The sequence below is a fragment of the Streptomyces sp. NPDC002853 genome (assembly GCF_053591915.1).
In genome coordinates, this window is sequence record NZ_JBSFUS010000009.1 from 402005 (window position 1) to 455269 (window position 53265).

General features: G+C 70.6%; 60 protein-coding genes (1 of these 60 running past the window's edge). 26 read left to right on the forward strand and 34 right to left on the reverse strand.

Annotated elements, in window-relative coordinates; genetic code table 11:
- Positions 1 to 137 precede the first annotated feature (137 nt).
- Positions 138 to 296 (reverse strand): hypothetical protein, encoded by a 159-nt coding sequence (locus tag ACWD02_RS26415; protein WP_451214902.1) that lies wholly within the window; start codon positions 294 to 296, stop codon positions 138 to 140.
- A 119-nt stretch (positions 297 to 415) separates the two neighbouring features.
- Entirely contained in the window at positions 416 to 1696 is a 1281-nt protein-coding gene (locus tag ACWD02_RS26420) for an MDR family MFS transporter (RefSeq protein WP_451214903.1), read from the reverse strand.
- Between the two features lie 187 nt (positions 1697 to 1883).
- Between ACWD02_RS26420 and ACWD02_RS26425 the strand changes: the two genes are divergently transcribed.
- Positions 1884 to 2645 (forward strand): phosphoglyceromutase, encoded by a 762-nt coding sequence (locus ACWD02_RS26425; protein WP_451214904.1) that lies wholly within the window; start codon positions 1884 to 1886, stop codon positions 2643 to 2645.
- Positions 2646 to 2774: 129 nt separating this feature from the next.
- On the opposite strand, the gene ACWD02_RS26430 is transcribed toward ACWD02_RS26425, so the two are convergent.
- Together ACWD02_RS26430 and ACWD02_RS26435 are read right to left on the reverse strand one after the other, a co-directional pair.
- Positions 2775 to 3482, reverse strand: a complete 708-nt coding sequence (locus ACWD02_RS26430; protein ID WP_451214905.1) for a GOLPH3/VPS74 family protein — start codon at positions 3480 to 3482, stop codon at positions 2775 to 2777.
- A gap of 29 nt (positions 3483 to 3511) precedes the next feature.
- Entirely contained in the window at positions 3512 to 5437 is a 1926-nt protein-coding gene (locus ACWD02_RS26435; RefSeq protein WP_451214906.1) for a S9 family peptidase, read from the reverse strand.
- Between the two features lie 316 nt (positions 5438 to 5753).
- Here ACWD02_RS26435 and ACWD02_RS26440 point away from each other — a divergent pair, with 316 nt between their 5' ends.
- The 4 genes from ACWD02_RS26440 to ACWD02_RS26455 all read left to right on the forward strand — a co-directional run bounded on the left by ACWD02_RS26440 (position 5754) and on the right by ACWD02_RS26455 (position 9574).
- On the forward strand, positions 5754 to 6497 hold the full coding sequence (locus tag ACWD02_RS26440; RefSeq protein WP_451214907.1) for a DUF3159 domain-containing protein: 744 nt from the start codon (positions 5754 to 5756) through the stop codon (positions 6495 to 6497).
- A 103-nt stretch (positions 6498 to 6600) separates the two neighbouring features.
- Positions 6601 to 7869, forward strand: a complete 1269-nt coding sequence (locus ACWD02_RS26445; protein ID WP_451214908.1) for a phthiocerol/phthiodiolone dimycocerosyl transferase family protein — start codon at positions 6601 to 6603, stop codon at positions 7867 to 7869.
- A gap of 198 nt (positions 7870 to 8067) precedes the next feature.
- Positions 8068 to 8730: a TetR/AcrR family transcriptional regulator gene (locus ACWD02_RS26450; protein ID WP_451214909.1), complete on the forward strand. Its 663-nt coding sequence runs from the start codon at positions 8068 to 8070 to the stop codon at positions 8728 to 8730.
- Positions 8731 to 8872: 142 nt separating this feature from the next.
- Positions 8873 to 9574 carry a TetR/AcrR family transcriptional regulator gene (locus tag ACWD02_RS26455; RefSeq protein ID WP_451214910.1) on the forward strand — a complete coding sequence of 234 codons (702 nt, stop codon included), beginning with the start codon at positions 8873 to 8875 and terminating at the stop codon, positions 9572 to 9574.
- A gap of 7 nt (positions 9575 to 9581) precedes the next feature.
- Here the strand turns inward: ACWD02_RS26455 and ACWD02_RS26460 are convergent, their stop codons facing one another.
- From ACWD02_RS26460 to mshA, 4 genes are all read right to left on the reverse strand, one after another.
- Positions 9582 to 9809: a hypothetical protein gene (locus ACWD02_RS26460; protein ID WP_451214911.1), complete on the reverse strand. Its 228-nt coding sequence runs from the start codon at positions 9807 to 9809 to the stop codon at positions 9582 to 9584.
- Positions 9810 to 9968: 159 nt separating this feature from the next.
- Positions 9969 to 11738: a glycosyl hydrolase family 28-related protein gene (locus ACWD02_RS26465; protein ID WP_451214912.1), complete on the reverse strand. Its 1770-nt coding sequence runs from the start codon at positions 11736 to 11738 to the stop codon at positions 9969 to 9971.
- Between the two features lie 124 nt (positions 11739 to 11862).
- Positions 11863 to 12366 (reverse strand): YbjN domain-containing protein, encoded by a 504-nt coding sequence (locus ACWD02_RS26470; protein ID WP_451214913.1) that lies wholly within the window; start codon positions 12364 to 12366, stop codon positions 11863 to 11865.
- Positions 12359 to 13705 carry a D-inositol-3-phosphate glycosyltransferase gene (gene mshA / locus ACWD02_RS26475; RefSeq protein WP_451214914.1) on the reverse strand — a complete coding sequence of 449 codons (1347 nt, stop codon included), beginning with the start codon at positions 13703 to 13705 and terminating at the stop codon, positions 12359 to 12361. Before mshA ends, ACWD02_RS26470 begins: the two co-directional genes overlap by 8 nt.
- A gap of 230 nt (positions 13706 to 13935) precedes the next feature.
- On the opposite strand from mshA, the gene ACWD02_RS26480 reads away from it, so the two are divergent.
- From ACWD02_RS26480 to ACWD02_RS26490, 3 genes are all read left to right on the forward strand, one after another.
- Complete coding sequence (locus ACWD02_RS26480) at positions 13936 to 14733, forward strand: class I SAM-dependent methyltransferase (protein WP_451214915.1); 798 nt, start codon at positions 13936 to 13938, stop codon at positions 14731 to 14733.
- A 258-nt stretch (positions 14734 to 14991) separates the two neighbouring features.
- On the forward strand, positions 14992 to 15999 hold the full coding sequence (locus tag ACWD02_RS26485; protein ID WP_451215003.1) for an NlpC/P60 family protein: 1008 nt from the start codon (positions 14992 to 14994) through the stop codon (positions 15997 to 15999).
- Positions 16000 to 16432: 433 nt separating this feature from the next.
- On the forward strand, positions 16433 to 17629 hold the full coding sequence (locus ACWD02_RS26490) for a PP2C family protein-serine/threonine phosphatase (protein ID WP_451214916.1): 1197 nt from the start codon (positions 16433 to 16435) through the stop codon (positions 17627 to 17629).
- A 21-nt stretch (positions 17630 to 17650) separates the two neighbouring features.
- Here the strand turns inward: ACWD02_RS26490 and ACWD02_RS26495 are convergent, their stop codons facing one another.
- The 3 genes from ACWD02_RS26495 to ACWD02_RS26505 form a co-directional block, all read right to left on the reverse strand.
- Positions 17651 to 18004: a DUF2516 family protein gene (locus tag ACWD02_RS26495; protein ID WP_451214917.1), complete on the reverse strand. Its 354-nt coding sequence runs from the start codon at positions 18002 to 18004 to the stop codon at positions 17651 to 17653.
- Positions 18005 to 18111: 107 nt separating this feature from the next.
- Complete coding sequence (locus ACWD02_RS26500) at positions 18112 to 18720, reverse strand: hypothetical protein (RefSeq protein ID WP_451214918.1); 609 nt, start codon at positions 18718 to 18720, stop codon at positions 18112 to 18114.
- 42 nt (positions 18721 to 18762) lie between these two features.
- Complete coding sequence (locus ACWD02_RS26505; protein WP_451214919.1) at positions 18763 to 19221, reverse strand: helix-turn-helix domain-containing protein; 459 nt, start codon at positions 19219 to 19221, stop codon at positions 18763 to 18765.
- A gap of 383 nt (positions 19222 to 19604) precedes the next feature.
- Between ACWD02_RS26505 and ACWD02_RS26510 the strand changes: the two genes are divergently transcribed.
- The 3 genes from ACWD02_RS26510 (at position 19605) to ACWD02_RS26520 (ending at position 21126) form a co-directional block, all read left to right on the forward strand.
- Entirely contained in the window at positions 19605 to 20165 is a 561-nt protein-coding gene (locus tag ACWD02_RS26510) for a hypothetical protein (protein WP_451214920.1), read from the forward strand.
- A gap of 69 nt (positions 20166 to 20234) precedes the next feature.
- Entirely contained in the window at positions 20235 to 20699 is a 465-nt protein-coding gene (locus ACWD02_RS26515) for a helix-turn-helix transcriptional regulator (RefSeq protein WP_451215004.1), read from the forward strand.
- A 10-nt stretch (positions 20700 to 20709) separates the two neighbouring features.
- A complete protein-coding gene (locus ACWD02_RS26520; RefSeq protein ID WP_451214921.1) occupies positions 20710 to 21126 on the forward strand; it encodes a VOC family protein in 417 nt (138 codons plus the stop codon).
- Between the two features lie 20 nt (positions 21127 to 21146).
- On the opposite strand, the gene ACWD02_RS26525 is transcribed toward ACWD02_RS26520, so the two are convergent.
- Both ACWD02_RS26525 and ACWD02_RS26530 read right to left on the reverse strand, forming a co-directional pair.
- Positions 21147 to 21608, reverse strand: coding sequence for a pyridoxamine 5'-phosphate oxidase family protein (locus tag ACWD02_RS26525; protein WP_451214922.1), 462 nt, complete (start codon positions 21606 to 21608; stop codon positions 21147 to 21149).
- Positions 21609 to 21619: 11 nt separating this feature from the next.
- The gene (locus ACWD02_RS26530; protein ID WP_451215005.1) at positions 21620 to 22633 is read right to left on the reverse strand and encodes a helix-turn-helix domain-containing protein; all 1014 of its coding nucleotides are present in this window, start codon (positions 22631 to 22633) and stop codon (positions 21620 to 21622) included.
- A gap of 153 nt (positions 22634 to 22786) precedes the next feature.
- Here ACWD02_RS26530 and ACWD02_RS26535 point away from each other — a divergent pair, with 153 nt between their 5' ends.
- Positions 22787 to 23716: an NAD(P)-dependent oxidoreductase gene (locus ACWD02_RS26535; RefSeq protein WP_451215006.1), complete on the forward strand. Its 930-nt coding sequence runs from the start codon at positions 22787 to 22789 to the stop codon at positions 23714 to 23716.
- A gap of 91 nt (positions 23717 to 23807) precedes the next feature.
- Positions 23808 to 25283 (forward strand): peptidoglycan D,D-transpeptidase FtsI family protein, encoded by a 1476-nt coding sequence (locus ACWD02_RS26540; protein ID WP_451214923.1) that lies wholly within the window; start codon positions 23808 to 23810, stop codon positions 25281 to 25283.
- 12 nt (positions 25284 to 25295) lie between these two features.
- On the opposite strand, the gene ACWD02_RS26545 is transcribed toward ACWD02_RS26540, so the two are convergent.
- From ACWD02_RS26545 to ACWD02_RS26555, 3 genes are read right to left on the reverse strand one after another with little or no spacing between them, the layout of a single operon-like run.
- Positions 25296 to 26153, reverse strand: coding sequence for an SRPBCC family protein (locus ACWD02_RS26545; protein ID WP_451214924.1), 858 nt, complete (start codon positions 26151 to 26153; stop codon positions 25296 to 25298).
- The gene (locus tag ACWD02_RS26550; RefSeq protein WP_451214925.1) at positions 26150 to 26467 is read right to left on the reverse strand and encodes an ArsR/SmtB family transcription factor; all 318 of its coding nucleotides are present in this window, start codon (positions 26465 to 26467) and stop codon (positions 26150 to 26152) included. Before ACWD02_RS26550 ends, ACWD02_RS26545 begins: the two co-directional genes overlap by 4 nt.
- 57 nt (positions 26468 to 26524) lie before the next feature.
- Positions 26525 to 28606, reverse strand: a complete 2082-nt coding sequence (locus ACWD02_RS26555; RefSeq protein ID WP_451214926.1) for a HelD family protein — start codon at positions 28604 to 28606, stop codon at positions 26525 to 26527.
- 101 nt (positions 28607 to 28707) lie between these two features.
- On the opposite strand from ACWD02_RS26555, the gene ACWD02_RS26560 reads away from it, so the two are divergent.
- Positions 28708 to 29391, forward strand: a complete 684-nt coding sequence (locus ACWD02_RS26560; protein ID WP_451214927.1) for a TetR/AcrR family transcriptional regulator — start codon at positions 28708 to 28710, stop codon at positions 29389 to 29391.
- Between the two features lie 99 nt (positions 29392 to 29490).
- Here the strand turns inward: ACWD02_RS26560 and ACWD02_RS26565 are convergent, their stop codons facing one another.
- On the reverse strand, positions 29491 to 30270 hold the full coding sequence (locus ACWD02_RS26565) for a TetR/AcrR family transcriptional regulator (RefSeq protein ID WP_451214928.1): 780 nt from the start codon (positions 30268 to 30270) through the stop codon (positions 29491 to 29493).
- A 165-nt stretch (positions 30271 to 30435) separates the two neighbouring features.
- On the opposite strand from ACWD02_RS26565, the gene ACWD02_RS26570 reads away from it, so the two are divergent.
- Both ACWD02_RS26570 and ACWD02_RS26575 read left to right on the forward strand, forming a co-directional pair.
- Positions 30436 to 31503 carry an ABC transporter ATP-binding protein gene (locus ACWD02_RS26570; protein ID WP_451214929.1) on the forward strand — a complete coding sequence of 356 codons (1068 nt, stop codon included), beginning with the start codon at positions 30436 to 30438 and terminating at the stop codon, positions 31501 to 31503.
- On the forward strand, positions 31496 to 32242 hold the full coding sequence (locus ACWD02_RS26575) for an ABC transporter permease (protein WP_451214930.1): 747 nt from the start codon (positions 31496 to 31498) through the stop codon (positions 32240 to 32242). Before ACWD02_RS26570 ends, ACWD02_RS26575 begins: the two co-directional genes overlap by 8 nt.
- Here ACWD02_RS26575 and ACWD02_RS26580 read toward each other — a convergent pair.
- From ACWD02_RS26580 to ACWD02_RS26595, 4 genes are all read right to left on the reverse strand, one after another.
- Complete coding sequence (locus ACWD02_RS26580; RefSeq protein ID WP_451215007.1) at positions 32223 to 34361, reverse strand: aminoglycoside phosphotransferase family protein; 2139 nt, start codon at positions 34359 to 34361, stop codon at positions 32223 to 32225. The genes ACWD02_RS26575 and ACWD02_RS26580 overlap by 20 nt on opposite strands.
- Before the next feature lie 289 nt (positions 34362 to 34650).
- Positions 34651 to 35529 (reverse strand): winged helix-turn-helix domain-containing protein, encoded by an 879-nt coding sequence (locus ACWD02_RS26585; protein ID WP_451214931.1) that lies wholly within the window; start codon positions 35527 to 35529, stop codon positions 34651 to 34653.
- Between the two features lie 140 nt (positions 35530 to 35669).
- Entirely contained in the window at positions 35670 to 36458 is a 789-nt protein-coding gene (locus ACWD02_RS26590; RefSeq protein ID WP_451214932.1) for an HAD family hydrolase, read from the reverse strand.
- The gene (locus tag ACWD02_RS26595) at positions 36407 to 37300 is read right to left on the reverse strand and encodes a GntR family transcriptional regulator (RefSeq protein WP_451215008.1); all 894 of its coding nucleotides are present in this window, start codon (positions 37298 to 37300) and stop codon (positions 36407 to 36409) included. Before ACWD02_RS26595 ends, ACWD02_RS26590 begins: the two co-directional genes overlap by 52 nt.
- A gap of 125 nt (positions 37301 to 37425) precedes the next feature.
- Between ACWD02_RS26595 and ACWD02_RS26600 the strand changes: the two genes are divergently transcribed.
- Complete coding sequence (locus ACWD02_RS26600; RefSeq protein WP_451214933.1) at positions 37426 to 37614, forward strand: hypothetical protein; 189 nt, start codon at positions 37426 to 37428, stop codon at positions 37612 to 37614.
- 39 nt (positions 37615 to 37653) lie between these two features.
- On the opposite strand, the gene ACWD02_RS26605 is transcribed toward ACWD02_RS26600, so the two are convergent.
- A complete protein-coding gene (locus ACWD02_RS26605; RefSeq protein ID WP_451214934.1) occupies positions 37654 to 38565 on the reverse strand; it encodes a FadR/GntR family transcriptional regulator in 912 nt (303 codons plus the stop codon).
- A 207-nt stretch (positions 38566 to 38772) separates the two neighbouring features.
- Between ACWD02_RS26605 and ACWD02_RS26610 the strand changes: the two genes are divergently transcribed.
- Complete coding sequence (locus ACWD02_RS26610; RefSeq protein WP_363213156.1) at positions 38773 to 38958, forward strand: hypothetical protein; 186 nt, start codon at positions 38773 to 38775, stop codon at positions 38956 to 38958.
- A gap of 80 nt (positions 38959 to 39038) precedes the next feature.
- Here ACWD02_RS26610 and ACWD02_RS26615 read toward each other — a convergent pair whose 3' ends face one another.
- Positions 39039 to 40016 (reverse strand): asparaginase, encoded by a 978-nt coding sequence (locus tag ACWD02_RS26615; RefSeq protein ID WP_451214935.1) that lies wholly within the window; start codon positions 40014 to 40016, stop codon positions 39039 to 39041.
- A 61-nt stretch (positions 40017 to 40077) separates the two neighbouring features.
- Positions 40078 to 40713: an RsiG family protein gene (locus tag ACWD02_RS26620; protein WP_451214936.1), complete on the reverse strand. Its 636-nt coding sequence runs from the start codon at positions 40711 to 40713 to the stop codon at positions 40078 to 40080.
- Positions 40714 to 40914: 201 nt separating this feature from the next.
- Here ACWD02_RS26620 and dtd point away from each other — a divergent pair, with 201 nt between their 5' ends.
- Positions 40915 to 41352, forward strand: coding sequence for a D-aminoacyl-tRNA deacylase (dtd, locus tag ACWD02_RS26625; RefSeq protein WP_451214937.1), 438 nt, complete (start codon positions 40915 to 40917; stop codon positions 41350 to 41352).
- 15 nt (positions 41353 to 41367) lie between these two features.
- Here the strand turns inward: dtd and ygfZ are convergent, their stop codons facing one another.
- Genes ygfZ through ACWD02_RS26640 form a run of 3 tightly spaced genes read right to left on the reverse strand, consistent with a single transcriptional unit; the run spans position 41368 to position 43421 of the window.
- Positions 41368 to 42333 (reverse strand): CAF17-like 4Fe-4S cluster assembly/insertion protein YgfZ, encoded by a 966-nt coding sequence (gene ygfZ, locus ACWD02_RS26630; RefSeq protein WP_451214938.1) that lies wholly within the window; start codon positions 42331 to 42333, stop codon positions 41368 to 41370.
- A gap of 34 nt (positions 42334 to 42367) precedes the next feature.
- The gene (locus ACWD02_RS26635) at positions 42368 to 42817 is read right to left on the reverse strand and encodes a Fur family transcriptional regulator (RefSeq protein ID WP_451214939.1); all 450 of its coding nucleotides are present in this window, start codon (positions 42815 to 42817) and stop codon (positions 42368 to 42370) included.
- Positions 42818 to 42848: 31 nt separating this feature from the next.
- Positions 42849 to 43421: an FABP family protein gene (locus ACWD02_RS26640; protein ID WP_249589121.1), complete on the reverse strand. Its 573-nt coding sequence runs from the start codon at positions 43419 to 43421 to the stop codon at positions 42849 to 42851.
- A 288-nt stretch (positions 43422 to 43709) separates the two neighbouring features.
- Here ACWD02_RS26640 and ACWD02_RS26645 point away from each other — a divergent pair, with 288 nt between their 5' ends.
- Both ACWD02_RS26645 and ACWD02_RS26650 read left to right on the forward strand, forming a co-directional pair.
- On the forward strand, positions 43710 to 44072 hold the full coding sequence (locus ACWD02_RS26645; RefSeq protein ID WP_451214940.1) for a DsrE family protein: 363 nt from the start codon (positions 43710 to 43712) through the stop codon (positions 44070 to 44072).
- A gap of 24 nt (positions 44073 to 44096) precedes the next feature.
- A complete protein-coding gene (locus ACWD02_RS26650) occupies positions 44097 to 44354 on the forward strand; it encodes a DUF3099 domain-containing protein (RefSeq protein WP_451214941.1) in 258 nt (85 codons plus the stop codon).
- A gap of 144 nt (positions 44355 to 44498) precedes the next feature.
- Here ACWD02_RS26650 and ACWD02_RS26655 read toward each other — a convergent pair whose 3' ends face one another.
- The 7 genes from ACWD02_RS26655 to ACWD02_RS26685 form a co-directional block, all read right to left on the reverse strand.
- Entirely contained in the window at positions 44499 to 44786 is a 288-nt protein-coding gene (locus ACWD02_RS26655; protein ID WP_160505842.1) for a DUF1416 domain-containing protein, read from the reverse strand.
- Positions 44787 to 44834: 48 nt separating this feature from the next.
- On the reverse strand, positions 44835 to 45680 hold the full coding sequence (locus tag ACWD02_RS26660) for a sulfurtransferase (protein ID WP_451214942.1): 846 nt from the start codon (positions 45678 to 45680) through the stop codon (positions 44835 to 44837).
- A gap of 159 nt (positions 45681 to 45839) precedes the next feature.
- The gene (locus tag ACWD02_RS26665; RefSeq protein ID WP_351007875.1) at positions 45840 to 45920 is read right to left on the reverse strand and encodes a putative leader peptide; all 81 of its coding nucleotides are present in this window, start codon (positions 45918 to 45920) and stop codon (positions 45840 to 45842) included.
- 229 nt (positions 45921 to 46149) lie between these two features.
- Entirely contained in the window at positions 46150 to 46899 is a 750-nt protein-coding gene (locus ACWD02_RS26670) for an LmeA family phospholipid-binding protein (protein ID WP_451214943.1), read from the reverse strand.
- A 111-nt stretch (positions 46900 to 47010) separates the two neighbouring features.
- Positions 47011 to 48186 carry a hypothetical protein gene (locus ACWD02_RS26675; protein WP_451214944.1) on the reverse strand — a complete coding sequence of 392 codons (1176 nt, stop codon included), beginning with the start codon at positions 48184 to 48186 and terminating at the stop codon, positions 47011 to 47013.
- Positions 48187 to 48194: 8 nt separating this feature from the next.
- A complete protein-coding gene (locus ACWD02_RS26680) occupies positions 48195 to 48449 on the reverse strand; it encodes a MoaD/ThiS family protein (RefSeq protein WP_160505846.1) in 255 nt (84 codons plus the stop codon).
- Positions 48449 to 49315 (reverse strand): alpha/beta hydrolase, encoded by an 867-nt coding sequence (locus ACWD02_RS26685; RefSeq protein ID WP_451214945.1) that lies wholly within the window; start codon positions 49313 to 49315, stop codon positions 48449 to 48451. The genes ACWD02_RS26680 and ACWD02_RS26685 overlap by 1 nt, the downstream gene beginning before the upstream one ends.
- A gap of 232 nt (positions 49316 to 49547) precedes the next feature.
- On the opposite strand from ACWD02_RS26685, the gene ACWD02_RS26690 reads away from it, so the two are divergent.
- The 5 genes from ACWD02_RS26690 to ACWD02_RS26710 form a co-directional block, all read left to right on the forward strand.
- Positions 49548 to 50372: a winged helix-turn-helix transcriptional regulator gene (locus ACWD02_RS26690; RefSeq protein WP_451214946.1), complete on the forward strand. Its 825-nt coding sequence runs from the start codon at positions 49548 to 49550 to the stop codon at positions 50370 to 50372.
- A 23-nt stretch (positions 50373 to 50395) separates the two neighbouring features.
- Positions 50396 to 51418: a LacI family DNA-binding transcriptional regulator gene (locus ACWD02_RS26695; protein ID WP_451214947.1), complete on the forward strand. Its 1023-nt coding sequence runs from the start codon at positions 50396 to 50398 to the stop codon at positions 51416 to 51418.
- 159 nt (positions 51419 to 51577) lie between these two features.
- Positions 51578 to 52624 carry a S1C family serine protease gene (locus tag ACWD02_RS26700; protein ID WP_451214948.1) on the forward strand — a complete coding sequence of 349 codons (1047 nt, stop codon included), beginning with the start codon at positions 51578 to 51580 and terminating at the stop codon, positions 52622 to 52624.
- 36 nt (positions 52625 to 52660) lie between these two features.
- Positions 52661 to 52888 (forward strand): hypothetical protein, encoded by a 228-nt coding sequence (locus ACWD02_RS26705; protein WP_451214949.1) that lies wholly within the window; start codon positions 52661 to 52663, stop codon positions 52886 to 52888.
- Positions 52889 to 52933: 45 nt separating this feature from the next.
- Positions 52934 to 53265: the beginning of a response regulator transcription factor gene (locus tag ACWD02_RS26710; protein WP_451214950.1), read on the forward strand. Its footprint extends 412 nt past the window's final position; only the first 332 of its 744 coding nucleotides appear in the window; the start codon lies at positions 52934 to 52936; the stop codon falls past the right edge of the window.

The following is a 53265-nucleotide window of genomic DNA, read 5'->3' on the forward strand; positions in this document are numbered from 1 at the left end:
GCGCCGAGCGCCGCGAGGGGTGCACGAAGAAGGTCCTGCCGCCGGTGGAGGGCGCCTGAGCCCTTCCGGCCCCGCGGTGGGCGCGAAGGGGTGGGCCCGCACTGTTGGTGCGGGCCCACCCCTTCGCGCTCACTGGTTCAGCCGCAGCCTCCGCCGCACTGGCACGTTCCGCCCGACTGGCAGCCGCAGCTGCAGCCCGAGCCGCAGCCGCAGGCGCCGAGGAGCACGAGCGTGGGCAGGCCCGGCGTATCGGTCGGCTGCTCGGGGACGGTTTCGGTGATGCGGGACTCGGCCATGGGTCTCCTCCTCGGTGGCGTACTGCCTGATGCCCGTTCCATGCCCACTGGGGAGGGGCGCACCAACAGCGCACACGCGCGCGGGTGTTGCGGGGCGGGGCGGGGAGCGGGGCCCTGCGCTACCCCCTGGCGGGGACCTCGGCGGGTTCGCCGGGGGCGGGAGCGACCGGCGTGGTTGCCGTGCCCGCCGTCGCCCCCTCCGCGGGCAGCCCGCGCATCAGCGACCAGTAGCCGAGCGCGGCGACGGTGCCGATGACCGCGCAGATGCCCCAGAGCCACTCGGCGCCGAAGCGGTCGATGACGAAGCCGGACATCAGCGGGGCGACGAGCGAGGCCACGGCCCACGACAGGACGTACATGCCCTGGTAGCGGCCCCTGCCATGGGTCGGCGAGAGGCGTACGACCAGGCCGGTCTGCGTGGGCGCGTTGACGATCTCGGCCACCGTCCAGACGCACACGGTCAGGGCGAAGACGCCGATGGAACCGGCGAAGGCGGTGAGCCCGAAGCCGTAGCCGGCGAGCAGCGCGGAGACGATCAACAGCCGCTGCGGGTCGCGGTGTTCGATGAACCGGGTGACGGGGATCTGGAGCGCGACGATCAGGACGCCGTTGACGGCGATGGCGAGACCGTAGTCGGCGGGCGTGAACCCGGCCTCGCCCATGGCGACGGGCAGCCCCACGGAGCCCTGCTGGAAGATCAGGGCGACGAGGAAGGAGAGCCCCACGACGCCCATGAAGCGCCCGTCGCGCAGGACGGCCCCGAGGCCGACGTCCGGGTCCGACTCCTTCTCCGAGGCGGTCCGCACGGGCCGCGACTCCGGGAGCTTCGCGAAGACGACGACCGCGCAGACCATGGTCATCACGGCTTCGATGAGGAACCCGGCGAGGTAGCTGAACTCGGCGATGAAGCCGGCGCCCATGGAGGAGATCGCGAACCCGAGGTTGATGGCCCAGTAGTTGAGCGAGAAGGCCCGCACCCGGTCCTCGGGGCGGACGATGTCGGCCATCATCGCCTGGACGGCGGGGCGGGACGCGTTGCTCGCCATGCCCACGAGGAAGGCGACGGCCGCGATGGCCAGGGGGTCCTTCATGAAGCCGAGGAGCGCCACGGACAGGGCGGTGGAGGCCTGGGCGATGAGGAGGGTGGGCCGCCGCCCGAGCCGGTCGGTCATCACGCCCGCGCCGAGCGAGGAGACGACGCCGCCGAGTCCGTGCAGGGCGGCGACGAGACCGGCGTACGTGGCGGAGTAACCGCGGTCGAGGGTCAGGTAAAGCGCCATGAAGGTGGCGACGAAGGCGCCGAGGCGGTTGACCAGGGTGCTGGTCCACAGCCACCAGAACTCGCGGGGAAGACCGGAGACGGACTCCTTGGCGGCGCGTCTCAGGGCGGCGAGCGGCATCGGTTTCCCCCCACGGGATCAGGCAGCCATGTAAGTGGCACTAGCAACAAGCGCACATTACGACTCCAGGCACCCGAAGAGCCAGTGGATTAGCAGAACCCGTCAACTGACGCCGCTCCCGTGGCCGCGCTGTCCGGGGTCCGGGCGGACGCGCGGGGCACCCGGCGGTTCGATTACGCTCAGGGGCATGGCCGACGCACCGTACAAGCTGATCCTCCTCCGCCACGGCGAGAGCGAGTGGAACGCGAAGAACCTGTTCACCGGCTGGGTGGACGTCAACCTCAACGAGAAGGGCGAGAAGGAGGCGGTCCGCGGCGGTGAGCTGCTCAAGGACGCCGGCCTGCTCCCCGACGTGGTCCACACGTCGCTCCAGAAGCGCGCGATCCGCACGGCCCAGCTGGCGCTGGAGTCCGCGGACCGCCACTGGATCCCCGTGCACCGCTCGTGGCGCCTGAACGAGCGTCACTACGGCGCCCTCCAGGGCAAGGACAAGGCGCAGACGCTCGCCGAGTTCGGCGAGGAGCAGTTCATGCTCTGGCGCCGCTCGTACGACACCCCGCCGCCGCCGCTGGACCGTGACGCCGAGTACTCGCAGTTCGAGGACCCCCGCTACGCGACGCTCCCGCCCGAGCTGCGCCCGCAGACGGAGTGCCTCAAGGACGTCGTCGTCCGCATGCTCCCGTACTGGTTCGACGGCATCGTCCCCGACCTCCTGACCGGCAGGACGGTCCTGGTCGCGGCCCACGGCAACTCGCTGCGCGCCCTGGTCAAGCACCTGGACGGCATCTCGGACGAGGACATCGCGGGCCTGAACATCCCGACGGGCATCCCGCTGTCGTACGAACTGGACGCGGAGTTCAAGCCGCTGAAGGCCGGCGGCACGTACCTCGACCCCGACGCGGCGAAGGCGGCCATCGAGGCGGTCAAGAATCAGGGCAAGAAGAAGTAGGCGCGACGCCAGGAGTACGACGCCAGGTAGCAGGCGCGACGCCTTGAGCCCCCTGCCCGCGGTTTTGCCGCCGGGCAGGGGGCTTTTGTCGTTCGGTGGCGGGCGGCGGGTGAGAGCGGATGTGCGGGCTCAGGCGCTCCAGCCGCCGCCGACTGCTCGGCTCGCCAGGTAGGAGTCGCGTAGCGCCTTGCGCAGGCCCGGGACCAATTCGTCGTAGCGGGTGGCGAGGGTCTTGAGGGGTTGTTTGTGGGTGCGGAGGTCCGCGCGGGTCCACACGCAGGTCAGTTCCAGTTCGACCGCGAACACGGCCATGGTCAGCTCGTCCAGGGGGATCGTCGCCGGGTCGGCTCCGCTGAGGACGGTGTCACGTACCCGCTTCTGGAGGGTCCGCACCGCCTCCGGGTCGGTGACGGTGACGCGGTCGGCCGGGATGAGTCCCATCAGCTTGCCGCGGGCGACGGACACGGCTCCCGCCTCGGCCAGCTGGTCGCGGACCGGGGTCTCCGCCGTGTGGGCCTTGTTGTGCACGTAGTTGAGCCAGCCCTTGGGCTTGTTGTCGGGCAGGTCGTTCCACACCGAGGCGGCGAAGGAGTCCGCCGGCGCCTTTCCGGGCCTGCGGATCACCTTCCGTCCCTCGGTGGCGAGCAGGCCGTCCCGGGCCAGCTCGGTGAAGGCGCCGGCTCGCAGCAGCTGGCCACGGCCCTGGATGTTGTCGACCTGGAACTTGCCCTTGTCCACGCTGTAGCAGAGGAGGTAGAGCTGCTGCGGCAGTGTCTGGGGATGGTTCCCGGGCTGGTTTCCGGGCTGGTCCTCGGGACGGCTTTCGGGGTGGGTCATGTCGTCGTCTCCCGTGCGGGTGGGTGTACTCATGCCCCGTGGGGCTCGAAGCCCAGGTGTTCGGCCAGGAAGCGTTCCGCCGCGGTGTAGAGCGCGATCACGTTCTCCGGGTTCTCGATGGCGTGGCCCTCGTCCTCCATGACCGTGTACTCGACCGGCACGCCCCGTGCGCGGAGCGCTTCGACGAGCTGGTCGGACTCGGCAAGGACCACGCGGGCGTCGTTTGCGCCGTGCACCACCATCAAGGGCGAGCGGATCTGGTCGACGCGGCTGATCGGGGAGCGGGCCAGCATGTCGGCCTCCTGCTCCGGATCGGCCGGGTCGCCGACGTACGTGAACCAGTTGTGGGCGAGCATCGGCTTGACGAAGTCGGGCTGGCTGCGCATGAAGTTGGCCAGGTCCGAGATGCCGACGACATCCACGGCGGCGGCGAAGACGTCCGGCGTGAAGGTGACACCGACCAGGGACGCGTAGCCGCCGTACGAGCCGCCCATGATCGCCACGCGGTCCGGGTCCGCGTACCCCTGGTCGACCGCCCACCGCACGCCGTCGATGAGGTCGTCGTGCATCTTGCCGGCGAACTCCCCGATGCCGGCCCTGGTGAAGGCCTTGCCGTACCCGGTGGAACCCCGGAAGTTGACCTGCAGCACGGCGCAGCCGCGGTTGGCGAAGAGCTGCGCGGCGGGGTTGTACCCCCAGCTGTCCCGGGTCCAGGGGCCGCCGTGGACGAAGAGGACCAGCGGCAGCCGGGACGGCTCGACGCCGACCGGCAGCGTCAGGTGCGAGGGCAGCGTCAGACCGTCGCGGGAGGTGATCGGCACCGGTCGCATCGGAGCGAGCGACTCGGGGTCCAGGTCCGGCTTCGCCCGGTGGAGGAGGCGGCTCTCGCCGGTGGTGTGGTCGTAGAAGTAGGTGACGCCGGGGTCGCGGTCGTGGGTGAAGCTCACCACCCACCGCCGGCCGCTCTCGTCGGAGGACACCCCGGCGAGATCGCCGTCGGACAGCTTCTCCAGGTTCTCCAGTACGTCGGCGAAGTGCGGGTCGAGGGCATGGATCACCTGCCGCTCGCCGAGATAGCGGACCCCGAGCAGCTCACCCGTGCGCCGGCTGCGGATGAGAGGGGAGGGCAGAGCGGGGAAGACCCGGGCACGGGTGTCCAGGTCGTACCGCGGGTGGGAGTCGACCTCTTCCTCCTCGCCGGTGGCCAGGTCGAGCCGGGCCAGGTGCAGGCGGTCGCTCCCACGGTGCGAGCCCAGCCACACGCCGGTGCCGTCCGGCGTGACCTCCATGGGGTAGATCCCCAGCGGCGCGTCACTGCCGTCGAACTCCGCCAGGGGGTGCAGCGCGCCCGTCGCCCCGTCCCACCGGGACAGTTCGAGGTTTCCTTCGGCCGTCGTCGACACCGCGAACAGGTCGCGCTCGCCGTAGAGCCAGCCCCCGACCTTGCCACCGGGGTTCTGGGCGAGGGTCACGAGGTCGCCGGTGGCCATGTCCAGCTCGACCAGGTCGAACTGGGCCCGGTCGCGGAGGTTCAGCTGGGTGATCACCTTGCCGGGCCGTCCCGCGGGCAGGTCCACGCCCATGGTCCGTACGCCGGGGAAGGGCGTGAGGTTCACCGCGGGGGCGTCCGGGTTCTCCAGGTCGACGCGGTAGAGGTGCAGGTTCTCGTCGCCGCCCTGGTCCCGGCAGTAGAGCAGCCACCGTGCGTCACGCGTCCAGTGGTAGCTCACCACCCCGCGGTCCTCGGTCGACACGCAGCGCGCGTCGCTCGGCGCGTCGCCCGGCGCGTCGATGCTCCCGTCGGCGTTCTGATCGACGCTCTCGATCCAGACGTTCATGCGGTTCTTCCACGGCGCGAGGTACGCCATCTTCTTGCCGTCCGGCGAGAGCGTGGCCTTCGCGCGAGCCGGCGATCCGAAGAACTCCTCGACGGAGATGGTCTCCCGCAGTCCCATGTCGGTCCTTCCTGTCGGCGCTTGACGCCAGCGCTTGATGTCAGCGCTTGGCGTCAGCGCTTGGGTCAGCGCTTCGTGTCACTTAATGACAGTGTCACTAAATGACATCCACCGCAAGCAGGGGCCCTGAACTGGCGAAACAGAGGGGGCGTGAGCGCGACCCGCGGGGGCAGACGGAGAAGCACGGTTCAGCCGTGTGGCCCACGTCACACCGAGCAGGGGTAGCCGTCGAGTGTCACTAAGTGTCAATCTAGCGTTAAGTGACGCAACGAAATTGCACTTTGCCCCCCAGACGAACTCGGGAGAACTGACCACCATGAAGACCAAAAGCTTCCTGGCGACAGGGACCGACCACACGCAGGCGGAGCAGACGAGTCAGACGAGTCAGACGACGGCCCAGCAGCGGCCTTCGGTCCTCGACCAGGCGGGCGGCACCAAGGGAATCGTCTACTCGGCCCTGCCCGTACTGGCATTCGTCGTCGCCCACAACTTCCGCGGACTCAAGGCGTCGATCATCGCCGCCGTCGCGGTCGCGGTCGCGATCGGCGTGGAACGTCTGGTCCGCAAGGAGTCCGTGCAGCCCGCGATCGGCGGCGTGTTCGGCGTCGCGATCGCCGCGGGCGTCGTCTGGTTCACCGGCTCCGCCAAGGACTACTTCCTCATCGGCATCTGGGCGAGCCTGGCCGGCGCCGTCCTCTTCCTCCTCTCCGTCCTGGTGCGGTGGCCGCTGGCCGGCGTCATCTGGAACGCGGCGACCGGCAAGGGCAGCATCTGGCGCGCGGACAAGCGCTCGCGGCTCTACTACGACGTGGCCACCCTGGTGCTCACCGCCGTCTTCGGCGCCCGGTTCGCCGTCCAGCAGTACTTCTACGCGACCGACCAGGTCGGGTCGCTGGGCGCCGCCAAGATCGCCATGGGCTTCCCGCTGCTCGCCCTGGCCCTCCTGGTGGTCGCCTGGGCCGCCCGACGCTCGAACAAGCGGCTGGCGGAGATCGGCCTGCTGCCCGCCAAGCACGCCTCGCCCGCTTCGCCCTCCTCCCCATCCTCCCCCACCCGGTGACGGTGACGGTGCCGGTGACAGAGATGGCTACGGCGACGGCTACGGCGACGGCGACGGCGACGGCGACGGCAGCAGAGACAGTGACACCGGGAAGGGACCCGCAGTGACCACGAGCCGAGGCGACATCGTCCGACCACTGGGCGCGTTCGAGCGGACCATCGACTTCTACATGCGCCGCAACCCGCTCCAGTTCTCCCTGGTCGCAGAGATCGACCGGCCCGTATCGGAGGCCCAGCTGGCAACCGCGCTGGCAGAGCTCCGCCGTCGGCACCCGCTGCTCACGGTGACGGTGGACCGCACCGCCTCCGAAGCCGTGTACCGGCGGACCGACCGCGCGATCCCGGTGACGACGCTGCCCGATGGCACGCCCTGGCAGGCCGTGGCGGCCGCCGAACAGACCCGCCCGATTCCTCAGGCCCCGGGCCCGCTGGTGCGCGCCGCCCTGCTGCCGCGGGGTCCGCGGTGCGACATCGTGCTCACCTTCGCCCACCAGATCGCCGACGGGGTGGGCGGGTTGCGGGCGTTGCTCGACCTGGTGGCGGCTCTGGACGGCGAGGAGCGTCCGCCCGGCGGTGTCCCGGAGGCGCAGGAAGACCTGCTCGCCCGGATGGTCACACCGCCGGACACCATGACCGATGGACCGGCACCGGATGACCCGCGCATGCATGCCACCGGCGGGCTCGCCCCCTTCTCCGGACACGCTCCGCACCTGCAGGCCCTGGCCCTCGACCGCGAGTTGACCGGCCGACTCGTCCAGCGCTGCCGACTGGAGAGCACATCGGTGCATGCCGCGCTCTGCGCCGCCGCCGCGGTGGTGTTCCACCGGCGAGGGCGTGAGTTCGTACGGGTGCTGACTCCGGTGGATCTGCGTCGTGCCGGCGGCCTGCCCGACGAGGTGGTGAACCGCTTCGTCGGCGCCAAGACATCGAGTGAGGCGCACGAGGCCGACGACTTCTGGAAGCTGGCGCGGAACGTTCGCGGGACCCTCGCGCGCCTGCGCGCACCGCACGCCATCAAGGGCGCCGCTGCGCAGCTCGCGGAGCACGCCCCGACGAGCGGGGAGGAGGCAGAGGCGATGATGGCCGCCGCCACCGCGGCCGACATCCAGATCACCAACCTCGGCGTGGCGGAGCCGCCGCCGCGGAGCGCGGGCACGCTCACCGCCCTGTGGGGCCCGGCGCAGATCACGCAGTTGCGCGGGGAGCACGTGCTCGGTGTGGTCACCGTGGGCGGGCGGCTCCGGATGACTGAGCTCACCCACGACCCCGTGGCCGGTCTCGTCGGGGACATCGCCGCCGTACTGGCCGAGGCCTGTGCCTCCGGACCGGAACACAACGCGGGCCGCGGGCCGCATCTGACCGAACGGGGCTGACTCGCGGACCACACCCACCTACGGCCGCCCGGCCCACGCACCACGGCTACCGCTCAGCCCACGCACCAAGTGCCGAGGCCCGCCCCAGCCGCTCGCACCGATCGCGCCGCGGCGCTCGCTCCAAGCTGGCACCGGAGCGTCACTTACTGTCATTATGACACTGACGCACCAGCAAGAACACGAGCGGAAGTGACCGGGATGGCGACGGCCAAGCGTGGCAAGAGCGGGATGAGCGACCAGCGGCGCCACCGGCTGCGCCTGGAGATCTCCCGGGAGGCGTCCCGCCTCTTCTGGGAGCAAGGCGTGGACGCCACGAGCGGCGACCAGATCGCCGCGGCGGTGGGCCTGTCGACCCGTACCATCTGGCGCCATTTCCGCAGCAAGGAGAGCTGCGCCGAACCCATCGTGACGCAAGGCGTCGAATGGGAGATGAGCACGCTGCGCGGCTGGCCCGCGGAGGTCTCGCTCGAAGAGCGCTTCCGTACGGAGGCGAGCCGGTTCCGCCGCGAGGCCGACGCCGTCGAACTGGCCGACACCGGGCTCGCGATGCGCATGATCCGGCTCGCCGACACGGAACCGGCCCTGCGTACCGCCTGGCTGATGGCCTGTGACCAGGTGGAGCGCGAGATGGCGGAGATCATCGCGAAGCGTCTCGGGCGCCCGGCCGCCGACCTTGACGTGCGCCTGCACGCCGCAGCGGCCTCCGCCGCCATCCGGGTCCTCAACGAGGACATCGGCGCGGCCCTCCTCGACGGCGCCGACCCCGCACAGTTCGCCGACGCCTCGGAGCGCATCGCAGCCGCCGTGCGCCGGGCCACGGGAGGAGCCGTGGGGGACCCGGTCCCGGCCACCACCGCCTGACCCGCCCGCCGGTTCACCCTCCCCCGGCCCGCCTCGTCCCGGTCACCTCGACGCACACCACCACCCGCCACTAAATGCCATCGTGACACTTGATGACATAGACTGGTGGCGTACGTACCTGTGCCGCGATGAGGTGATCCCGATGGAAACGCCCACCAGCTCCGGCGCCAGGGGAATGAGCGAGCGGCGGCGCCACCGGCTGCGCCTGGAGATCTCCCGGGAGGCGTCCCGCCTCTTCTGGGAGCACGGCGTCGCCAAGACCAGCGGCGACCGGATCGCTGCCGCGGTGGGCCTGTCCACCCGCACCATCTGGCGCCACTTCCGCAGCAAGGAGAGCTGCGCCGAACCCATCGTGACACAAGGCGTCGAATGGGAGATGAGCGCCTTGCGGAGCTGGCCGCGCCACCTCTCCCTCGAGGAGCATCTCGCCGCGGAGATCATCAGGCACGAGAAAACCGCCGGCGCCGTGGAGCGTTCCGACACCTTGCTCGCGATCAAGATGATCCGGCTCGCGGACCACGAACCGCCGATCCGGACGGCCTGGCTCATGGCCTGTGACCAGGTGGAGCGCGAGATGACGGCGATCATCGCGAAGCGTCTCGCGCGCCCGCCCGGCGACCTCGCGGCGCGCCTGCACGGAGCGGCCGCCTCCGCCGCCTTCCGGGTCGTCAACGAGGAACTCGGCGCCGCCTCGCTGCGCGGCGCCATCCCCGTGGACTTCGAGGGCGACCTGATCGGACGCATCGCGCGGGCCGTGCGCGAGGCCACCGGCGGGGCGATCGGTGACGCGATCGCCCCCGCCCCCCGGACCTCACCCCCGACCCCGCAGGCTCCCGCCCCCTAGGCGCGGATCATGGACCGCTGCCACCGCCGCCCGCGTCCGAGATGCCCTGCGCGACCTCGCCGACGGCGTCCAGGATTTCGTGCCCGAAGGCCGTCGGGGCGATCAGTACGCCGAAGACCAGCACGACGGCCATGGTCATTCCCGTGTCGAGCCGGGTTCGCGGCTTCACGCGTCTGCGCCACAGCAGAAAGATGACGACAGCCAGCAGGACCGCGAGATCGATCGTCAGGACCACTTGGCCGGCCCTCCCCATCAGGCAAGAACGTCCCGGCCATCTTGTGTAGCCGGAACCGCGTGATGGGGGCACTCAGTTGGGCGGGGTTGGCGACAAAGCACCCGTGGAGGGCCGAATCGGCGGACTTGTCAGGGGTGCGGGCGCCGCTCCCGTCGTGCCTCAGACAGGTCCCCGTAGGCCCCTCTGCGCCTCGTGCAGATTCCTCGGGCGTACCGCATCCGTCGTCCCGTAGAGCTCCAGCCGCGCGTGCAGGTCTCCGGTGAAGTCCGGTACGTCGATCTGGTCGAACTCGCGGACCTCGTTGATGCCGACCGTGGCGCTGTACGGCGCGAGGCCGTCGATCCTCATCAGGCCCGCGCGGCCGTTGGTCACGCGGATGTTCCAGTGAGTGAAGCGCGCCCCGAAGAGGGGGCCCGCGCTCGCGTCCCCGCCGTGGCGGCCGTTGTTGTCGACCGTGATGTCCGTGCGGACGTTCGCGAAGGGCATGCCCCGGTGGCTGTCGAACGTGCCCATCTCCATCTCGCCCCGGGACCAGACGTTGTAGGAGGACAGGCCCTCCACGTTGATGCCGTGGAGTTGGGTGCCCGCCGGGGCCGGGGCCGTGCGCCGGGCGATGCGGAAGTCCTCGGTCAGGTTGTCGTGCGAGCCCTCGCGGCAGAAGTACGGGTGGTGCGCCCCTCTGCCCTCCACCCGCGTTCGGCGCAGCGTGCACGCCGACGCGCTCACCAGGCCGAAGCCGTTGTCCACGTGGCGGACCACGATGTCGTCCGCCCAGCAGTCGTACGCGCACTGGAACGTCACCCCGTTGAATCCCTTGTCCAGGAGGTGGGGCGATTGCGGGGTCTCCACGGCTTCGAGCGTCAGGCCCTCGACCCCCGCGCCCGTCAGCGCCTTGACGTGCGTCGTCAGGCGTGGGTCCCACTCCTCGCGTACGTCCAGGGGAAGCGGGCGTTCCAGGGTGACGGTGCTCTTCTTTACTGAAGTGATGCGGACCGGCCACTCGTAGGGGACGTACGACGTCAGTTTCGTCTTGTCGTCCCAGGTGTAGGACTCGGCGCCGGGGCCGCCGCCCGCCATGTGCTCCAGGAGCGTGTGACCGGAGTCGTCCGCCAGGCGCAGCAGCACCAGGTCGCCCTTGTGGAGGCGGGAGGTGTCCTGGACCCGCAGGGTGCGGTCGCCTCGGCGCGCGGGAGCGACCGCCGTAAGGGTCTGCCACTCGTCCCGCTTGTTGCCCGTCCAGCCCTCGAAAGGCCATGCCTTCGCCCTGATGGCGGACGCCAGCGAATCCCAACGGGCCTGCGCGCAGAGCCAGATGAGCCCGCCGGCCCAGGACCAGCTCGACTTGTCGCCGCCGTAGCGGGAGCCGTACGGGCCGATCAGTTCCGTGAGGCTCTTGGTCGCGTGGAGGGTGGTGCGGTCGCTGCCCGCGCCACGCAGGACCACGTTGTCGTGGGCGATGCGGATGATGCCGTCGACGCGGTACCTGCCGGGCGGGAGCAACACCGTGCCGCCGCCCCGCTCCCCCGCTGCGGCCAGGGCGCGGTTGATCGCCGGGGCCGCGTCCCGCGAGCCGTCCGGCCTCGCCCCGTAGTCGCGTGCGTTCGCGACCACCCCGGGGCGGGGGAGGCGGCGGGCGCCGGAGCGGGCGCCCGCCCGGGCTATGTAGGGGATCTGGGGGTGCGTGTACGGGGTTTCCCTGAACTCCCGCCACAGGGCGGGGGTTTCGCCGGGCTTCGCCCACGCCGTCCCGCCGGACGCGGCGACGGCCGCCACCGCGATCGCACCGCCGAGTACGCCACGTCTGCCGGGGTGCGCAACCTTGCCGGTCTCCGCGCCCTCGCCCCTACCCGCACCCACACCCACACCCGCACCCGCACCCGCACCCACACCCCGGGCCGTACCCGTACCTATACCCGTATCCATGCCCATACCCGCCGCCACCTTCCATGGATGTGAACGACATTCATGTCTGCGATGCGCGCGAGCATGCCACTGGCGCCCCGCGCGGGGAAGACGTCCGGCGGGGGCGGATTTACGTGGGCGGAGCCAGCCGCTAGCTCTGCGGCCGGGTCAGGTGAGTGAACGCGTCCAGGTTGCGCGTGGACTCGCCCCGCGACACCCGCCACGCGTACTCCTTGCGGATCGCCGAGGCGAAGCCCAGCTCGAGGAGGGTGTTGAAGGAGCCGTCCGCGTTTTCGAGGACCGAGCCGAGCAGGCGGTCCAGTTCGTCGGGGGTGACCGCCGCGAGGGGGAGCTTGCCGGTGAGGTAGATGTCGCCGAGGGAGTCGATCGCGTAACTCACGCCGTACAGGCGCAGGTTCCGCTCCAGGAGCCAGCGGTGCACCGCGTCGTGGTTCTCGTCGGGGTGCCGGATCACGAACGCCGTCAGCGACAGCGCGTGCTTGCCGACCCGCAGCGAGAGCGTCGTCGACAGCTTGCGGGTGCCCGGGAGCGTCACGACGAAGGAGCCGCTCTGCGGGCTCTCCCACTCCAGTTCCGCTTCGTCCAGCGTCTGTTCGATGATCCCGATCGCCGCTGCGTCCGCCTGATCAGCCATGATGCGAGCGTACGCGACGCCTGTGTTCGTGCACTGCCGCCGTGTAGACGTCCGCCGTGGCGGACGCGGCCGTGTCCCAGCCGAAGGATTGCGCGTGCCGTGCGGCCGCGTCGCCCATGCGGTCCACGAGGTGCGGGGTCTCGGCGAAATCGCGGAGCACGCGCGCGTAGTGGGCCGGTTCGTGGCCGTCGACCAGGAAGCCCGTCACCCCGTCGCGTACGGCGACCGGCAGACCGCCCACCGACGCGGCGAGGACCGGGGTGCCCGCCGCCTGGGCCTCTATGGCCACCAGGCCGAACGACTCGCTGTACGAGGGCATCACCAGGACCGAGGCCGCCCTGAACCAGTCCGCGAGCTGCTCCTGGCCCACCGGCGGCTGGAAGCGGACCACGTCCGCGATGCCCAGCCTGGCGGCCAGCTTCTGCAGGCCCTCCGGCTTCGCGAGTCCGCTGCCGCTCGGGCCGCCCACCACGGGGACGACGATGTGCCTGCGCAGGTCGGGGCGCTGGTCAAGGAGTACGGCGACCGCGCGGAGCAGGACGTCAGGCGCCTTGAGGGGCTGGATGCGGCCCGCGAAGAGCGGGACGAGGGCGTCCTGCGGGAGGCCGAGACGGTGCCGGGCCGCCGCACGGCCGTCGGCGGGGCGGAAGCGGTCGAGGTTCACGCCGGGGTGCACGACGGCGACCTTGCCCACCTCGGCCTCGTAGTGGCGTACGAGCTCGTCGGCCTCTTCGGAGGTGTTGGCGATCAGCCGGTCGGCGGCGCGCACGATCTGCGTCTCGCCGATCACGCGTGCCGCGGGCTCCGGGGTGTCGCCCTCCGCGAGCGCCGCGTTCTTGACCTTGGCCATGGTGTGCATGGCGTGTACCAGCGGCACGCCCCAGCGCTCGGCGGCGAGCCAGCCGACGTGCCCGCTGAGCCAGTAGTGGGAGTGCACCAGGTCGTAGTAGCCGGGGCGGTGACCCGCCCACGCCTGCATCACGCCGTGCGTGAAGGCGCAGAGCTGGGCGGGCAGCTCTTCCTTGGCCAGACCTTCGTAAGGCCCCGCGTCGACGTGGCGCACGAGGACGCCCGGAGCGAGTTCCACGGCGGGCGGCAGTGCGCCCGTCGTCGAGCGCGTGAAGATCTCCACCTCGATGTTGATGGCCGCGAGACGCTTGGCCAGCTCCACGATGTAGACGTTCATGCCGCCCGCGTCGCCCGTGCCCGGCTGGTGCAGCGGGGACGTGTGCACGCTGAGCATGGCCACCCGGCGGGGGCGCCGGTTGCCGACCGGGAGCCGGAGTCTGCTGGGCGCTGCCGGCGAGCGACGGCCGAGCCTGGTCACGTACTGGCTCACGTGGCGGTCCTCCTTGTGCGCGCGCGGGCATGTCTCAGGGGAGGGCGTGCACGGTCCTCCGGAGGGAGAACATCGGAAGGGGCGACTCCATTTCCTCTTTGCCAAATCATTACCGGAGAAGGCTCAACCCATTGCCGGCCCGACCTCGGCCCACGCCCGCATTGCCTCGGCCCATTCCCGCACGGCACTCGCCGCGTACCCCCGGCAGCAGGGCGCATACCCTTTCCTTTATGGCCCCCCGCACCCCTTCCCGACCCGTGGGAACGGCGACGCGCGGGACCACCAACCCCAACCGTCTGCGCCGCATGGACCGCTGGATCGCCGCCACGCACGGCGCCGCGCTGCGGCGCTCCACCGACCCCGTGGCGGTCGACCTCGGCTACGGGGCCGCCCCCTGGACAGCCGTGGAGCTGCTCGTCCGGCTCAGGACCGCCGCCCCGCACGCGCGCGTGGTCGGCGTCGAGATCGATCCGGCGCGGGTCGCGGCCGCGAAGCCGTACGAGAGGGAAGGGCTCTCCTTCCGGCACGGCGGCTTCGAGGTCCCGCTGCCCGGCAGGCCCGCGCTGATCCGGGCGGCGAACGTGCTCCGGCAGTACGACGAGGGGCAGGTCGCCGCCGTGTGGGAACGCCTGTGCGGGCGGCTCGCACCCGGCGGGCTGCTGGTGGAGGGGACCTGCGACGAGATCGGGCGGCGGCACGTCTGGGTCGCGCTCGGGCCCGAGGGACCGCGCACGGTCACCTTCGCGACGCGCCTCGGATCGCTCGACCGGCCATCCGACCTCGCCGAGCGCCTGCCCAAGGCGCTGATCCACCGGAACGTGCCGGGCGAGCCGGTGCACGCGTTCCTGCGCGACCTCGACCGGGCCTGGGCCGCCGCCGCGCCCTACGCCTCGTACGGCGCCCGGCAGCGCTGGATCAGGACGGTGCGGGACCTGGCCGCGGACTGGCCGGTGGCGGACCGCCCCGCACGGTGGCGGCAGGGCGAAGTGACGGTGCGGTGGGAAGCGTTGACCCCGCGCCAGGGGTGAACGCGCGGGGTGCCTCCGGGTGAATTCGGGGGCCGGCGGCGGGTGAACTCCGCGTGCGGCGCGCCGCGGAGGGAACGATCTACGAGTGCCGTTCGTCACATGGGGCGGTGGGGGTCGGAGTTGCCGCCGCGCTCTGTCGCATTGCGCGCCGGCATGGCACCATCCCCGGTGCACTCGTAAGTTACTGACGGTAAATCAGTTCTGGGGGAGGCGGACGTGACCGGCAAGCGGAGTTCGACTGTGGCTGGCCTGGCGCTGATGTGCGCGGCAGTGGTGCTGAGCGCACCGGGCACGGCCCACGCGAGTCCGGCGAAGCCAACGCCCGGCAGCACCACTTCCCTTGAGGAGCTGCGCAAGGAGCTCGAGAAGCTCTACCACGACGCGGGCGTCGCCACGGACGCGTACAACGCGGCGGAGGAGAAGAGCGAGAAGCAGTCGAAGCAGATCGTGAAGCTCGCCCGCTCGATCACCAAGGGCCAGCAGAAGCTGGACAAGCTCAAGTCCCGCGCGGGCGCCGCCGCCCGCGCCCAGTACCGCAGCGGCGGGGTCTCCTCCGAGGCCCGGCTGATGCTGAGCGAGGACCCCCAGGAGTTCCTGGACGGCGCCGGGCGGATGCGGCAGGGCCACAAGGCCACCAAGGGCATGCTGACGGAGATGGAGCGGACGCAGGAAGACCTGCGGATCTACTCCAAGGACGCCACCGCCCAGTGGAAGAAGCTGGAGTCCAACCGCAAGGCGAAGGCCGCGTCGAAGAAGAAGATCAAGAAGAAGATCGCGGCCGCCGAGGAGATGGAGTCCAAGCTCGAGAAGAAGGAGCTCGAGCGGCTCCGGAAGCTCGAGGAGGAGGCCCAGCTCAAGAAGCAGTCGGCCTGGGTGAGTTCGGGCGTCATGAAGGACATCAAGGGCAAGGCGACCGGCCCGGGCAAGAAGGCCGTCGAGTTCGCCACCGAGCAGATCGGCAAGCCGTACGTCTGGGGAGCCGAGGGCCCCTCGTCGTACGACTGCTCCGGCCTCACGTCCAAGGCCTGGGCCGCCGCCGGCAAGGGAATTCCGCGTACGTCACAGGAGCAGTGGAAGCAGCTCCCGCACATCGACATCAAGAACATGCGCCCCGGCGACCTGATCATTTATCACGCGGACGCCAGCCACGTCGGGATGTACGTGGGTGACGGCGCGATCGTGCACGCGCCGCGGCCCGGCCGCGATGTCACCGTCGCGGGCGCGGGCTCGATGAAGATCCTCGGGGTCGTGCGGCCCGACAAGTAGGCGTCCGGACACCATCCACCCCACCCGGCGGACCGGCCCGGCGGCCCCTGTGGGCCACGTCATGTGACCCACCGCACCTCGGGCGCGCCTCTCAACCCTCCGGGCGTGATGTTCGTCATCCCTGTCGGAGGCTGTCGTGCCCAATTGCGGTCCTTGATGCGGCATATGACGCTGGCTGTTTGCCGCGCGCCATTCCAATCGGGGCTCGCCTACCGCTATGGTCCCCGTCGGTGGAGCGTTCGACCGTCGATCCACCATGCCCTCGGGGGGAGGGAAGGAAACCGAAGCCATGCCCGCACCCATACCGCGGCAGAGAGCGATCCCGGCCGCGGAAGGCGGTCAGGCTCACGCTCTGCCGACACCGAAGCCCGCACCCGTGCAGGCGCCCGAACCCGTACCCGCCCCCGTGGGGCGCTTGTCCACGTCCAGGGACATGGATCAGCAGGCGAGCGGCCCCGGCCTCAGCCTCCTGGTCATCGAGGACGACCCGGTGGGCTCCCTGAGCGTCCCGCAGATGCTCGACTCCGCGGGCAAGCCCATCAGGGTCCGCACCGCCCGCAACCTCACCGAGGCCGAGCGGCTGCTCACCGACGACGTGCACTGCATCCTGCTCGACCTGGCCCTCGCGGGCCCCGCGAGCACCCCGGAGGAGGAAGCGGACGAGCTCGCCACGCTCAAGCACGTCCTGCGCCTCGCGCCCCGGCACGCCGTGCTCGCGCTCACCGCGAGCGGTGACACCGAGGGCGGCGCGGAGGCCGTGCGGGTCGGCGCCCAGGACTATCTCTTCCGTGACGAGCTGGACGGGCGGCTCCTGAGCCGCGCCATCCGGTACGCCGTGGAGCGCAAACGCGCGGACGCCGCCCAGCGCCAGCTGACGGAGTCGCGCCTGCGGGCCCAGGAGAACGCCCGGCTGGAGCGCGGCCTGCTGCCGACGCCGCTCCTGGACGGCTCACCGCTGCGGTTCGCCGCGCGCTACCGTCCGGGGCGTTCGCGTGCGCTCCTGGGCGGCGACTTCTACGACACGGTGCGCACCCCTGACGGCTCCGTGCACGTCATGATCGGCGACGTCTGCGGCCACGGCCCGGACGAGGCGGCGCTCGGTGTCGAGCTGCGCATCGCCTGGCGGACGCTGACCTTCGCGGGTCTGTGCGGCGACGAGTTGCTCGGCACGCTGCAGAAGGTCCTCGAGCACGAACGCGCCGACGACGAGATCTTCGCGACGCTCTGCACGGTCGACATCGCCCCGGACGGCCGCCGGGCCGGGCTCTGCCTGGCGGGCCACCCGTCACCGCTGATCGCGCGCGACGGCCACCTCGCCGAGCTGCTGCCGTACGACACCAATGGCCCGGCGCTCGGGCTCCTGCCGAACGCCCGCTGGCCGCGCCGCCAGGTGGAGCTCGGCGGCAAGTGGAGCCTGATGCTCTACACGGACGGGCTGATAGAGGGGCGCATCGGCGAGGGCAACCAGCGCCTCGGCCAGGACGGCATGGTGGAGATGCTCCGCCGCCAGATCGCGGCGGGCCTGCGGGGCGACGAGCTCCTGGAGGCCGCGGTGAACGAGGTGCGTGAGCTCAACGGCGGGGATCTGACCGACGACGTGGCCGTACTGCTGCTCGACCGGGACCGCTGACGGGCCCGGCCCCGCGGCCGGCTACCGGCCGCCGTTGTACGGCCCGTACGGACCGTCGCTGCTGGAGCCGCCGCGGCGTCCGCCGCCCCCGCCGGTGATCTGCCGCAGCGCGGGGCGCACGTCGACCATGTAGACGATGGTCGCGATGAGCCCGATGATCGGCAGGAACGACAGGATGTTGAAGATCAGGTTCACGATGAAGGCGAGCCCGAGGATGATCAGCCAGAACGGCTTGGTCTTCTTGTCCGCCGCGCGATAGGCGTCCTCACGCCGGACGGCCGCGTCCACGAGCGCGAAGCCGCTGAAGACGATCAGCGCCAACGACAGCAGCCACATGAAGTTCGCGAACCCCTGCATCAGCACAACGTCCACCACCAGTCTCGGCTCTTGAGTACGCGGACACCGTACCCGCTACCCGGAGAACGGGCCGGGCACTTCGAGAGTGCCCGGCCCCTTCACACGACAACCTCCGTACCGCGCGCCTACTTGGCGGGCGGCGTGGTCTTCTTCGCCGCGGGCTTGCGGGCGGCCGGGGCCTTCTTGGCGACCGGCTTCTTCGCCGGGGCGGCGGCGGCCTGCGGCTCGGTGGAGTCCGACGTCACCGAGGTGCCGGAGGCGGCGGCCGGCTTCTCCTCGGCGTCCGGCTCGACGGCCACGGCCAGCTCGTTGATCTCCTCGGCGGCCTCGCCGCGCCAGGTCCGCACGGCCTGCTCGCCGTGCTCGGCCACCTCTTCGTACTTCTCGCGGGCCTTCACGGCGTACTCGGCGGCGACGCCGACCGAGCTGAGGGCAAAGCCCTGCGCGCTCTCGCCCAGCTTCTTCAGGTCGGTGTCGAGCGTGCCGAGCAGCTCGGTGAACCTCGTCTGAAGGGTCTCCTGCGCCTCCTTGGCGCGGGCGACCGCCTTGTCCTGGACGGCCTTGGTGTCGGTGTTGCGCACGGCGTCGATACGGGCCGGCGCCTCGGCGATCAGCTGCTCGATGGCGCCCGGCACCTTCTTCGCCTGCTGGAACGCCAGGTCGGCGGTGCCGACGACGAAGTAGGCGGGGGTGGTGTCGGTGAGGGTGTTGCGCAGGTCGTCCTTGATGGCCATGGCGATGGTCCTCCCGGATTCGCGTCAGCTCGGTCAGCTCGGTCAGCTTGTGGGGTGGTCCTTGGTGCCGGCATCACTGCCGTCGGCAGCACTGCCGTCGGCCGTGCGGGGGCCGTCAGCGGTGGCGTCCACGTCGTCCGCGTACCCGGAGACCTCGAAGCCGTTCTCTTTTCTGAACGACTCGTAGATCTGCAACAGGACCTGCTTCTGCTTCTCGTTGATGGAGGGGTCGGCAAGGATGACGGCGCGCGTCTCCAGCTCGTCCCGCTCCTTCTCGTCGAGGATTCCGGCCCGGACATACAGCGTCTCGGCGGAGATCCGCAGCGCCTTGGCCACTTGTTGCAGCACGTCGGCACTGGGCTTGCGCAGGCCGCGCTCGATCTGGCTCAGGTACGGATTGGACACCCCGGCGGCCTCGGCGAGCTGCCTGAGCGAGAGCTGCGCATTGCGCCGCTGCTCGCGCAGATACTCACCGAGATTGCCGACGTTGAGTGATGCCATGCGTCGATACTGCACACCCCTTGCTAACTATTGCAAGCGCCTGCTTGCAAAAGTGCGCCACGCCACTGATCGCGCCGCCGGGAACGCCACCGTGCGACCACGCCGCAGCATGGCGCCGAGCGTGGCACCACGGGGTGCCACTTGACGCCACCGCCACCCGCCATCCCGGCCCCACGCGTGAAGTCTCCAAAGATTTCGCACATGTTGGCGCCGCCGCGAGCCAGGCTCTGACCTGCACATTCACAGACAGGCGGCACCCCTCGGCGCCTACGACACCACCCTTGGCGCCAATAATCACTCGACGTGGCACCAGGGGTGTGCCACGATGGCACCACTGAAGCGGAGAACGCGCCGCTCGAAGCCGCGAGGGAGGGGATCGGATCATGGAATCAGCACCGCGTCAGGAGTCGGCGGCACCCGGCGCCTTCACCGCCTTCGCCCGCTTCGTGCTCTGTGGCGGCGGGGTGGGGGTCGCCTCCAGCTTCGCCGTCGCCGCTCTGGCCTCCTGGATTCCCTGGGCCCTGGCCAACGCCCTGATCACCGTGGTGTCCACGCTCCTGGCCACCGAACTGCACGCCCGCTTCACCTTCGGCGCGGGCGGGCGGGCCACCGGGCGCCAGCACGCGCAGTCGGCAGGTTCCGCGGCGGCCGCGTACGCGGTGACCTGCTTGGCGATGCTGGCCCTTCAGCTGCTGGTGGCGGCGCCCGGCGCGGTGCTCGAACAGGTCGTCTACCTGTCGGCCTCAGCGTTCGCCGGCGTCGCACGGTTCGCGGTGCTGCGTCTTGTCGTCTTCGCCCGCGGCCGCTCGCAGGCCGCGGCCGTGACCGTGGCCAAGACGGCAGAGCGCACCGCGCCCGCCGCACACCCCGCGCACCCCGCGCACCCCGTGCGCCCCGTGCACGCGGCGGCCGTGGCCCCGGCCGCGCTCTGCTCCGCGGCCTGACGTCGTAACGTTTGTCGTGTGTCCGTGTCTCTCTCCGACCTCGTCCGGCTCCGCCAGGCCCGTGACCGGATGGACCGCGACTACGCGGAGCCCCTGGACGTCCCGGCGCTGGCCCGGGCCGCCCTCATGTCGCCGGGGCACTTCTCGCGCAGCTTCCGCGCCGCCTACGGCGAGACGCCGTACAGCTATCTCATGACCCGCAGGATCGAGCGGGCCAAGGCGCTGCTGCGGCGCGGGGACCTGTCGGTGACGGACGTCTGCATGGCGGTCGGGTGTACGTCGCTGGGCTCCTTCAGCTCGCGGTTCACCGAACTGGTCGGCGAGAGCCCGAGCGCGTACCGCGCCCGCGACCACTCCCCCAGCGCCGCCATCCCCGCCTGCGTCACCAAGATCCACACCAGGCCGGTGAAGAACGGGCCGGTGAAGAACGGATCAGTGGAGGACGGGCCGGTGAAGAACGGATCAGCGGAGGACGGATCAGCGGAGAACGGGCCGATCAGGAACGGAGAAGCGAAACCCGACGCCGGTACGTAGCGTCGTACCCATGGAAATCAACCTCGCACAGTGCTTCATCGCCGTCGATGACCACGACAAGGCGCTCGCCTTCTACCGCGACGTACTCGGTCTCGAGGTGCGCAACGACGTCGGTTTCGAGGGGATGCGCTGGGTGACCGTCGCCTCGCCCGCGCAGCCGGACGTGGAGATCGTCCTCGAACCGCCGCTCGCCGACCCGAACGCCTCGGACGCCGACCGCCGGGCCGTGGCCGAGCTGATGGCCAAGGGCATGCTGCGCGGCGTCATCTTCCGCACCAGCGACGTCGACGCCGTCTTCGAGCGGGTCCGCGCCGCGGGCGCCGACGTGCTGCAGGAGCCGATGGACCAGCCGTACGGCGTCCGCGACTGCGCCTTCCGCGACCCGGCGGGCAACATGCTGCGCTTCAACCAGCCGCGCGCGAAGTAGGGCCAGGCGCGGACAGCCGGTTACGCCACCCACTCCCCGTCCCGCATCAGAACCCTGCCGGTCAGCTCGTGCTCGCCGCGCCAGGCCCGCACCGTCCTCGGCGTCACCCGCAGATACACGAAGGAGCCCTCCTCCTCGCGCGGGTCCCAGCCGAACTTGGCGGCGAACCCGTCCCCGGCGTCCCGCGGGACGCCGGAGGCCGCGAAGCACTCCGCCTCGCCCTGTACGAGCACCACATCGGCGGTGTCCGGCAGGGCGAGGCGCACCCGGGGCTCCTGCCGTGCGTTGCGTACCGTCACGGAGGACTCGCCGGTGCACATCCACAGCGCGCTGCCGTCCCACCAGAACCACAGGGGCACTTGGTGGGGCCCGTGCTCCGGGTGGGACGTCGACAGCCAGATGTCCCGTTCCCTGTCGAGGCGTTCCAGCGTCTCGCGCCTGCGCTCCGGCCCCTCACGACGAACGATCTCCGTGTTTCGCATGAGCGCAGACCCTAGCCGGTGGCCGCGCCCGCGCCCGCCCCGAAGGCCCTCCGGTAGTCCCCCGGCGACACCCCCACCTGCTTGAGGAAGTGGTGGCGGAGGTTGTTCGCCGTGCCGAGGCCGCTCAGTTCGGCGATCTTGTCGATCGGGGCGGCGGTCGATTCGAGGAGGCTCTGGGCGCGGGCCAGGCGCTGGTTGAGCAGCCACTGGAGCGGAGTCGTGCCGGTGGCCGCCTGGAGCCGGCGGTAGAGGGTGCGCGGGCTCATCGCCGCGCGGCGCGCGAGGTCGTCGACCGTCAGCGGGCGGTCGAGGCGGGCGCGCGCCCACTCAAGGACGGGCCCGAGGCCCTCGTCGTCCGTCGCGGGTACGGAGAGGTCGATGAACTGGGCCTGGCCGCCGGGGCGGTGAGCGGGTACGACCATGCGGCGGGCCAGCTGGTTGGCGACGTGCGCGCCCAGGTCGCGGCGGACCAGATGCAGGCACAGGTCGAGGCCCGCGCTGACGCCCGCGCTGGTCAGGACGTCGCCGTCGTCCACGTAGAGGACGGAGTCGTCGACCTCCACCTTCGGATACCGCGCGGCGAGTTGCGCGGTGTGCATCCAGTGCGCGGTGGCCCGGCGGCCGTCAAGGAGCCCCGCCTCGGCGAGCGCGAAGGCGCCGGTGCACAGGGAGACCATGCGGGCGCCCTCGTCGTACGCGCGACGCAGCGCCGCCACCAGGCCGTCCGGCAGCGGGTGGCCCTCCTCCACGCAGGCGTCCGGCACCGACGTGACGATGACGGTGTCCGCCCCGACGACGTCGTCCAGGCCGTACGGGGTCCGCACCGTCAGGCCGAAGTCCGCCCCGCCCGCACCCCCGGTCTGGCCCGCACCCCCGGCCCCGCTCTCACCGCCGTCCACGCCGCACAGCCGGAAGTCGTACCAGTGGTCCGACAGGTCCGGCTGCGGCTTGCCGAACACCGTGCAGGGGATGCTCAGTTCGTACAGATCCCAGGACGGGATCGCCATCTCCTCGGTCACGACCAGGGCCACGGAACCAGCGCTCATGACTGGGAGCGTAAGCCGCGATGGGGCCGCATCGGGGCGTGGCAGGAATTTGGTGGCCGCCGTCACCCCTGTCACTGTCCGGCGCCGCCGCCCGCTGCGAGCGTGGTCCGCATGAACGCAGAGACCGCCGACATGAACGCACAGGCCGCCCACGCCGACAGCACGAGCGCAGAGCACAAGACCCCCGTCACCGTCATCGGCCTGGGCAACATGGGCGCCGCCCTGGCCGCCGCCCTCCTGGAGAACGGCCACCCCACCACCGTCTGGAACCGCTCGCCCGCCAAGGCCGAGCCCCTCGTCACGCGGGGCGCCCGCCTCGCCGCCACCCCCGAAGAGGCCGTCGCCGCGAGCCCGTTGATCCTCGCCTGCGTACTCGACGACGGCGCCCTGCACGCCGTCCTGGACCCGGTCGCCGCGGCCCTCGCCGGGAAAGCCCTGGTCAACGTCACCTCCGGCTCCCCGGAGCAGGCCGGCGATGCGGCGAAGTGGGCCGAGTCGCTGGGGCTCGGTCATCTCGACGGGGCGATCATGACCACTCCGCCGGGGGTCGGGAACCCGGAGATGATGTTCCTCTACAGCGGCTCGGCCGAGGTGTTCGACACCCACCGCGCCACGCTCGCCGCGCTGGGCGACCCGCTGTACCTGGGCGCGGAGCCGGGCCGCGCCTCGCTCTACGACGCCGCCCTGCTCGGCCTGATGTGGTCCACGTTCACCGGCTGGCTGCACGGCACGGCCATGGTCGGCGCGGACGCGACCAGGGCCACCGACTTCACGCCCGTCGCCATCCGCTGGATGCGGCACGCCGTCGCGGGCTTCATCGACACCTACGCGGCCCAGGTGGACGCCGGGCACTACCCGGGCGACGACGCCACCGTCGACGTACAGATCACGGCGATCGGGCACCTGATCCACGCGGCGGCCGACCGCGGTGTCGACAACGCGCTGCCCGAACTCCTGAAGGCCACCATGGAGCGGGCGAGTGCCGCCGGGCACGGCTCCGACAGCTATGCGAGCGTGATCGAGGTTCTGCGGGGGGATCGGCGGGACACGATGCAAGTGTGACCATTCGGCAACAACAGGCAGGAGATCCGTGGCTCCGGGCGCATGATGAAACGTCATCACCACCTGGTGTCACGGGTCTTGGGGGGACCGGATGAACAAGCCGCTGCGCCACATAGCCGTCTTCTGCGGGGTGCTGACGCTCGCCCTGCTCCTGCGGGCGACCTGGGTGCAGTTCGCCGAGGGCGAGTCGCTCGCGAAGCACGACAAGAACCGCCGCGTGCAGATCGAGGCCTTCTCCCACCCCCGCGGTGACATCATCGTCGGCGGCAAGCCGATCACCGGCTCGAAGGAAGTCAGCGGCACCGACTTCAAGTACCAGCGGGTCTTCAAGGAAGGCCCCATGTACGCGCCGGTCACCGGCTACTTCTCGCAGGCCCAGGGCGCGACCTTCCTGGAGGGCGTCGAGAACGACGTGCTCAGCGGCGACGACGACCGCCTCTTCATCCGCCGCACCCTGGACATGCTGACCGGCGAGAAGCGCAAGGGCGGCGACGTCATCACGACCATCGACCCCAAGGCCCAGAAGGCCGCCTACCAGGGCCTGGTGGACCTCGATGCCCGGGGCGCGGTCGTCGCGCTCGACCCGCGCTCCGGGAAGGTGCTCGCGATGGCCAGCACCCCCTCGTACGACCCTTCCGTCTTCGCGGGGATCTCGCAGAAGGAGGGCAAGGAGTTCACGCGGCTCAGCAAGGACAAGGACAAGCCGCTCTCCAACCGGGCGCTGCGCGAGATCTATCCGCCCGGGTCCACCTTCAAGATCCTCACCGCGGCGGCCGCCCTCGAACACGGCGTGATCGACGACATCGACGAGAAGACCGGCGCCAAAGCCCCCTACAAGCTGCCGCTCAGCTCCACGACGATCGGCAACGACGTGCCCGGCGCCCCCTGCGACAAGGCCTCGCTGAAGGTCGGCATGCAGTGGTCGTGCAACAACGTCTTCCTGGACACCGCGCTCAAGGTCGGCGACGACGACATGCGCGAGACGGCGGAGAAGTTCGGCTTCAACAAGCAGCAGTTCGTCCCGGTGCGCTCGTCCGCGAGCAGCTACCCGGACGGCCTCGACAAGCCGCAGACCGCCCTGACCGGCATGGGCCAGGGCAGCCTGACCAGTACGCCGCTGCAGATGGCGATGGTCGCGGCGGGCCTCGCCAACGACGGCAAGGTGATGAAGCCGTACATGGTGGAGGAGCTGCGCGGCCCCGACCTCTCGACGATCGAGAAGGGCAAGCCGCAGGAACTGAGCCAGGCCGTCTCCGAGGACACCGCGGGCAAGGTGCAGGAGATGATGGAGCACACCGTCGAGGAGGGCACGGCGAACAAGGCGCGGATCGACGGCGTCACGGTCGGCGGCAAGACGGGCACCGCCCAGCACGGCTCGAACGTCAACGACGAGCGGCCGTACGCCTGGTTCGTCTCCTACGCCAAGAACGACGACGGCTCGTCCCCGGTCGCGGTGGCCGTCTTCGTCGACCCGAAGGACATGAACATCCCGCGCTCGGAGATCGCGGGCGGCAAGCTCGGGGCGCCGATCGCGAAGGCGGTCATGGAGGCGGTCCTTGACGACTAGCCGGTCGCCGGTTCAGCCTTCGAGGAGCCGCCCCGCGAGCCGTTCGATGCGGGCGTGCCACGCGGCGAGCGCCTCGTCCGTGGCCGCCGGGCCGTCGAACGGACCGGTCTGCGTGAGGACGAGCCGGGTGCCGTAGCCCGTGCCCTCGCCGAACTCCCAGCGCACCTCACCCTTGGGATACACGGCGTACGCGAGGAACTCCGGCGCCCGCAGCGCGGTGACCGGGCCCGCGGAGACGCCGTCCGCCAGGAAACCGTCCGGCGCCGTGTCGCCCTCCAACGGCACCTCGCCCGAGCAGAGTTCGGCCCACACCGCGTCGGCGGACCGCACCAGCTGCCGCTCGAAACGGATGCCCTCGCCGGTGACCTGCCCGTGGCCCAGGTCGAACTGCTCCAGATACGCCTCGTGCAGCTCGCCCACGTCCCGGCTCACCTCGGCCCGGCCGCCGTCCAGGAACTGGCCGAGCGCCGAGATGCACAGCTGCCAGCCCGCGGCGAAGCTCGGGGCGCCGAAGCGGTCACCGAAGGTGTGGACGAGGGTGAGGAGCGAGCCGCGGCCGTCGGGGCCGTCCGGGCTGATCTCCCAGCGCAGGTGGTCGTCGCCCCAGCTGAAGGCGAAGAGGCGGGGCTCGTCGGCGTCGGTGACCTCACCGGTCATGCCGGGGCCCTCGTCGCCGGGGAAGTGGAAGCCCATCGCGCCGCCGGGCCGCAGTTCGAGGGTCACCTCGGAGGGGAACCACTGGGCGAGGTGTTCCGGCCGGGTGATCGCGGCCCAGACCTTGGCGGGCGGGTGCGCGAGGCGGCGCTCCATCCGCAGGACGCTGCGCTCGCCTTCCTCGTCGGGGTCGAGGGTGTCGGAGTGCGGGTTCATGAGGGGTCACCGTCCATGACGTCGAGGTGCCGTTCGAGGGCGTCGATCCTGCCCGCCCAGAGATGCCGGTAGTGCGCGAGCCACGCGTCGAGTTCGGCGAGAGGCTCGGGCCGCAGTTCGTACCAGCGGCGCTGCGCGTCCTGCCGCACCCGCACGAGACCCGCGTCGCGCAGGACCCGCAGGTGCTTGGACGTGCCGGGCTGGCTCAGTCCGAGCCGCTCGGTGATCTCACCGACCAGGTGGGGACGCTCGAGGAGCAGATCGAGGATCTTCCGGCGGCTGGGCTCGGCGAGTACGTCGAACGGTATGGGCATACCCCGAACATACGCCCACGGCTATATAACGGCAATGGCATACATGGTCGGGCTCGCTCAGTCCTCCCACGGCAGCGGCCGGCTGTGCAGTACGTCGAGCCGGGACACCGCCCTGGTCAGGACCACGTAGAGGCGGCTGGGCCCGCGCTGTTCCGCCTCCGCGATGGCGGCGGGCTCGACGGCCACGACATGGTCGTACTCCAGGCCCTTGGCGACGGACGCGGGCAGCACCGTCACGCGCGCACCCAGGTCGTCCGGGCCCGCGCTCCCGATGCCGGCCGCGGCGAGGGCCGCGCGAAGGCGTGCGGTGTCCGCGTCGGCGGCGATGACGCCGACCGAGCCCTCACGGACCAGCGCGGCACGCACCGCGTCGACGGTGGCGGCGGCGATGTCGACGGCCCGCACCTCCCGGACCCGCAACTCGCCGTCCGTACGCAGCGACCGGGCAGGCGGTACGTCGACGTCGAGCGAGGCGAGAACGCGGTTGGCGAGCCCCACGATCGCCTTCGGCACACGGAAACCGGTGGTCAGAGGGGTGACGGCAGCGTCGGGTTTGCCGAGGTGGCCGAGGAGTTCGGGCCAGCCGCGGGCCGCCCACGGGGTGGTGCCCTGGGCGAGGTCGCCGAGGACGGTGAGCGAGCCGAAGCCGGCGCGGCGGGCGATGACGCGGGCCTCCATCGGGGAGAGGTCCTGGGCTTCGTCGACGACGATGTGGCCGTAGCCTGCGGGCCGTTCGAGCAGCCCGGCGATCTCGTCGAGCAGGACGAGATCGGCGGCGGACCACTTCGCCGACTTGTACGAGCGCGGGGGCCTGTCCCAGCCGATCGCCCGCTGCTCGTCCGGGGCGAGGATGCCGTCGGCCGCGGCGGCGCGTGCCGCCGGGTCGGCGAGCAGCGCGGCGAGCACTTCCTCCGGTTTGACCTTGGGCCAGGCCGCGTCGACGAAGGCCGAGACCGGGCGGGCGCGGGAGATCTTCTGCAGCCAGGCGTTGTTCACGGCGCCGGCGCGGCGCTCGGCCTGGTCCTGGATGTGCCGGACGGCCCGCGTGCGTACGCGCTCGCGGCCGACCGCGTAGGGGGGTTTTTCGGCGCGCACGTCCGCGATGATCCGCTCCAGTTCGTCGAGCGCGACCCGCCAGGTGTACGAGCCGTCCGGCACCGCGAGGGGGCGGATGGGCGGTGCGACGCGCGAGTAGAGCGCGCGGCGCAGGACCTCCGCCATGCGGGCGTCGTGCTTGACGCGCGCCGCGGCCGCGTCGTCCTCGGCCCGCACGGGCGCGGTGGCCCTGGCGATCTCGTCCGCGACGGTGGACTGCCGCACGCCGGTCTCGCCGAGGGAGGGGAGCACCTCGGCGATGTAGCGGAGGAAGGTGCGGTTGGGTCCGAGGATGAGCAGTCCGGCGCGCTGCACGCGCCCCGGGTGGGTGTAGAGCAGATACGCGGCACGGTGCAGGCCGACGGCGGTCTTGCCGGTGCCGGGGGCGCCCTGGACGCAGACGGAGGCGGTGAGTTCACCGCGGACGAGGTCGTCCTGCTCGGGCTGGATGGTGGCGGCGATGTCGCGCATCGGTCCGACGCGGGGGCGCTCGATCTCTCCGGCGAGGATGCGGCTGCTGTGCGCGGGGACGGGTGCGGGTGCGGCGTTCGGGGCGGGCTGCGCGGCCAGCGGTTCGTCCTCCAGGCCCGTGAGGTCGGCGGAGTCGCCCTTGCTGCCGGGGGCCCAGCCGAAGCGGCGGCGGACGGCGACGCCCTGGGGGTCGCGGGCTCCCGCCTGGTAGAAGGCGCGGGAAACGGGGGCACGCCAGTCGACGACGAGGGGCGGGGCCGAGGGATGTTCGGTGATGCGGAGGCGGCCGACGTGGTAGCTCTGCCCGCGATGATCGCCGGCCACGGCGGCTTCGGGCCCGTCGGCGGCGAAGTCGAGGCGGCCGAAGAAGAGGGGGGCCTCGGGGAGTTCGCGCATCGCTTTGGCGTGGCTTCGGAACTGGTGTCCGAGGACTTCGGCGTCGGCGCCGGACGCGGAGACATCGGCTCCGTTGACGACCTGTTCCTCGGCGCCGTCGACCATGCCGGTGAGGGCGGTGCGGCAGGTGTCGTGGTAGCGGCGTTCGCGGGCCAGGGCTTCGTCGAGTGGCGTCATGCGCCCAAGAATAATGTAACCGAGTTAAATTTATTGCATGGTCACGCTCGTTACCGAGTTACATTCGTTACCGCGAATCACCGATGGGATAGGCTCCCGCCATGACGGACGAAGAAGCGGCCACGGGTGAGGGCGCAGGGGACAGCGGCAGCGGCAGCGGCCCCGGCCTGCGCGAACGCAAGCGGCAGCGGATGTACGAGGCGGTCTCCGACGCGGCCATCGCGCTCTTCCTGGAGAAGGGCTTCGAGAAGGTGTCTGTCGCGGAGGTGGCGGCGGCCGCCGAGATCTCGAAGCCGACCCTGTTCCGGTACTTCCCGGCCAAGGAGGACCTCGTACTGCACCGGTTCGCCGACCACGTGGACGAGGCGGCACGCGTGGTGACCGGACGCCCCGCGAAACGCTCTCCCCTGGACGCCCTGCAGCGCCACTTCCTCGACGGTCTGGAGCGCGGGGACCCGGTGACCGGCCTCTGCGACAACGTCCACGTACTGGCCTTCCACCGCCTGCTGTACGGGACGCCGTCGCTGGTGGCGCGGCTGTACGCGTATCAGGAGCGATCGGAGAGGGCGCTGGGCGATGCGCTCGGCGAGGCGGCTTCAGACGCTGAGGCACTGGCCGCGCGACTGGCCGCCGGCCAGATCATCGCCGTACAGCGCATCCTCGCCATGGAGAACTGGCGCCGCATCGACGCGGGCGAGAGCGCGGAGTCGGTGTGGCCGGACGCGGTGGTAGCGGCGAACAGGGCCTTCGGGCAACTGCGGTCGGGGCTGGCGAGGTACGCCTGAAGGAGCGAGGTGGCGCGGTACGCCTGAAGGAGCGGGGGCGGCGCGGTACGTCAGAAGGATCGAGAGCGGCGCGGTACGCCTAAAAGGTGGTCGTCGCCATCACCGGTCTTCGACCAGCACCGCCACCCCGTCGAGCACGCGCCCGAGCCCGAACTCGAAGTCCGTGTCCTCGGTGTCCGCGGCGTCGAAGATGCCTGCCGCGAGCGTCCGCCGCAGCGCCGGGAACCGTTCGGGCGCGGTCGAGGTCAGCGCGTCGACGGTACGCACATACCGCCGCATCACCTCGTCGGGCTCCTGGCCCCCCGCCCTCATGGCCGCGTCCAGATCGGCCATGAGGGCGACCTCGTTGCGCACGAACCCGCCCATCAGCATGAGCACGGAAATCTTGCGGCCCTCGTCGAGCCCGCTGTCGTCGAGTGCCGCGAGCCCCTGCTCCATCCATTCCAGGGAGTGGGGCGAGGCGGGCGGTGACGTGATGGGGACGCGCACGAGCCACAGGTTGCGCCGGAAGACCTCGCGCTGAGCCCGCGCCCACCACTCCAACCGGGCCCGCCACCCCGTGATGTCGGCGGGCATCTCGGGCGGGGCGCCGGTCGCCGCGTCCTGCATGAGGACGTACAGCTCGTCCCTGGCGGAGACGTACCGGTACAGCGACATCGTCGAGACGCCGAGCGCCTTGGCGACCCGCCCCATGGAGACGGCGCCGATCCCTTCCGCCGCGGCGACCGCGATCCCCGCGTCGACGATGCGTTCGAGACTCAGGCCGGGCTTGGGCCCTTTCGACGGCCGCTCCCGCAGCCCCCAGGCGGTTTCGAGGCTCACGGAAAGCCCCGTGCCCTGGTCCTGTGCGCCGCTCTGCGCGTCACCGTCCGCCGCCATGAGCCGCCGCCTTCCTGTTTGCCGGGCCGCCCTTCTTGACGCACATCGTATTTCTGCGTAACCCTTACATGGTAACGCGTAGGTCATACGCAATAAAGCGAGACCCAGCCAAAGAGCCCACGCCAAGCCACGAGCCACGAGCCGCAAGCCGGAAAGGTCAACCGCATGCCACCCACCCGAGCCCCAGCCCCAACCCCAACCCCAACCCCAGCCATCGAAGCGACATCCCTAACCAAGACCTACGGAGCCGGAGCCGGAGCCGGAGCCGGGGCCGGAGCCGGAGACGGTCCCGACCCTGGAGCCAAATCCGGTTCGAGCACCCGCCGCCGCTCCGTCCCCGTGCTCCGCGGCATAGAACTCCACGTACCGCCCGGCACGGTATTCGCCCTCCTGGGCCCGAACGGCGCCGGCAAGACGACAGCGGTCCGCATCCTCACCACGCTCACCACGCCCGACGCGGGCACGGCGCGGGTGGCGGGCCATGACATCCGTACGGGGCGCCGCGAGGTCCGCCGCGCGATCAGCCTCACCGGCCAGTTCGCGGCGGTCGACGAGACGCAGACCGGCGCGGAGAACCTCCGCATGATGGCGCGGCTAGCGGGCCTGTCCCGCCCCGCGGCTCGCGCGCGGGCGGCGCAACTGCTGGCCCGCTTCGACCTCACGGGGGCAGCCGACCGCCTGGTCCGCACGTACTCGGGAGGCATGCGCCGCCGGGTGGACCTGGCGGCGGGCCTGGTGGGTGAGCCGGAGGTCATCTTCCTCGACGAGCCGACGACGGGCCTGGACCCGCGCAGCCGCCACGAGATGTGGGAGGTGGTACGCGACCTCACGGCGCGGGGCACGACGGTCTTCCTGACGACGCAGTACCTGGAGGAGGCGGACCAACTGGCGGACCTGGTGGCGGTGTTGCACGAGGGGAAGATCGTGGCGGAAGGCTCGCCATCGGCCCTCAAATCCCATCTGCCGGGCCACCGCCTGGAGGCGAGGCTCACCACCCGGGAGGCCTATCTGCGCCTGACCGACAGGGCCACGCACCACGCCCCCGAAACCCTGACGCTGGGCTTCCCGACGGACGGCACGGCAGGGGACGTACGAGCCCTGCTGGACGACCTGGACCCGGCCCGCTCGGATTTCGCGACCTTCACGCTCCACACGGCCACGCTGGACGACGTGTTCCTGACCCTGACGGGCCCGTCGCCACAGTCACACACCTTGGGAACGGCCCATGTCTGAAGCCCTGATCATGACCGGCCGCGCGATCCGCATCAGCCGCCGCAACGTGGACGCCCTGGTCACCGCCATGGCGCTCCCCGTGATGATCCTGCTGATCTTCGTCTACTTCTTCGGCGGCGCGATCAAGACGGACACCCGGTCGTACGTCACGTACGTCGTGCCCGGAGTGCTCCTCCTCTGTGCGGGCTTCGGCTCGTCGAACACGGCGATCGCGGTGACGGAGGACCTGAAGGGCGGCATCATCGACCGCTTCCGTTCGATGGACATCGGCGGTGCGCAGATCCTGGCGGGCCACGTCGCCGCCTCGCTGGCCCGCAACCTCATCGCCACGACCCTGGTCCTGACCCTGGCCTTCACGATCGGCTTCCGCCCGACGGCAACCCTGCCCGGCTGGCTGGCGGCAGCAGCCATCCTCCTGGCCTTCATCCTGGCCCTGTCCTGGCTCTCGGCAGCAGTCGGCCTCCTGGCCAAGTCCCCGGAGGCGGCGGGCGGCTTCACGTTCTTCGTGAGCTTCCTCCCGTACCCGAGCAGCGCCTTCGTCCCCACCTCCACGATGCCGCCCTGGCTCCGGCCCATCGCCGAACACCAGCCGGTGACCCACGTGATCGAATCCCTCCGGGGCCTACTCCTCAACCAACCGGTGGGCTCAACACCATGGGTGGCACTGGCCTGGTGCACGGGCATCCTGGCGGCTTCGGTGGGGGCTTCGGGGGTGCTGTTCAGGAGGCGGACGGCTTGAGGGCGGGATCCCGCCCCGCTCCCTGCTGTCCGTGCGGAAGGGCCCGGGCCAGATAGGGATTCGCCGTCGTGCTGGGCCGAAGGCCCAGGGACGCCGTCGCCGTTGCCAGGGTCATCGCGTACGAGTCCACGGCGCGTTGCACGTTGGGGGCGTCGAGGCCCGTGCCGGTGACCAGCCGGTCCAGGTCCACGTAGGCGGACCGGACCACCTCGATCCAGCGGTACACGGGCCAGTCGTCCTCCCATCCGATCGTGCACTCGCGCGGAAGCCGCTGCACCCAGCGGCCGAACATGCGCTGCCTGATCTCCGGACGGGTCGGGGTCAGATGCATGTGGCGGACCAAGTCGTACAACGGGTCGCCGACCATCGCCATCTCCCAGTCGATGACGGTGAGTGCGTCGCCGTGCTCATGGCGCACGAGATTCCAGGGGTTGAGGTCTCCGTGCAGCAGAGAGGCCCGGCGCGGTGTCAGCCGGTGGCGGCCCAGCAGCTCTCGCAGCCGGAAGCTGCCCGGCAGGCCGAGCTCTCTGGCCAGCTTCAGGGACTCCCTCGGCAGCTCCCTGACGAGCCGCACCAGCTCATCGCAGAGCCAGGGGTAGAAGTCCGATTCGTGGGCGGTGGGGTCCAGTTGACTGCTGTCGATGCGCACCAGAGCGGACAGCTGGTCCACCAGTTGGTTGGCCTCGGCCGGGCGCAGGCCGTTCACGGGGTGGTCCGGCGGCAGATCCCCGGTGCCCGGCCCCTCGTAGGAGTGGATCGCGAACTGGTCCTTCAGGTCACCTGTCCCCAGAGCCAGCACGCGGGGCGCCCGCACAGGTTCGCCCGACTCCTCGATGACCCGCAGAACGGCGTGTTCACTGAGGATGCTGCGCTCGCGACGATCGGCGGAGCCGAGCTTCCGCCGCACCACGACCGGGCGAGCGACGCCTCGCACCCTGACCACGGTGTTGAGGTGAGCCGTCCCCTTGTAGACCCGGGAGGCAGGCGCCGCCCCTTCCCCGACCAGTGCGTCGAGCACGGCGGACCGGGGGAAGTCGGGACGCTCCGGCACGCGCTGGTCCGGCTCCCAGGAGATCGGGGTCACCTGTCGCACCCCCGCGGCACGTCCGCCGAACCGGGCTGCCCGCCAACGGAACAACACCCGCTGGATCTCGTCCTCGTCCGACACGCCCGGCAACTGCAGGGGGGCGGCGGCAGCTTCCAAGGCTCCACGCACCATGTACGTCGCATCGTCGAGGCTCTTCTGGTCGGGCGCGTCGCCCAGGGACTTGGCCGCGCGCATCACGTCCGGGTAGACGGACTGGGCGCGTTCGAAGGCCACGTAGTGGTCGAGGTCCTGGTCCAGTCCGTGCACGGCCCTTGGTCTGAGGCGCTCCATCGCCTCTGCCCAGGAACCGATCACCTCGTCCCACTGGTCTTCCGGGTACCGCATACGGACGAGGTGCGTGGCCAGGTCGTGCAGCGGATCGCCGTAGGTGGCGAGCTCCCAGTCCACGCAGATCAGCGGCGGTTCACCGCCGTAGGAGAAGATCACGTTGTCGCGGTGCAGGTCTGTGTGGAGCAGGCTGTAGGGGCGGCGGGTCATGGCGGGCACGCGATCCGCCAGCCTGAGCAAGGCGTCCTCCGGGATGCCCAGAGCGGCGAACAGCCCACCGAACTCCGCCCAATTGGGCCGACGGATCTGGTGTTCGGCAAGGAGCACCAGCGTGCGCAGGAAGGACGACCTGCCTTTGCCGGACCGTGGCCAGTCCGCCGGCAACGGAGGCAGCGCCTCCCTGCGTACCTGGGTCATCTGTGCGAGCAGCTCGGCCAGGGCCCTGATCAGCAGGGAGTCGACCGGTTTGCCGTTCTGGCAGATGCTGGAGAACGGCACGCCCTCCACATAGCTGTGCACGGCGGAGTCGCCGCGCTTGGCGAGGCACTCCGGTACATGGGGCAGCACGCCCTTGATCGCCCGCAGGATCTGCGACTCGTCCTGCCAGGTCCGGATGACGACCGGCAGCGCGTCCTGCCTTCGCAGCCGTACGGTGACGGGTTCCCCGGCCTCCCGCCCGACCAGCTCGGCCATGGGCGCCGTCAGCGGATGCACGTAGTTCCGGTTGTGGTGTCCACCGCTCATGTCCCCGTGCCGCACGGCGTCCTCGAAGAAGAGACCGTACGGATCGTCGGCGTCGTCCGCTTCGTCGGCATCGGCCTCTTCCGGGCGCGCCTGAGACCGGGAATCGGACACAGTTGACGCGCCCACGGGCCGCTCCTGAATAGTCACGCGAGGAAGCCGAAAGTGATGCACACCCTAGTGGCGTGGGAGACCATGCGCATCGCGTGAACGGTTAACTATGGGCTCAACGAGGCAATCGCCACTCCTGGGAACGTGACGTTCGAGAAACTTCCGTTTCGTGGCCCATCGCTTACGACTTCACGAGAAGCCGCCAGCAGGAGTCGAACCACGCCTGCATGCTGTCGACGAAGAGGGTCCCCTGCGATTCCGGTTCCGCGTCCCGCACATAGTGCGTGAGCGCCGACCCCAGGCCGAGCACGTCCAAGGCCTCGATCTCCTCGCCGTCGTCCAGTTGGATGCGGCGCTCGATCACCTCGTACGGGCCGTGCAGGGCCTCGGAGCCGTTGAGCAGGTAGAGCTTGAAGGCGGGTGGCAGCGGAATCCGGCGCACCTCCACGCTCACCTCCGCCACCACCCCCTCGGTGTGCAGGTCCCGCAGCGCGTTGCGCAGCGACGCCGTGTGCCGACGCGTGATGTCACGCAGGCGCTGCTGCGGGCGCGGGTCGTCCGGGTCGTCCTTGGCGCGGGGGTACGGCAGGTCGAGGTCTTCGGAGGGCAGCAGGATGCGGACGGCTATGCGTTGCGGGGCGATCTCCCGGACACGTATACGTTCCGCCTGTACGCGGATGTGCGCGTCCAGCGATTCGGAGGTGAGGGTGTAGACGTCCAGGGTGACCTCGGCGGCTTCGAAGGCCGCACCGATGATCGGGCCGAGCGAGACCCTGCCGACGCCGCTCCCCCGCTGCCCGCCCCCGCTCATGTGGGCCAGCTGCACCTTCACCACCCGCGAGCCGCTCCCCTGCCTGGAGCGGACGAGGCCCTCGCTGATGAGCTCCCTCATCACCCTTTGGATCGTGTCGCGGGAGACGTCGAATTCACTCGCAAGCTCGCGCTGCGTGGGAAGCAGGCCGTCCAGCGGATACGTGCCGTCGGCCAGACGGGAGTGCAGCGCGTCCGAGACCCGCTGGAACTCGCTGCCGCCACCCTCACCGGTCCGCTCACCGACCACAGGGCGAACGTACCTCTGGCGGACGCCGAACACACCGCTTCCAGTCAACCAGTCCAATTGGACGCAAAGTTGATCGCTTCGCTGACTCGGCCGACAGCATCCGTCTGCAAGCTCAGGCAGGACGGGTCATACGGAACACCTCAAACCTGCCCCCGCAGCACCCTCAGCACCGGCTCCAGCGAGCTCACCACGCAAGCCGCGCCCACGTCCTTCAGCAGCTTCGCCTTGCGCTCGTTACGCGCGTAGCCCAGGAAGCCCACTCCCGCCACCTGCGCCGCCTGGAAGTCCGTGGGGGTGTCGCCGATCATCAGTGCCGCCGAGGGTTCGGCTCCCATCGCGCTCAGGGCGCGGTTGAGGCAGTGCGGGTGGGGCTTGAGGAGGTGGAGGTCCTGGGTTCGGCCGTAGATGTGCGGGGCGAAGCACTGGCTCAGGCCGCGGCCCTCGAGGTAACGGGTCACCGCTCGCGGCGAGTTGTTGGTGGTGATGGCCAGGCGGGAGCCGCTCGCGTGCCACGTCATGATGAGCGGATCCGCGTACTGGGTCGGCCACGCCGACGCGACCGCCGTCAGCTCCTGATGCGTGAGCCGTTCCTCCAGCTCGGCCACCAGATCGCTTCCGGGGTGCCTGCGGTCGACCGCCCGCAGCACGGCGTGCGGGTCGGGCTGTTCTCGTTCCTCCTCGGTCAGCAGGCCCCGCAGCCCCCGCTCCTCCAGCCAGCGGACCTGATCACCCGCGATCCGTTCCGCCGAGTGACCGGCGAAGAGCCGGCAGATGGGGCCGTCGAAGTCGAAGAGTACGTAGCGGGCGCGTTCGATCAGTTCCCGCAGTTTTTCGGTCTCTTCTGCCATCCACTCAGTCTGCGTCGTGTCAGGAGTCACTAAGAGAGTGTCAACTCCGTCGCGATGGTTGCCCAGAGCGCGTCGAACCATTTCTGGGACTCGTCCACGAACGCGGCGTCCCGCGGGGCCGCGCTCCTCTCGAAGGAGAACAGGGGCGACTTCAGTCCGGACACGTCGAACGCCTCCATCTCCGCGCTGCCGAAGTCCAGCATGCTGCGCTCGATCGTGTAGTAGGCGAGGAGCGCCTCCCGCTGGTTCAGGAGGTACAGCTTCACCGGGGGCGTGAACGGCAGCGCGCGGAACGAGACGTCCACGTCGATGCCGTGCGAGGCCCGCAGCGCGCGCAGGTTGTGGCGCAGGACCTGCCCCTGGGTGTTGCGCAGTGCCAGCCAGCGCTGGTGGACCCTGCCGTCCGCGTCCCCCTGGCCGTTGACCGGTCTGGGAAAGGCGAGGTCGATGTCGCTGCTGGGCAGCAGGATGCGGACGTTGATCGACTCCGGGCGGATGAGGCCCTCGTGGATGCGCCGCAGCGGATCACCGAGCGCCAGGATCAGCGTCTCCGCCGTGTACGACACGACGTCTATCTGTACCTGCGGCTCCGAGAACGCGTCCGCCAGCCGTGGTGCCAGGCCCACCATCGAGGCCTGGGGTTCCGAGGCCGCCGACGTCGGTCCCGGTGGTTCCGCGGCGATGCGTGGGGGGCTGCCCTTGCTCACGTTGGCCAGTAGTCCGTCGTCCTGCAGTGTCCTCAGCGCCTGCCGCACCGTCCCGCGTTCCACGCCGAATTCCTCCGCGAGCACCGCTTGCGTGGGGAGGCGGTCGCCCGGTTTGAGGTCGCCGGTGCGGATGCGGTCGCGGAGGGTGTCTGCGATGTCCTGGGGAGTGAGTTTTCTGCTGCCGTTCACTGCAACGTTCTCCTGGGTCACGACCAGACGATACAACTCCGCGCCATCTCAGGGCAGTTGTCTCGAAGTTGTTTATGTTGTGGGACCAAGTGGGGACAACTCAAGTGAAGTTGGTTGCCAACTCATCCGAGATGGCAGAAGGGGGAACCATCATGGCCGTCCTCGCCCTCCTCGCAGCAGCGTCCGTCGTCGTCTTCGAGCAGTTCGTCCAGTGGCGGTACGGACCCGTCGGCATCGTCGGACTCCTGCTCCTGACCGTCGGCATCAAGGCGAAGAGCCCCACCTGCAGCTCCATCGGCGCCGTCGTCCTCGCACTGACGATGACCGGCCCCGCGCTCTAGCCGCACCGCGTCCGATGCGGCCGCCGGCACCACGCCGAGCTAGCCGCGCGCCAGCTCCAGGTCCTGGCTGATCGTGCTCCACAGCGCGTTGAACCACAGGTGGGACTGTTCCACGAACGTCGTGTCCCGCAGGCCGTCACCCTGGTGGAAGGGGAAGAGCATCGACTGCGCGCCCTGGGCGTCGTACATCTCCAGGTACTCGTGGTCGATCTCTTCGCTCTGCTTCGCCAGCGTGTAGTACGCGAAGAGCGCCTCCGAGCCGTTGAGCAGATACAGCTTCACCGGCGGCGTGAACGGCAGCGCGCGGAACGAGACCTGTACGTCGATGCCGTGCGAGGCCCGCAGCGCACGCAGGTTGTGGCGCAGGACCTGCCCCTGCGCGTTCCGCTGGTCGAGCCAGCGCCTGTGCACCTGGCCGCTCTCGTCGTCCCCGCTGTCCACCGGCGCCGGAAAGGCGAGGTCGATGTTGCGGCTCGGCAGCAGCACCCGGACGTCGACCTTGGCCGGTTTCCGCTGTCCGGCGTGAATCTGCCGGAGCGGCTCCCCGATCGCCATCGTGAGCGAGATGGAGGTCAGACAGAGCGCGTCGATCTCCACGTGGGGGGCCTCGAACGCCGCCGCGATGCGCGGTGCGAGCCCGACCATGGTGGGCTGCGGCTTCACGCCACCGGGCCCGGACAGCGCCTGCTTCGAGGTGACGGCGACCGTGGCGGGGCTTCCCTTGGACACGTTCGCCAGCAGCTTCTCGCTCTGCAGGGTGCGCAGCGCCTCGCGTATCGCGCCGCGTTCCACACCGAACTCGTCGGCGAGCTCCGCCTGGGTCGGCATGCGTTGGCCCGGCCGCAACGCACCGGACCTGATCCGGTCGCGCAGTTCGTCGGCCACCTCGTGGTGCGACCTAGGTGGCCTCTTCATCCCGTTGACGGGTGCAGGTTCCGGGCTCACAACCAAACAGTACAACTTCGCGCCATCTTTGGGGAGTTGCTCGGAAGGTGGTTATGAGTCGAGCCATCGCGGAGATAACTCAGATGAAGTTGGTAGCCAACTTAGGCAACCTGGCAGGAACCCCTAGGGGTTGGCCGCCAGTAGTCCGCCATCGAATGGCCGCCAACCGGATGGGACGGGGTCCGCATGCCCCGTCCCGAAAGGGGGAACGTCATGCCGCTCATCGCCATCGTCATCGCCGCCCTCGCCATCGGATTCGAGCAGCTCATCCAGTGGAAGTACGGACCGTTGGGCATCGTCGCCTTCGTCCTGCTGACCGTGGGCATCAAGGCCAAGAGCACCAAAATCAGCGGCGTCGGGGCTGCGCTCCTCGTCCTGCTGCTCGCCCAGTCGGGCTGACAGAGCTGGTTGGCCGGGCTCCCATCCGGAGGGGAGCCGGGAGTCCGGTCAGCCATTGGCGCATCCCGCGTCCACCCGGGTTAGAACGCCGCCCGGATCTCCCCCACCTCGACCGCGCCGCCCAGCAGGGGCGCACGTCCGACCCGGGTGAGCACGTCATCCTCCACACCCGCCAGGCGCAGCGCACGCGCCAGGACGGGGCCAAGGGCCCGTATCCCTCCGTCGTCCACCTTGAAGGCCAGTGCACGGCCGTCCGGCAGCGCGAACGCCTGGACCGCCTCGGCGCCCATCTTGGACAGGGCACCCGGGATCTCCCGCATGAGCCAGGTGTCGGGGCGGCGCGTGCCGGCCACGTACTCCGGGTGGGCCCGCATCGCGTCCGCGACCCGGCGCTCCGCCGAGCCCTCGGGGGCGAGGACGAAGTGACGGAAGGCGCGCGCGAGGCCGGTCAGGGAGATGGCCATCAGGGGCGCGCCGCAGCCGTCCGTGCCGACAGCCGCCACCCGCTCCCCCGCCGCTTCCTCGACCACCTGGAGGATCAGCTGCTGGAGAGGGTGCCGCGGGTCCAGGTAGGAATCCGTGGGCCAGCCGTTGAGCTCGCAGACCGCCAGCATCGACGCGTGCTTCCCGGAGCAGTTCATCGTCACCCGGTCACGAACGGCACCCGCTGCCAGATATGTCTCGGCCTCGACCGCGTCCAGCGGGAGATCCGGCGGGCACTGCAGGTCCGCCGCCGTCAGGCCCTGCTCGGCCAGCATCTTCTGCACGAGGTCCCGGTGGAACACCTCCCCCGAGTGGCTCGCCGCGGTCAGCGCGAGGCGCTCACCCGACAGGTCGAGCCCCGCCCGCAGCACCGCGGCCGCCTGCATCGGCTTGTTCGCCGACCTCGGGAAGACGGGAGCCGACACGTCCCCCATCGCCAGCTCCACACTGCCGTCCGCCGCGAGCAGCACCAGGCTTCCCCTGTGCCGGCCCTCGACGAAGCCTGAACGTACGACCTCGGCGAGGACCGGGGATATGACAGGGGTGGCGGCAGACTCGGCGGACGTCGCGGTCATCTTCGGCCTTCCGGGGCGGGGGTGGCGTCACGGGCCGCCCGCGGAAGCCGGGATCACCGGGTCACGCGAGCAGGTCGTCTACTTGTGCTTCACCTTCACGGTACCTGCGGGCGATCTCCGCACTGCAATCGTCCGCCGTACGCTGCAGCTGCTGGCGGCGCCGGGAAACCTGCTGCTCATAGCGCACGAGGCGCCCCATGGCCGTGTGCAGCTCGTCGTCCGTGCGGGCGTCCAGGTCGGAGAGCTCGACCTCGGCGAGCATCTCCGTCGCCAGGAGACCGACCTCCACGCTGTGCGGCGTGCCGAGCGTCACATGCCGGGCCGACGAGCGATGCCGGGCGGGCCCGTCCGTGAGGATCTCGGAGAGCCGGTGCACGAGCGGCCCCTCCGGCTCCGGCGCCGCCGGATCCTTGCGGCGCGCCACCTCGGCCCGCAGGATGTCGATCCGGCCCTGCAGCAGGCGCCGGACATAGCTCAGGTCCGCCTCGTTCTGCTGCGCGTCCCTGCGCAGCTCACGCAGCTCGCGCAGGAGCAGCGCGGCGAGGTCGTGCACGGGCTGCTCGGACAGCACCGCACTGCCTGTGACCGCACTGCCCGTGCGCTGCATCGGCGGTCGCGCCACGTTCGTACGTCGCGCGACGCTCATGCGGGTCAGCGACACAGATCCGGGCGGCTGTCCCGTACTTGGTGTGCTCATGTGGCTCTACCGTCCCCTCGACCGGCGCGGTACACCGCGTGTGAGCATGGTGCCACCCTCGGTGGCCGCTATGTGAGCGAGTGCCCCTAATCGGCCCCAGATGGGGGGTTCAGGGCACCCCATGGGCGGCGCATCCGGCGGCGTGGCACGGCCGTTCGGAGCAGGCGGCCGGGCAGGCGGCCGAACAGGCATGATGGCCGTATGCGTGCTGTGGTGCAGAGGGTGGACGGGGCGAGCGTCGTAGTCGAGGGCGAGAACGGCCCCGAGACGGTCGGCGAGATCAACGGCGAGGGACTGTGCGTCCTGGTGGGCGTGGCCCACGAGGACACCAAGGAGAAGGCGGCCCAACTGGCCCGCAAACTCTGGTCCGTTCGGATGCTCGCCGACGAGAGGTCCTGCTCGGACATCGACGCGCCACTGCTGGTCATCAGCCAGTTCACGCTCTACGGCGACGCGAGGAAGGGCCGCAGGCCCACCTGGAACGCCGCCGCGCCCGGCGATGTGGCCGAGCCCCTCGTCGACGAGGTCGTCGCCCAACTGCGCTCGCTGGGCGCGACGGTGGCCTGCGGCCGCTTTGGCGCACAGATGCGGGTCTCGCTGACCAACGACGGGCCGTTCACGGTGCTGCTGGAGATGTGAGGCCGCCGGCCAGGACTACGGCTCGACCACGACCTCCTGCGCCGCCGCCGTCCCGCCCGCGCTCAGCGCCGCGTCCAGCGGCACGTTCCGCTTCACCAGGGCGAGCGCGATCGGGCCCAGTTCGTGGTGGCGTACCGCCGTCGTGACGAAGCCGAGCTTGCGGCCCTCCGCGCCCTCCGAGGCCAGCCGCAGCTCCGTACCCGCCACCGGCAGATGGACCTCGCTGCCGTCCAGGTGCAGGAAGACCAGGCGGCGCGGCGGCTTGCCCAGGTTGTGGACGCGGGCGACCGTCTCCTGGCCGCGGTAGCAGCCCTTCTGCAGATGCACCGCCGTGCCGATCCAGCCCAGCTCGTGCGGGATCGTGCGGTGGTCCGTCTCGAAGCCGAGCCGCGGCCGGTGCGCCTCCACGCGCAGCGCCTCGTAGGCGAGGATGCCGATCGCGGGACCGTTCTCCTCGGCGTACGGCTCCAGGGACGCACGCGGCAGGAAAAGGTCCCGGCCGTGCGGCGTCTCGCGTACGACGACACCTTCCGGCACCGGGGCGATCGAACCGGCCGGCAGATACACGACCGCGAACTCGTCCGTACGGTCGGCGACTTCGACCCGGTTGAAGAACTTCATGCTCTCCAGATACGCGACCAGCGCGTCCTGTGTGCCGGGCTCGACGTGCGCCCACACCGTCTCGCCGTCGTCCACGAGATAGAGGGCGTGCTCGATGTGGCCGTTCGCGGAGAGGATCAGCGCCTCGGTGGCCTGACCGACGGGCAGCTCCGTCACGTGCTGCGTGAGCAGCAGATGCAGCCAGCTCAGCCGGTCGGGGCCGGAGACGGTGACGACACCGCGGTGCGAGAGGTCGACGAGACCGGTGCCGTCGGCGAGGGCGCGCTGCTCGCGGAACAGGTCGCCGTAATGGGCGGCGACGCCTTCGTCCACGCCCTCGGCGGGGACGGCGCCGGGCAGGGACAGGAGGGGGCTCTTCATGTTCACCCACATTACGACCCGGCGGCGGGCGCGCTTATTCCTTGCCGTCCTCGCCGCTGTCCTTGCCGGAGCAGTTCTCGCAGCGCCCGAAGATCGCGAAGTGCTTCAGGTCCGTGTCGAAACCGAACGTCTCCCGCAGCTTCGCGGTGAACTCCGCGGCCACCGAGACATCCGCCTCGATGACGTTCGTACAGTCCCGGCACACCAGATGCAGATGATGGTGACGGTCCGCGAGGTGGTACGTCGGCGCACCGTGCCCCAGATGCGCGTGGCTGACCAGACCCAACTCCTCCAGGAGCTCCAGGGTGCGGTAGACCGTGGAAATGTTGACCCCCGACGCCGTCTTCCGCACTTCGGAGAGGATGTCGTCGGGGGTCGCGTGCTCAAGGGTGTCGACGGCTTCGAGGACCAGCTGGCGCTGCGGCGTCAGACGGTAGCCGCGCTGTCGCAGGTCGCTCTTCCAGTCGGAATCGGTGCTCGCCACACAGGCAGTCTAGGCCAGCGGGGCGAACGGCCTACTTGAAGAAGGCGATGCCGTCGTCCGGCAGATCTCCCAGACCCCTGGCCATCTCGGCGACGTCCTCGGGCGAGACGACCTTCTTCAGCTGCGCCGACATGTACGGACGCAGCGGCACCTCGGGGGTCTGCTTCTCGCCCACCCACATCAGGTCGCCCTTCACGTACCCGTAGAGGCGCTTGCCGCCCGTGTACGGGCCGGAGGCCGCCGTGCGGGCGACCGCGTCCGTGACCAGGTCGATCTGCGGCTTCTGGTCGGCGAGCTCGCCGTACCAGACCTCGACGACGCCGTCGTCGCGCACCATCACGGTCTCGACCTTGCGGTCCTTGTCGATGCGCCAGAAGCCCGACTCGGACTCCAGCGGCTTCACCTTGTTGCCCTCGGCGTCGAGCACCCACGTGTGCGAGTGGTACTCGATGAAGTCCCGCCCGTCGTGGGAGAAGGACACTTCCTGGCCGAAATTCGCCTTCTCGGCGCCGGGGAAGTCGGTGACGCCCGCGCCGGCCCAGTTGCCGAGGAGCCAAACGAGGGGCACGAGGTCGGGGTGCAGGTCGGACGGAATCTCGATCATGGGATGCTCAGACGATCTCTAGGTGGCGGGGCCTACGGGCGTACGGGGCTCAGCGCTGACCCTGGTACAGCTTCTTCACGGACAGCGCGGCGAACGCGAGAACGCCGACGCAGACCAGGACCAGCAGGGCGGAGAAGAAGGCCTCAAGCACGGGGTGCTCCTCGGTGAGCTATGGGGTGAGCTATGGGGGCAGGTATCAGAGCCGCTCCCACTGTAGTCGTGCGCGGCCCGCCGCTCTCTGCGAGGTGGCCTTACGGGTGACCGCGCGGATGGCCCTACGATGCGGCCATGGCGAAGAAGCTCGTGATCAAGGTGACCGCCGGGGCCGACGCCCCCGAGCGCTGCTCCCAGGCGTTCACGGTGGCGGCCGTGGCCGTGGCCAGCGGAGTGGAGGTCTCGCTCTGGCTGACCGGCGAGGCGTCGTGGTTCGCGCTCCCGGGCCGCGCGGCGGAGTTCGAACTCCCGCACGCGGCCCCGCTCCCCGACCTGATCGACTCGATCGTGGCCGCGGGCCGCATCACGCTCTGCACGCAGTGCGCGGCGCGCCGCGAGATCACCGAGAAGGACGTGCTCGACGGCGTACGGATCGCGGGCGCCCAGCTCTTCGTCCAGGAAGCCATGACGGACGGCACACAGGCGCTCGTCTACTGAGTACCCCCGCCGTACGCTGGATGTATGTTCGCGCGTCGCCGCCGCATGTACTTCGCCATGATGGGCACGTGCATCGCCCTCTTCGTCCTGGCGTGGGGCGTCGTGCGGCTCTGGTCCATCCCCGTCGCCGTCGGCATGTGCGTGGTGGCGATGGTGATCCCACCCCTCGCAGCCATCGTGGCGAACCGCCGGGGCCCGGAAGACCGCTGGTGGGACGACCCGTCCGGCGACTCGAAGTCCGACGAGTGGTGGGACGAACTGGACGGCAAACACCGCCGCTAGCCCCACCGGCCGACCGGAGAACCAGAGGGCCGCACCCCGATCCAGTGGCGTCCAACCCCCTGGGGTGCGGCCCTTTGGCCGTTCATGCGCGTCGGAGCCCGGGAGGCCCGCCAGGGCCGAGCGGTGCGAGAGGCGCGTGAAGAACTAGACGGCGATCGCTACCTCCGCGAGGCCGCCCGTCTGGGCCACGACCGTGCGGTCGGCCGTGCCGCCCGGGATGAGGGCGCGCAGCGTCCACGTGCCCTCGGCCGCGTAGAAGCGGAACTGGCCGGTGGCCGAGGTGGGGACCTCGGCGGTGAACTCGCCGGTCGAGTCGAGCAGGCGCACGTAGCCGCTGACGGGCTCGCCGTCGCGGGTCACCTGGCCCTGGATGGTGGTCTCGCCGGGCTTGATCGTCGAGGCGTCGGGTCCGCCGGCCTTCGCTCCACACATATGCGTTCGTCCGTCCTTAGCTGGTCACTGCAGGGGGGTTCGGGAGGGCTACTTGTTGGCGCCGAGCTCGATCGGGACGCCGACGAGGGAGCCGTACTCGGTCCAGGAGCCGTCGTAGTTCTTGACGTTGGTCTGGCCGAGCAGCTCGTGCAGGACGAACCAGGTGAGCGCCGAGCGCTCACCGATGCGGCAGTACGCGATGGTGTCCTTGGCCAGGTCGACCTGCTCGTCCTCGTAGAGGGCCTTGAGCTCGTCGTCCGACTTGAAGGTGCCGTCGTCGTTGGCGTTCTTCGACCACGGGATGTTGCGCGCGGACGGGACGTGGCCCGGACGCTGCGACTGCTCCTGCGGAAGGTGCGCGGGGGCGAGCAGCTTGCCGCTGAACTCGTCGGGCGAGCGCACGTCGACCAGGTTCTGCGAGCCGATCGCGTTGACGACGTCGTCGCGGAAGGCGCGGATCGAGGCGTCCTGGGGCTTGGCCTTGTAGTCCGTGGCGGGACGGTTCGGGACCTCGGAGCCGTCGACCAGGTCGCGGGAGTCGAGCTCCCACTTCTTGCGGCCGCCGTCGAGGAGCTTCACGTCCTGGTGGCCGTAGAGCTTGAAGTACCAGAAGGCGTAGGACGCGAACCAGTTGTTGTTGCCGCCGTAGAGGACGACGGTGGTGTCGTTCGCGATGCCCTTGGCCGAGAGGAGCTTCTCGAAGCCCTCCTGGTCGACGAAGTCGCGGCGGACCGGGTCCTGGAGGTCGTCGGTCCAGTCGATGCGGATCGCGTTCTTGATGTGGTTCTTGTCGTACGCGGAGGTGTCTTCGTCGACCTCGACGATGGCAACCTTCGGGTCGTCGATGTGGGCCTCGACCCAGTCGGCGTCTACCAGGACGTCGCTGCGGCTCATACTTCTTCTCCTCCGGGGCAGTTACGGCGGGGCTGTGGTGCTGTGCGAGGGGGTTCATGCCGGGTACGGGCGGTGATTGCGCGGTAGCGCGGCGTACGCGGCACGGGGTGGCCCTGACGGAGTCAACGGGCCGGGGGATACGGGAGTCGGAGCTCCCGCTCAGAAGGTGCGACAGAGCATGGCGGCGACGCGGCACAGGTCTACTGCCCGCCGCTTCGTGAGGTCCGCCTGTCGCTGCATGCGTCCGATCGTAGGGACGCGAGGGCGGCCGTGTCACCGGGGTGTCGAATGGTGAGACGGGATCATCCACGATGTGGGATGCGGTCAACGGAAAAGCCGCCCGCGCCGGGGCGGGGAGCGGGATTCGCTCCTGCCGCATCCATCGCGCGGACGGCTTCGTCTCGTACTGCGGAACGGCCGCTCCAGGCGGACGTTCGGGGCGCCGTTCGGGGCGGCCACCCCTCGGGCCTCAGCCCGCGAGCTTCACGTTCGTGCCCTTGACCGAGATGTCCACGCCGTCCTGGGCCGGCTCCACCCCGTCGATCTTGATGCCGCCCGGCAGCCCCGTGACCTTCTCCTCGAAGTCGGTCACGTCGCGGACCATGCCTTCGGGGAGGGGGATCGAGACGCCCATGACCTCGAACTTCTTCGGGATCTCGTCGGCGTTCACCTTGATCGTGTCGCCGTCGACCGACACCGAGCTCAGCACGTGCACCGGCTTGGGCAGCTTCGCGCCGCCCTTGCTCACCTCGACCTCGACCTTGATCTTGTTGCCGCCGCCGTCCGAGAGCCCGACCACCTTGCCGGTGGCGCCGAGCGGCAGCTCCACCGGCTCCCCCTGGGCCTGCTTCAGCAGCTCGTCGTACGAGATGTGAGCGGTGCCCGTGGCCTTGTCGGCGGTGGCGGAGCTGTAGTCGCCGGAGAACTTGACGCCCTGCATGCGGGCGTCGAGATCGGCGATGCGGATCTTGTCGGAGCCGGAGGCCGCGTCGTAGTCCTGGATGCCGATCTCGACGTCGTCGAGCGTGCCGCCCGCGACCTGGGTCAGGAAGGGAAAGCCCTTGATGGAGACGTCGGGCGTCTCGCTGAGCCCCTCGCTGGTACGCAGCTTCTCCGCCGCCTCGTCCTCGGCGAAGCCCACCGCGAGGCGGTCGGCGCCGACGAAGAGACCCCCCAGGATCACGAGGACGATCAGAAGTATTCGTACGGAGCGCTTCATGTCCGGTGTTCCCCCACCTTGTACCCCCGCTTGGCTGTCGTTGTCGCGAGCCTAAAGGACAGGTCCCCGGCCGGAGTGCCCGGCCGGGGACCTGTCGATCAGCTGTGACGATCAGCCGACGGCCCTGCCCAGGAGGTAGACGGCCGGGGCCGCGGCGGCGAGCGGCAGGGCCACGCCCGCCGTCATGTGCACGAAGCGCGACGGATAGTCGTAACTGGCGACCCGGTGGCCGATCAGCGCGCAGACAGCGGCGCCGAGGCCGAGCAGCGCGCCCTTGCTCCCGAAGTCGGTCGCGCCGCCGACCGCGATGCCCGCTCCGGCGGCCGCGAGCAGCGCGACGACGACGGACGCGGGCGTCGGCAGGGGCAGCGCGCGGGCGATGACGGCGACCGCCACCGCGATGCCGCCCACCGTCACGGCGTCGTCCGAGGCCGCGAGGTGCCCGGTCGCGATGATCGCGAGCGCGGCGGACGTGACGGTCGCCATGAGGCCGTACATCCGCTCGTCGGCGGAGGCGCGGCTGCGCAGCTGGAGCACCAGGACGAGCAGCACCCAGATGCCGAGGGTGCCGAGGATCGCGGCGGGCGCGTTCTCCCTGCCGGTGACGAGCAGGGCGATGTCGGCCACGACACCGCCCATGAAGGCGAGCGCGATGCCCTGCCGGGCGGGCCACATCCCGTTGAGCCGGAACCAGCCGGCGGCGGTGACGGCCTGCAGCAGGACGAGGGGCACGAGCAGGGCGTACTGCCCGACGGCCGCGGTCCCGGCGAGCAGCAGTCCGAGCACCGCGGTGAGCGCGGCGGGCTGGATCCCCGGCTCTATGACCGGCGACCGCCCTTCGGCACGGGCCCGCTGGGCGTCGGTGATGCGGGGGTTGCCCGTGGTGGTGGCGGGGCCGTAGGTGGCGGCGACGGCTTCGGGCGCGGGCTCCGGGTGATCCGCCGGAGGCTGCGGCTGCGGCTGACCCGCCGGAGGCTGCGGCTGCCCGTACCCCTGCGGGGGCAGATAGGCCGTCTCCGTCACGTCCACCACGGGTGAGGGCTGAATCTGGGTGTCCCAGGTCTGCCCTTCCCACTGCTGGGTGTACGCGTCCTGGGTGTATGCGTCCTGGGTGTACGCCTGCTGCTGCGGGTACGGGTACTGCTGCTGGGCGTACTGCTGCTCGGGTGGGTAGGCCTGCTGCTGCTCGGGAGCAGGGGGGTACTCCTGCCGGTACGGGTCGTAGTCCCCGTACCGGTGCTCCCCGTACTGATGCTCGCCGTACCCCTCGTAACGCGGATCGCTCATGTCGCTTCTCACCCTCCTGCGAACGGCGGGAGCACCTCGACCGTGCCGCCCTCGGCCAGCCGTACCGTCTCATGCCCACGGGTACCCACGGGATCGCCGTCGATGAGGAAGGAGCATCGCCGCAGTACACGGACCAGCTCACCGGGGTGTCGCTCGCGCGCCGCGTCCAGCGCCTCGGCCAGCGTCGTCGCGGCGTACGGCTCCTCCGCGACACCTGCGGCTGCTTTGGCCGCGGCCCAGTAACGAATGGTGCCGTTCACCATCACAGCTCCTCTCCTTCGGCTCCTTCGGCGGTTGCCGACGTCCATGATGCCGTGGCCCACCCGGCGATCCGACCGAGCAGGGCGTCGTCCGCGGCGTTCTCCGCGTGCCCCATGCCCGTCTCCAGCCAGAGCTCCGCTCCGTCCCGGGCGGCGGCGGCCAGCATCCGGGGGTGGTCGACGGGGAAGTACGGGTCACGGTCGCCGTGCACGATCAGCAGCGGTGTCGGCGCGATGAGGGGGACCGATTCCACCGGCGAGAGCGGGACGGGGTCCCACTCGTGCGGGTGGATTCGTGTGCGCAGGCCCAGCCGGCCCACCACACGCCCCACGGGTCGCGTCACCACCCAGTGCAGCCGCCGCATCGGCGCCGTCCCCCGGTAGAACCAACGAGCCGGGGCACTCACCGCGACGACCGCGTCAACCCGCGCTTCCGTGCGCCCCCTGTGCGCGGCTCCGGCGAGAGCCGCGTGCCGGAGCACCACGGAACCGCCCATCGAGAAACCCACGGTCACCACGCGTGCGTGGCCCAGGGACCGCGCCCACTCGACCGCGGCTGCCAGATCGAGCACCTCGCGGTCGCCGACCGTGGAGCGCCCGCCGGACGCCCCGTGACCCCGGAAGGAGAACGTGATCACGGCCGCGGCCTTGGCGAAAACGCCCGCGGCCCGGCGCACGTGCGGCCGGTTCAGGTCTCCGGTGAAGCCGTGCGCGATCACGATCGCGAGGTCCGTGCCGGGGTCGGGACCGGGCTCGTACAGCGCGTCGATCGCGACTCCGTCCCGTGTACGGAGCGTTGCGCTCCGCTGAACGCGAGTGACCGGCTGCACAGAAGATCGCGCGACTTGACCTGCCGGACGGGAACTCATGTGGGCTATTCTCCTTGGCAGAGGATCCGGGCAGCGAAGCCCCCGGGTCCTTTCGTGCTTTCAGACGCGTGCTGATCGACAGCGCGCCGGGCCCAGGGCGCGGGCCCCGGAATCACGGCAGCAACAGTACGAAGCAGTGCCGTAAACGTCCTCGCAGGGACCGAGGAGGAACCGACGTTATGGGCGAGCGAACCGTGCACAACCGTAAGACGACCCAGGCAGGTGGGCGGCGATGAGTTCTCTGCTGCTCCTCACCAATGCCCTTCAGCCGTCGACGGAGGTGCTTCCCGCCCTCGGCCTGCTGCTGCACAACGTGCGGGTGGCCCCCGCCGAAGGCCCGGCCCTCGTCGACACCCCTGGTGCCGACGTCATCCTGATCGACGGCAGGCGCGACCTGCCGCAGGTCCGCAGCCTCTGCCAGCTCCTCCGCTCCACGGGACCCGGCTGTCCGCTCGTCCTCGTCGTCACGGAGGGCGGCCTCGCGGCCGTCACCGCCGACTGGGGCATCGACGACGTACTGCTCGACACGGCGGGCCCCGCCGAGGTCGAGGCGCGGCTCCGGCTCGCGATGGGCCGCCAGTCGATCACCGCCGACGACTCCCCCATGGAGATCCGCAACGGCGATCTCTCCGTGGACGAGGCGACGTACAGCGCGAAGCTCAAGGGCCGGGTCCTGGACCTGACCTTCAAGGAGTTCGAGCTGCTCAAGTACCTGGCGCAGCACCCGGGGCGTGTCTTCACACGGGCCCAGCTGCTCCAGGAGGTCTGGGGCTACGACTACTTCGGCGGTACGCGGACGGTCGACGTCCACGTACGGCGCCTGCGCGCGAAGCTCGGCGTGGAGCACGAGTCGCTGATCGGCACCGTCCGGAATGTCGGCTACCGCTTCGTGACGCCGGAGAAGGTCGAACGTGCGGCCGACGAGGTGAAGGCGAAGGCGGCGGTTCCGCCCGCCGAGGGTGAGCACCGGGAGATCCCGACGCGCGAGTCGGCACCTGCCGCGTCCGCGCCGACGGAAGCGCCCAAGGAAGCTGCCGTACGCCCTGCCCAGCGGTAGTTCCATCCGCGTAGACTCCGCGCGTGGCCAAGGTGACTCGGGATGACGTTGCACGACTTGCGGGTACTTCCACCGCCGTCGTCAGCTATGTCATCAACAACGGACCTAGGCCGGTTGCCCCGGCCACGCGCGAGCGTGTACTCGCCGCGATCAAAGAGCTGGGGTACCGGCCCGACCGGGTCGCCCAGGCCATGGCGTCGCGGCGGACCGACCTCATAGGCATGATCGTGCCGGACGCGCGGCAGCCGTTCTTCGCGGAGATGACGCATGCCGTGGAGCAGGCGGCCTCCGAGCGCGGAAAAATGGTGCTCGTCGGCAACACGGACTACGTGGACGAGCGCGAGGCCCACTATCTGCGGGCCTTCCTCGGCATGCGGGTCTCCGGGCTCATCCTCGTCAGCCATGGTCTGACGGATTCGGCCGCCGCCGAGATCGACGCGTGGGACGCGCGGGTCGTGCTCCTGCACGAGCGGCCCGAGGCGATCGACGACGTGGCGGTGGTGACGGACGACCTCGGCGGCGCGCAGCTCGCCACGCGGCATCTTCTTGAGCACGGCCATGAGTACGTGGCGTGCGTCGGCGGCACGGCCGAGACCCCGACGGTGGGTGACCCCGTCTCCGACCACGTCGAGGGCTGGCGGCGGGCCATGCGGGAGGCCGGGCGCTCGGTGGAGGGCCGGCTCTTCGAGGCCCCGTACAACCGGTACGACGCGTATCAGATGGCGCTGGAGCTGCTGGCCCGCCCTGACCGGCCGACGGCGATCTTCTGCTCCACCGACGACCAGGCGATCGGCATCCTGCGGGCCGCGCGGGAGCTTCGGATCGACGTCCCGGAGCAGTTGGCCGTGGCCGGCTTCGACGACGTGAAGGAGGCGGGGCTCACGGACCCGCCGCTGACGACGGTGGCTTCGGACCGCCCCGCGATGGCGCGAGCGGCGGTCGACCTCGTCCTGGACGACGGCCTGCGGGTGGCGGGTTCCCGCCGGGAACGCCTGAAACTGTTCCCCTCACGCCTGGTGATCCGCCAGTCCTGCGGCTGCGCCTGACCCCTGCTTGATCACCCCCGGCGGCTTCGGGCTGCAGTCCGGAAGGGTGGGGAGCAGCCGGCGCGCAGCGGTGGGCTTTATATGGGGCATACGAGGTTCTACCGGTGTTCTCAGGGCGCACTCAGCCGCCTCTCATGAACGCCCCGCAGCCTGGAACCCATGACAAACAGCGGCGAGTACCCCCAGCAGCAGCAGTCGTCAGCGCCTGTTCACCATGGCGGTACGCAGGGCGCGTACCCGCCCCCGCCCGCTTTCGCACCGGAAGCGCCGGAAGCACCGGAAGCGTTCGCACCCGGAGAGCCCCCGAGGCCCCCGCGCCCGCGCCGGCGGGCCAAGGGCCCCATGGCCCTGCTCGCCGCGGTCGCCATCGCGGCGGCAGCCGTAGGCGGCGGCACCGCGTACGCCTTCCAGGAGCTGACCGGCAAGGACGGCACGTCGAGCAGCGCGACCAACACGAACGTCGTGCCCACCAGCCAGAAGGGCACCGTCTCCGGTGTCGCCGAGGCGGTCAGCCCCAGCATCGTGGAGATCAGCGCGAAGTCGAACTCCGGTGAGGCCACCGGCTCCGGCGTGATCATCACCGACGACGGCGAGATCATCACCAACAACCACGTGATCTCCGGCGCCTCCTCGGTCAAGGTGACGACGAACGACGGGAAGACGTACGACGCCGAGGTCGTCGGCACCGACAGCAAGAAGGACCTGGCGCTGATCAAGCTCAAGGACGCCTCCGGCCTGAAGGCCGCGAGCCTCGGCGACTCCGACAACGTCAAGATCGGCGACGACGTCGTGGCGATCGGCTCCCCCGAGGGCCTGACCGGCACCGTCACCAGCGGCATCATCTCCGCGCTCGACCGGGACGTCACCGTCTCGGCGGACGAGGACCAGGGACAGCAGCAGCAACAGCAGGGCGGCGGCAACTGGCCCTTCGAGTACGGCGGCGAGCAGTTCAACGGCGACACCGGCTCGTCGAAGACCACGTACAAGGCCCTGCAGACCGATGCCTCGCTCAACCCGGGGAACTCCGGCGGCGCCCTCATCGACATGAACGGCAACATCATCGGCATCAACTCCGCGATGTACTCGCCCAGTTCGTCGCAGGCAGGCTCCGAGTCGGGCTCCGGCAGCGTCGGCCTCGGCTTCGCCATCCCGATCAACACGGTCAAGGCCGACCTGGACACCCTGCGGGCCGGCTCGACCGACTGACCCCGACCACTCCCCCCGGAGCACCTGGAGGCCGCCATGCCCGGACCCCTGATCACCGTCAACCGCGCCCGGCACGCCCTGGCCGCCACCATCGGCTGGGGCAGCCTGCCCGACACCGATCCCGCGGGACTCGGCCTCCCCCTCTCAGTGGCCGGGGACCTGCACGGCGCCACCGCGGCCCGCGCCCCCGAAGTCGCCACGGCCAAGGCACCGTCCTCCCGGCCCGCCGCACGCCCCAAGCCCCGCGCGCGCGTGCGAGGCTGATACCGGCCCCGTCCACCGCCCCGCACCCGAGGAAGTACCGAGCCGATGAGCCCCGCCGAAGGCGACCGCGAACAGCTGCGCATCCTGATCGTCGACGACGAGCCCGCCGTGCGGGAGGCGCTGCGGCGCAGTCTCGCCTTCGAGGGGTACGGGACGGAGGTCGCCGTCGACGGCGCCGACGCGCTGGAGAAGGCGGCGGCCTACCGCCCGGACCTCGTCGTACTGGACATCCAGATGCCGCGCATGGACGGCCTCACCGCCGCCCGGCGGCTGCGCGCGACCGGGTCCCTGACGCCCATCCTGATGCTCACCGCGCGCGACACCGTGGGCGACCGCGTCACGGGGCTCGACGCGGGCGCCGACGACTACCTGGTCAA

Bases quoted from the DNA above. Each gene is read 5' to 3' on its own strand.
- ACWD02_RS26580 (WP_451215007.1), bottom strand. From the start codon at position 34,361: ATGAGCGGTGGACACCACAACCGGAACTACGTGCATCCGCTGACGGCG.
- ACWD02_RS26620 (WP_451214936.1), bottom strand. From the start codon at position 40,713: ATGAGCACACCAAGTACGGGACAGCCGCCCGGATCTGTGTCGCTGACC.
- ACWD02_RS26570 (WP_451214929.1), top strand. From the start codon at position 30,436: ATGCCACCCACCCGAGCCCCAGCCCCAACCCCAACCCCAACCCCAGCC.
- ACWD02_RS26500 (WP_451214918.1), bottom strand. From the start codon at position 18,720: ATGGCCATCAAGGACGACCTGCGCAACACCCTCACCGACACCACCCCC.
- ACWD02_RS26700 (WP_451214948.1), top strand. From the start codon at position 51,578: ATGACAAACAGCGGCGAGTACCCCCAGCAGCAGCAGTCGTCAGCGCCT.
- ACWD02_RS26425 (WP_451214904.1), top strand. From the start codon at position 1,884: ATGGCCGACGCACCGTACAAGCTGATCCTCCTCCGCCACGGCGAGAGC.
- ACWD02_RS26615 (WP_451214935.1), bottom strand. From the start codon at position 40,016: ATGACCGCGACGTCCGCCGAGTCTGCCGCCACCCCTGTCATATCCCCG.
- ACWD02_RS26520 (WP_451214921.1), top strand. From the start codon at position 20,710: ATGGAAATCAACCTCGCACAGTGCTTCATCGCCGTCGATGACCACGAC.
- ACWD02_RS26465 (WP_451214912.1), bottom strand. From the start codon at position 11,738: ATGGGCATGGATACGGGTATAGGTACGGGTACGGCCCGGGGTGTGGGT.
- ACWD02_RS26575 (WP_451214930.1), top strand. From the start codon at position 31,496: ATGTCTGAAGCCCTGATCATGACCGGCCGCGCGATCCGCATCAGCCGC.
- ACWD02_RS26690 (WP_451214946.1), top strand. From the start codon at position 49,548: ATGAGTTCTCTGCTGCTCCTCACCAATGCCCTTCAGCCGTCGACGGAG.
- ACWD02_RS26485 (WP_451215003.1), top strand. From the start codon at position 14,992: ATGTGCGCGGCAGTGGTGCTGAGCGCACCGGGCACGGCCCACGCGAGT.
- ACWD02_RS26640 (WP_249589121.1), bottom strand. From the start codon at position 43,421: ATGATCGAGATTCCGTCCGACCTGCACCCCGACCTCGTGCCCCTCGTT.
- ACWD02_RS26645 (WP_451214940.1), top strand. From the start codon at position 43,710: ATGGCGAAGAAGCTCGTGATCAAGGTGACCGCCGGGGCCGACGCCCCC.
- ACWD02_RS26600 (WP_451214933.1), top strand. From the start codon at position 37,426: ATGGCCGTCCTCGCCCTCCTCGCAGCAGCGTCCGTCGTCGTCTTCGAG.
- ACWD02_RS26510 (WP_451214920.1), top strand. From the start codon at position 19,605: ATGGAATCAGCACCGCGTCAGGAGTCGGCGGCACCCGGCGCCTTCACC.
- ACWD02_RS26655 (WP_160505842.1), bottom strand. From the start codon at position 44,786: ATGTGTGGAGCGAAGGCCGGCGGACCCGACGCCTCGACGATCAAGCCC.
- ACWD02_RS26665 (WP_351007875.1), bottom strand. From the start codon at position 45,920: ATGCAGCGACAGGCGGACCTCACGAAGCGGCGGGCAGTAGACCTGTGC.
- ACWD02_RS26430 (WP_451214905.1), bottom strand. From the start codon at position 3,482: ATGACCCACCCCGAAAGCCGTCCCGAGGACCAGCCCGGAAACCAGCCC.
- ACWD02_RS26525 (WP_451214922.1), bottom strand. From the start codon at position 21,608: ATGCGAAACACGGAGATCGTTCGTCGTGAGGGGCCGGAGCGCAGGCGC.
- ACWD02_RS26590 (WP_451214932.1), bottom strand. From the start codon at position 36,458: ATGGTTCGACGCGCTCTGGGCAACCATCGCGACGGAGTTGACACTCTC.
- ACWD02_RS26560 (WP_451214927.1), top strand. From the start codon at position 28,708: ATGACGGACGAAGAAGCGGCCACGGGTGAGGGCGCAGGGGACAGCGGC.
- ACWD02_RS26685 (WP_451214945.1), bottom strand. From the start codon at position 49,315: ATGAGTTCCCGTCCGGCAGGTCAAGTCGCGCGATCTTCTGTGCAGCCG.
- ACWD02_RS26440 (WP_451214907.1), top strand. From the start codon at position 5,754: ATGAAGACCAAAAGCTTCCTGGCGACAGGGACCGACCACACGCAGGCG.
- ACWD02_RS26455 (WP_451214910.1), top strand. From the start codon at position 8,873: ATGGAAACGCCCACCAGCTCCGGCGCCAGGGGAATGAGCGAGCGGCGG.
- ACWD02_RS26480 (WP_451214915.1), top strand. From the start codon at position 13,936: ATGGCCCCCCGCACCCCTTCCCGACCCGTGGGAACGGCGACGCGCGGG.
- ACWD02_RS26540 (WP_451214923.1), top strand. From the start codon at position 23,808: ATGAACAAGCCGCTGCGCCACATAGCCGTCTTCTGCGGGGTGCTGACG.
- ACWD02_RS26415 (WP_451214902.1), bottom strand. From the start codon at position 296: ATGGCCGAGTCCCGCATCACCGAAACCGTCCCCGAGCAGCCGACCGAT.
- ACWD02_RS26515 (WP_451215004.1), top strand. From the start codon at position 20,235: ATGGACCGCGACTACGCGGAGCCCCTGGACGTCCCGGCGCTGGCCCGG.
- ACWD02_RS26450 (WP_451214909.1), top strand. From the start codon at position 8,068: ATGGCGACGGCCAAGCGTGGCAAGAGCGGGATGAGCGACCAGCGGCGC.
- ACWD02_RS26675 (WP_451214944.1), bottom strand. From the start codon at position 48,186: ATGAGCGATCCGCGTTACGAGGGGTACGGCGAGCATCAGTACGGGGAG.
- ACWD02_RS26535 (WP_451215006.1), top strand. From the start codon at position 22,787: ATGAACGCACAGGCCGCCCACGCCGACAGCACGAGCGCAGAGCACAAG.
- ygfZ (WP_451214938.1), bottom strand. From the start codon at position 42,333: ATGAAGAGCCCCCTCCTGTCCCTGCCCGGCGCCGTCCCCGCCGAGGGC.
- ACWD02_RS26470 (WP_451214913.1), bottom strand. From the start codon at position 12,366: ATGGCTGATCAGGCGGACGCAGCGGCGATCGGGATCATCGAACAGACG.
- ACWD02_RS26545 (WP_451214924.1), bottom strand. From the start codon at position 26,153: ATGAACCCGCACTCCGACACCCTCGACCCCGACGAGGAAGGCGAGCGC.
- ACWD02_RS26610 (WP_363213156.1), top strand. From the start codon at position 38,773: ATGCCGCTCATCGCCATCGTCATCGCCGCCCTCGCCATCGGATTCGAG.
- ACWD02_RS26490 (WP_451214916.1), top strand. From the start codon at position 16,433: ATGGATCAGCAGGCGAGCGGCCCCGGCCTCAGCCTCCTGGTCATCGAG.
- ACWD02_RS26660 (WP_451214942.1), bottom strand. From the start codon at position 45,680: ATGAGCCGCAGCGACGTCCTGGTAGACGCCGACTGGGTCGAGGCCCAC.
- ACWD02_RS26550 (WP_451214925.1), bottom strand. From the start codon at position 26,467: ATGCCCATACCGTTCGACGTACTCGCCGAGCCCAGCCGCCGGAAGATC.
- ACWD02_RS26420 (WP_451214903.1), bottom strand. From the start codon at position 1,696: ATGCCGCTCGCCGCCCTGAGACGCGCCGCCAAGGAGTCCGTCTCCGGT.
- dtd (WP_451214937.1), top strand. From the start codon at position 40,915: ATGCGTGCTGTGGTGCAGAGGGTGGACGGGGCGAGCGTCGTAGTCGAG.
- ACWD02_RS26435 (WP_451214906.1), bottom strand. From the start codon at position 5,437: ATGGGACTGCGGGAGACCATCTCCGTCGAGGAGTTCTTCGGATCGCCG.
- ACWD02_RS26555 (WP_451214926.1), bottom strand. From the start codon at position 28,606: ATGACGCCACTCGACGAAGCCCTGGCCCGCGAACGCCGCTACCACGAC.
- ACWD02_RS26650 (WP_451214941.1), top strand. From the start codon at position 44,097: ATGTTCGCGCGTCGCCGCCGCATGTACTTCGCCATGATGGGCACGTGC.
- ACWD02_RS26680 (WP_160505846.1), bottom strand. From the start codon at position 48,449: ATGGTGAACGGCACCATTCGTTACTGGGCCGCGGCCAAAGCAGCCGCA.
- ACWD02_RS26565 (WP_451214928.1), bottom strand. From the start codon at position 30,270: ATGGCGGCGGACGGTGACGCGCAGAGCGGCGCACAGGACCAGGGCACG.
- ACWD02_RS26670 (WP_451214943.1), bottom strand. From the start codon at position 46,899: ATGAAGCGCTCCGTACGAATACTTCTGATCGTCCTCGTGATCCTGGGG.
- ACWD02_RS26705 (WP_451214949.1), top strand. From the start codon at position 52,661: ATGCCCGGACCCCTGATCACCGTCAACCGCGCCCGGCACGCCCTGGCC.
- ACWD02_RS26505 (WP_451214919.1), bottom strand. From the start codon at position 19,221: ATGGCATCACTCAACGTCGGCAATCTCGGTGAGTATCTGCGCGAGCAG.